This is a genomic window from Herbiconiux oxytropis (assembly GCF_024979315.1).
Taxonomy (GTDB): Bacteria; Actinomycetota; Actinomycetes; order Actinomycetales; family Microbacteriaceae; genus Herbiconiux; species Herbiconiux oxytropis.
The window spans coordinates 57,672-110,149 of record NZ_JANLCK010000007.1; the positions used below are offsets into that span (position 1 = coordinate 57,672).

Here is a 52,478-nt window from a genome sequence, read left to right on the forward strand (position 1 = left end):
CCCACAGCGTTCAGGAGCGAGACCAGCGCGTCCGGATCGACGTAGCGGTACCGAGTCAAACCTTGTACCCCCGGTAGCGGCGGAGCACCTTGATGACCATGCCGAGGGTCTGCAGGATCGTGATGATCCCGAGGATGGGCCAGCCGATCCAGAGGATGGTGGACTGCATGAACGGGTCGAGCTGGAACCAGCCGAGCACGAGCACGGCGATCACGAGCACGAAGATCACGAGCGGCACGAGGTAACCGTTGCCGCGCCCGCGCTCCGCCTTGGCCTGCGCCGCCCAGTTGTCGGTCTGCTTGCGGCTGAGGAACTTGGTCCAGGCCCGCAGGAAGTGCCCGAGCCTGACCCACATGTAGATCTCGGCGGGGAAGAGGAACACGGCGAAGAAGACGTCGCGCCCGTTGCGGTTCTTCATCGACAGCGCCGTGCGGAGGTTCAGCAGGATGGCGATCACGGGGGGCACGAGCCAGATCGGCGAGAAGACGAAGGCGCTGATCGAGAGCGATGCGAACAGCAGCAGCACGAAGAGCACGCGTGTGACGAGGTTCGTGAGCATCGAGAAGTTCTCGAGCCAGCGCAGCCGGAGGTTCGGGTGGAAGGGCTGGCCCTTCGTGTCTCCGCGCTGACCGGGCCACATGAGCTCGATGGCGCCGAAGTTCCACTTCACCTGCTGGGCGTCGAGACCGCGGAGGGTGGTCATGCCGCCCACGTCGGCGCGGGCCTGGGCCGAGATCTTGGTGAGGTAGCCCGCGCTCTTGATCTGCAGCGACAGCAGCGAGTCCTCCACCTCGCTGTCTTTCACCCAGGGGGTGTTCTGGTGGTTCTCGACCATGATCTGGCGGAGGGCCTTGGTGCTGAAGATGGAGAACTGACCGCCGAGCACGGCCATGTTGCGGCCGCGGAGCATGTTCTGCATGTTGAAGGCAGCGAACTGGAAGCGCTGGCCGGTGATGAGGAACTTGGCGATGAAGCCCTTGATGGGCTGGTCGTCGATGGAGAAGATGGCCGAGATGCCGCCGATGCGGGAATCGGAGGTGATCTCCTCGGCGAGCCGCTCGACCGCGTCGGGGGCGGCCGTGGTGTCGCCGTCGACACCGAGCAGGAAGTCGCAGCCCTCCACGAGCTGGTAGCCGTAGTTGAGCGCGCCGACCTTCTTGTCCTTGTTCTTGCCGATGTCGTGCACGTAGACCTCGGTGAACTGCTCGACGCCGTCGACCTCCTTGAGGTGGGGGCCCGCGTACTGCGCGGCGATCTTGACGGTGTCGTCGGTGGTGTTGTTCACCACCACGTGGATGACGTCGGGCAGCCGGGTCTGGGTCAGCAGCGACTCGAGCACGGCACCGATCGACTCCGCCTCGTTGTAGGCGGGGATGATGCAGCCGATCGTGGGGCGGTACGACGGGAGCGACTCGACCGACTCGATGAAGTCGTTCTGGAACTCGTCGTGCTCGTCGCCCAGATCGGTTCGATCGGTGACGTACGGGTTGGTGTCTGACATGTCTCAAGTCTCCAATACGGTCCCCAGGGTTCCCCCGCCAATGCGCTAGGGTCGCGTCAGGATCAGCTTAAGATTGAATCAGGTCTGCAGGGAAAGGTTTTTTCGATGGCATCCATCACCCGATCGGGCAGCCGCAAGGCCGTCAGAGCCGCGGCGGCCGGCACTCTGGCGCTCGCGACCGCGATCGCGCTGAGTGCCTGCGGAACGGCCCCCTGGGATCAGTCGCGCTTCAACACCTCCTCGGCCACCGCGTCGTCGACGGCGCGGCCCACGACAGCCCCGACCATCACCCCCGTGGTGAACGAGCTGGCATCGGGTTCCGCCCGGCACACCCTGCAGGCGGGCGACATCGCCCTCACCCTCGACTACTACTCCACGCTCAGCATGGATCAGTGGACGGCGGAGGCCAACAAGCCCCTCACCTTCTCGCTCACCGGCGCGCTCGGCACCGACGACGGGCAGAGCTTCTACCTCTCGCGCGTCACGCTCACTCCGGGCGTCGACGGCCCCCTCGGCTCGCTGCCGGCCCCGGCGCCGCTCACGGACCAGGCCTCGGTGCCGCCCGGCTACTACGTCAAGACGCCCTACTCCTACAGCCAGACCTTCATCCTGCCCGCGCTCGACCCGGCGGCCACGTCGATCACGGTCTCGTTCACGTATGAGATCCTGCTGCAGACGGCTCCCGGATCCGGCGACTACGCCAAGCAGACGGCGACGGACCAGCTCACCATCGCCATCGCCCAGCCGGCCGAATAGCTTCAGGCGGTCTGGGGGCGGCCGACCACGATGCGGTTGCCGCCCTCGTCACGGGCGGCCTGGGTGGCGATGTCGAGGGCGCGGCGGAGGGCCGGGAGGCTGTAGCCGAACGACTCGGTGTCGACCACGCCGAAGCTCGCGGTGGCGCGGAGCGACTGCTCGGGATCGATCGGCTCATCGACGAGTGCGGTCTGCAGGCGGATGGCCAGCTGTTCCGCCTCGTCGGCCGTGGAGACCACGCTGACGATCACGAACCGGCCCGCACCGGTGTGGCCGAGAAGTCCGCAGGTGGGCGCGTGGTGACGCACGATCTGTGCCACCGAGCGGATGGCGGTGTCACCGAAGGTGCGGCCGAACGCGGTGTTCATCTGCGGCAGGTTGTCGACGTCCATGGCGATCATGGCGAGCAGGTCGCCGTGGAACGACGCGCGCTCGACCCAGTCGGCCCACTGCTGCATGAACGACGCCGCCGACAGCACGCCCACGACCGAGTGCACGCCCACCGTGACGTCGCCGAGGGCCCGGGCGCCGGATCGCTCGGCCTGCAGGATCGACATCGAGATGGTGCCGAGCAGCACCAGCAGGATCGTGATGATCGTCGTGACCTGGGTGCTGAAGTAGGTCTGGAAGATGACGCTCTCGGGCCCCATCGTCACGAAGATCGATGAGCGCAGCACGTAGAAGGCGCAGACGATCCAGAGGCTGAAGCTGAGGATGCGCGCGTTGAGGTTGCGTCGCATGCGCGACCGCATGGTCTCGGCACCCCCCAACCCGGCGAAGACCGCGATGCCGACGAACAAGGGGGTGGAGCCCGTCCAGACCCCGGCGTCGGGGCCCTCGAGGCAGGTCAGCACGAGGATCGCGCCGGCGGCGGCCAGCGGGATCCAGATGAAGGAGGAGCGGCCGTTGAACACCCGGGAGCCCGACCAGATGGCACCCACCGACATGACGTAGGCGGTGTTGCCGATCGCGAGGATCCACCACAGGTTCGGCGACATCCCCCACACCGAGAACGACAGGGCCGTGAGCATCCCGGCGATGAAGGAGATGCTCCAGAGCCGCCCCGAGGCGTCGTTGCGGCGCATGGCCGTGTTGATGATGAACGAGACGCCGCAGAGGATGATGATGAGGCCCGAGATGAGCAGGAGCGACGGGGTGTCGAGCGTCATCGGCCGTGCTCCCCACTCGAGATCGGATGTGTGCGTCGACTGGGAGTTTAGCGCGAGCGCGGGATGGATGCGGTGAAGGTCGTGCCGACCCCGGAGGCGCTCCGCACCGTGAGATCGCCGCCGTGCCGCCGCACGATGTCGCGGCTGATGGTGAGACCGAGGCCGGAGCCGTGGATGGTGGACTGCCGCACCCCCTCGGCGCGGAAGTAGCGGTCGAACAGTTTCTGCTGCTCGAGCTCGCTGAGCCCGATGCCCGTGTCGGCCACCACCAGATCGGCGTGATCGCCTGTGGCCGTCACGCCCACCTCGACGCGGCCGCCTTCGCGGTTGTACTTGATGGCGTTGGAGAGCAGGTTGTCGACCACCTGACGGAGCCGGAAGCCGTCGGCCTCGAGCAGCACGGGGCCCTTCGCCGTGTTCTCGATCACGATGTCCCGCTCGCCCGCCGCGATCCGCTGCGCCTCGATCGCCTCCGCCACGATCTCCGAGAGGTCGCAGGTGCTGAACGACATGACGATCTGCTGGTCCTTCTCGCTCGCGGCCGTGAGCAGGTCGGCCACGAGGGCGAGCAGGCGGTCGGCGTTGGAGGAGGCCACCTCGAGCATGGAGCGGGTCGAGGCGTCGAGGGTCTCGTCGTCGAGAGCGAGCTCGAGGTAACCGAGGATGGAGGTCAGTGGGGTGCGCAGCTCATGCGAGACCGACGCCACGAGGTCGTCCCTGGCCCGGATGGCGTTGATCTCGGCCGTGACGTCGCGCGAGATGAGCACACCGCCGTCGAGCTCCCCGGTGGGAGCGGTGAGCGGGCGCGAACTCACCGACAGGGCGATGCGGTGCTCGCCCGGCTCGCCGAGCCACACGATGACGTCGTCGAACCGCTGGCCCTCGACGGCCCGGTGGAAGGGCCGTTCCGCGTCGTCGTAGACGCTCGTGCGGTCGGACTTATAGAGCACCGCGGGCTCGGCGGCGATCTCCGGCTGCCCGAACTGACTCTGGATGGTGCGGTGCGAGCGGTTGAGGATGGAGAGCCGACCGTCGCGATCGAACGCGACGACACCGAAGGTCACGGCGTTCAGCACCTCGTCGAGCGTCTGCTCCTGCCGCCGGGCCCGGCCGAGCGCCACCTCGAGGAGGTCGGCCTGTTGGCGGAGGAGCCCGCGCTGGGCCGCCGTGCGGCTGGAGGTGGCGAGGGTCGCGGTGGCGATGAACGCGAGGGTGATCGGCAGCACGAGGAGCCCCGGGAGGCTCCCGACCGAGAGCGGCACACCGTTGATGCCGGCACTCAGCCAGAGCAGCGCCGACGAGCCGAGCACGCTCGTGACCGCTCCGGGCAGTGCGTAGTAGCTCGAGAGCCAGATGACCGGGAACGTGAGCAGCAGGCCAACGCCGAGATCGGGGTTGCCCTCACGGATCGAGATGATCGCGAGGATGTCGAGCAGGGGAAGGAGCGCGGCCCATCGGCGGTCGACACTCGACCACGGCACGATCGCCGACGCGCCCGTGAGGATGAACACGAGCGCGATGCCCCCGAAGAAGCGGAAGTCGAGCACGGAGTCGGGTTGGAAGATGTAGGCGGCGCACACGAGCACGAGCAGAGCGGCGGCCAGCAGCAGTTGGGACTGGAAGACCGCGCGGTCGAACCGCGAACGACGCTCCGCCTCCGTGTAGTCACTCCCCGACCCCATGTGTCGAGAGTACAGCCCGCGGCTCGCGCGGATTGGACCCGTCCGAGGGCGGCGGTTATCATGCCAGCAGGGGTGTGAGGGTGAATTCAGGTCAGGCGTGAACGGGCGCGACGCGGGAACGCCATCCGTCGGCGTGCACACCGTCGGCATCGTCGACGACCACGAGCTCATGCTCGACGGCCTGTGCACCTGGATCGATGCGAACGCTCCCGCGCTCGACGTCGTCATCCGCTCCTCGTCCTGGTCCGAGATGGCCAGGCACACGGCGTTCCCGCCGGACGTGGTCCTCATGGACCTGCAGCTCAAGGAGCCGATCTCCGTCGAGGCGCGCGTGCGGATCTGCCGTTCCGTGGGCACGACGGTGGTCGTGATGAGCGCCCTCGACGACCCCGACACGGTCAGGCGGGTGCTCGACGCGGGCGCCGCGGCCTTCGTGTCGAAGGCCCGCCCCGCCAAGGAGCTGGTCGAGACCGTCATGAACGTGCTCGGTCTCCGGCGTCCGGGAGACGCCGCCTGGGACGAGGTGTCGCGGCCCCGCGTGGTCTCCACGAGCATCCGCTTCACCGAGGACGAGGAGGAGACGCTGCGGCTGTACGCCTCGGGGCACAGCCCGGTGGAGGTCGCGATGATCCTCGGCACCAACATCCAGGCCGTCAAGAACGCGCTCGAGCGTGTGCGCCGGCAGTACGGGTCGGAGGGCAGGCAGGCCGACTCCAAGCACGACCTGATGCTCCGCGCCGCCGAAGACGGATACCTGGCATGACGCCGGAGCGGACGGGGAGACCGTGACGCTGCAGATCGCGACCGACGTCGACGGTGTCGCCACGAGCAGCGCCCTCGCCCGTGGTGGGACCTGGCTCGCCTCGGTCTTCCTCGGCGCGACCTTCGTCATCGCCGCGCTCTTCATCCCCGTCACGGGCCGCTTCGAGATCGCCGTCGGGCTCGCCGGGCTCGTCGTCACCGGGTTCGGCGTGATCGCCGCCCTGCGCTCGACGGGCTTCGCGCGCGCGATCGTCTTCACGGTGGTCGCCTGCGCCGGGCTCTACGTCTTCGCGTTCATCAGCGCCTCGGTCTCGGTGAGCGAGGCGGGGAGCACCCCGTCGAGCGACTACGTGCTGCTGTCGATGCCCGAGTTCGCGGTGCTCGTGGTGGGCATCGCGGCCCGCTCGCTCGTGCGCTCGCTCACCCTGGGCACCCTCGCCCTCGTGCTCGGCCCAGGCGGCGTGCAGCTCGCCGCGTGGCAGGCGGGAATGCCGCTCGCCGCCGACATCCCGGTGCTGGCCTCGTACCTGGCGCTCAGCCTCTCCGTCTCGGCCCTGTGGATCGGCCGGCGCGACGCCGCGCGCGGCACCGCCCTCATGTCGGGCGCCGCGCTCGCCGAGGAGCGCGACGTCGCGGTGGCCCGTTTCAGCGCCCGGGCCACCAGCTGGCTGCACGACACCGTGCTCGCCGACCTCCGGGCCCTCGCCACCGCGCCGCCCGGCGAGCTCGACGACACCACGCGGCAGGCCCTCGATCGTGACCTCGCGAACCTGGCCGACGTGTCGCTCGTGCTCGACGCCCCCGGGCTCAGCGGCTCCGCCAGTCGGGCGCTCGCCAAGGTCCCCGCGCTCGTGGGGGTCGTGCGCGACGCCGAGCAGCAGGGGCTCGAGCTCATCGTCACGGGCGACGTCGAGGCCCTGAACCAGCTCGGCTCCGCCGTGACCCGCAGCCTCGAGCGCGCCATCGCGGAATGCCTCTCCAACGTGATCCGGCACTCCGGCGTGCGCGAGGCCGAGATCGCAGTGATGTCGAGCCCACCGGAGGTGAGCGTGATGGTCTCCGACTCCGGATCCGGGTTCGACGTGAACGAGACCGGTGATCACGCGGTCGGGCTCCGCATGGTGGTCGTCGACAGCCTCGCGGAGATCGGCGGATCGGTGCAGATCTGGTCCCGACCGGGGGCGGGCACCGCCGTCTTCATGACCGTTCCGGTCTCGGCATGAGCGCGCATCCGGTGCGGCCCCCGCGGGGCAGCACGGCGCTCGAGCTCGATCCGCTCGGCGCGATCAGCGCCAGGGGCTTCCTCATGGTGGTGGCCGTCGCCTCGCTGCTCTCGGCCGTCGGGCTCACGATCACGACGGTCGACCAGATCTCGTCCTGGCCACTCGCCGTGGCCGCCCTCGTCTTCCTCGCGGCCGGCTACGCGTGGTTCGTCCGGAGCGCCTTCCGCTTCGATCACGGCGTCACTAGCGACCGGTACTCGATCGCATTCGCGCTCGTCGCGGTGGCCACCGTGCTCAACTCGCTCAGCTGCCTGGGCTCGAACATCGTGGTGCGCGACGACTGGGGGCTCGTGACCATCGGTCTGGTGCTCATGGCGGCCGCGCCGTTCCGCACCTACAACGAGCTCGGCACCTACACCGCGGTGGCGAGCGGCATCGCCGTGCTCCTGGCCGTGCTGCACGGCTTCGCGAGTCCGGGCGACGGCATCCCGCTGCCCGTCACGGTGCTGGTGGCCGTGGCGCCCGCCCTCGCGATGGGCCTCGCCTCCGTCGCGTACGCGCGCCGGCTGCTCCACGGCATCTACGCCGAGCGGCTCCAGCAGGCCGACGATCGCGACGCGCAGATCGACGAGCTGCGGCGGCAGTTCGTCGACGACGACGTGGTGGGCGAGATCGGCGCGCTCCGGAGCGACGTCGTGCCCTTTCTGGCGAGGGTGCGATCGGCCGGCCGACTCACCCCGGAGGACTCCGCCAGAGCGGCGGAGCTCGCGCAGACGCTGAGCGCCGCGATCTCGGCATCGAGGATGCTCGACTCGCTCGGCGACCACGTCGATCTGCTGGTCGACGAGAGCGGCCTCTCGCTGCGCATGCACGAGGACGACCGGGCGACGTTGCGCACCCTGCTGGTCGCGCTCCAGGACTCGCCGCACACCCGCCCCGGCTCGGTCATCCTCGAGCTCCTCGAGGGCGAGTCGGACCGCTTCGGCTCTGTGCGCTGCGCGAGCGACGACGTGCGCGCCCTGCGCGCCGACATCACGCCCTTCCTGCGCATGACGAGGCTGATGTTCCGGTCCGCGTCGGATCAGGTCGCGGGGGAGGAGCTGCTCGTGCAGTTCGACATCGACCGGCTGGCCTGAGCCGCCGGGGGCGTCGGGAGCGAGACCGACGATCAGGCGGTCGCGACCCCGTCGGCGGCCGTCGCCAGATCGAGCAGGAACCGGCGCACGATCTCGGATCCGTCCTGATCGAGGTGGGAGGCGACGCCCAGCATCCGGCGGTGCATCTCGCCGAGCGTGGCGCGCACCTCGTCATCTGACCCGGACGTCGCGCTCACCGCGATGCTGCGTCTGTCGGTCGGGTGCGCCCCGCGGGTGAGATGACCGGACTTCGTGAGCCGGTCGAGCATGACGGTGACCGAGGCGGACTTCATGCCGAGATGGTCGGCGAGCATCCCCGGCGTGACCACGCGGCCCTGGCCCTGGGCGCGGAGGAGGAAGCGCAGGGCGGCCAGGTCGTTCTCGCCCATCTTCATCGAGTTGCGGGTTCTTCGCCGCATGGCCTCCTCGGCCGCACGATAGGCGTGCAGCTCCCGGAGGACGTCGGCGGCGTGCGGCGAGGTCACCTTCTCAGCGGCGTTCATCGTGCTCGACGACGTGCGAGTCGATCTGGTCGACCGCGTCGCGGAGCTCGGCCAGGAAGCCGATCACGACGGAGGCCTCCTCGGGCGACAGCCGGTCGACGACCTCGAGCAGCTCCCGTCGGACGTCGCCGAGCGTGGCGGCCTTGACCTCATCGGTCGGCACGGTCGGCACCACGATGAGCGCGCGCCGATCGAAGGGGCTGGGTTCGCGGTGCAGGTGCCCCTGCTTCTCGAGGCGGTCGAGGAGGACGGTGATGGAGGCGCTCGTGATGCCCAGGTACTGCGCAAGCTCCTTGGGCCCCACGGCCTTCCCCTGCTCGTGTGCGCGCAGGAGGTACCGCATCGCGGCCAGGTCGTTCTCGCCCATCCCCATCGACACCTCGGAGCGACGGCGCATGGCCGTCTCGGCGGAGCGGAAGGTGCGCATGGCCTCGAGAACGGCGACGCCCCTCTGGCGGGCGGCTTCGGAATCGGAGCCGTACCAGTAGTGCGGCGCCGAATCGGGTCGTTCGGTGGTCATCCTTTAAGCGTAGACCCACTCGTTACTAGTTCGCCTAGGTTTGGGCGTATCGATCCGGGATCGATCCCGCCGATCAGGCGACGGAGCGAAGAACCCGCACCAGGGTGCGCACCGGGCTGAGGGCCGCGGTCGGCTGTGGCTGGGCGTCGGGCTGAGCGGTCCGCAGCAGGGCGACGGCAGCCGCGAGGGAAAGGGCCTGGCCGGCCTCGACCGCACGGTTGTAACGGGAACCGGAGAGGGCGACGTAGACGCTGCCCGCTCGCTCGACGAATCCCAGCAGACGATCCCCGGCCAGCACGCGGTAGAGTCCGGAGGCCTGTCGCTCGACGCTGTAGTTCTGCCCGTTCGAGATGAGGTGCATCGTGCTCATAGTTGCTCGCCTTCCTTCACGCGTGACGTAATGCTAGATAGCCTAACTAGTAGTTGACCGGCGAGAAACGGGTTGACTCGATGGGGTCGGATCCGCTAGGAACGCTTGGCGGGTTCGCGTTCGCTAGGTTTGACTACACCTGTCGTGAGCGATGGCAGGGCACGACGTGGCTGGGGGTGCTGGGAATGGCCGAGGAGGCTCCGACCGGGAACGACCATCAGCGACGCTCGCGCATCCGTGCCGCCGAGGTGAGGCGCCGGGTGCTCGACGTGGCCCTGGAGCGGGTGGAGGGGATCGGTCTCACGATCGGCTTCGAGCACATCGTGATGGACGACCTCATCCGCGAGGCCGGCGTGCCCCGCAGCTCGACCTACCGGCTCTGGGACTCGAAGGAGTCCTTCATCGCCGATCTCCTGATCGAGATCGCCACCGACACCTCCACGAGGCTCGCCGACGACGAGACGTTCGAGATCTGCGAGCGCATCCTGTTCGACAACCTCGACCAGCTGCGGGATCCGGCCGGGCGCGAGCGGGTGCTGTACGAGGTCGTCCGGGTGGCACTCGAGCACAACTTCCGTGCCGTGATCGCCTCCGTGGCGTGGCAGTCGTACGTCGGCCTCTCGGCCACACTGCTCAGCCACATGGAGTCGTCGGCTCGTGAGGAGATCGAGAGCGCGCTGCGGAACGGCAGCGGCGAGTTCATCGAGCGCATGGCGGAGTTCCACGGTTGGATCTCGAGCATCCTCGGCTACCGGCTGCGCGAGCAGTGGGGAGGCGACTATCGCCCGTACGCCGTGGTGATCTCCGCGCTCGTGGAAGGGCTCGGCCTCCGGCACCTCGGCAACCCGGATCTCGTCGACGCCGGATTCCGGGGCCCCGCGAGCATCACCCTCGGCGCCGACGAGCCGGGGTGGAAGCTCCCTGCGCGCGCGCTCGTGGCCGTGCTGCACGGATTCGTGGAGCAGGATCCGGACTACGACGCCGACGCGACCGTGGCCCGCCTGCAGGAGATGGAGCGGGCCAAGGAGACGGGGCGAGCCGAACCCTAGTGCTTAGGCGAGCGCGACGGCGGCGTACTGCTCTCGGATGACGGGGCGGTGATCGGGCGCGGGCTCGGCCGAGAGGGCGAGTGGCCAGGCCGGGCGCGTACCGGTGAGGGCCCAGGCGGCCTGCGTGGCGGCACCGTCGGCGACGTACTCGCCGGGCTGAGGCACGGCCACCGGGCTGTCGAACACCTGGGCGGCGATGGTCTGCACGGCGGGGTTCATGGCGGCGCCGCCGATCAGCAGGATGCGGCGGGGCTCGACGCCGACCCGGCGCACGGCGTCGAGGCCGTCGGCGAGGCCGCAGAGGAGGCCCTCGATGGCCGCGCGAGCGAGGGTGGGCCGCGTGGTCGACGCGAGGGTCATGCCGAAGAGGGTGGCCGTGGCGTCCGGCAGATTGGGGGTGCGCTCGCCCTCGAAGTAGGGCTGCAGCACGAGTCCGTTCGAGCCGGGCTCCGCCTGCAGCGCGAGCTCGCCGAGCTCGGCGTGGTCGACGCCGAGAAGGGCGGCGACGGAGTCGAGGATGCGGGCGGCGTTGAGGGTGGCCACGAGCGGCAGGTAGGCGCCGGATGCGTCGGCGAAGCCGGCCACGGTGCCCGTCTCGTCGGCCGACGGGCGGCCGGTGACGGCGAACACGGTGCCGCTCGTGCCGATCGAGACGACCACGTCGCCCTCGGTGGCGCCGAGGCCCAGGGCGGCCCCCGCGTTGTCGCCCGCGCCGGCGCCGACCGCGATGCCGGCGGGGATGGCCACGCCGGCGGACTCGAAGGCGACGGTGCTCCCGGCGCTCTCGGCCGGCCCGAGCACGCGCGGGAGCACGGCGTCGTGGCCGAGGGCGGCGGCGAGCAGGCCCCGGTCGTACTCGTCGGCCCCCGGGGTCCAGTAGGAGGTGCCGCTCGCGTCGGAGCGGTCGGTCACGAGCTCGCCGAGCACGGGGCCGAGGGGAGTCCGGCCTGCGGGTCCGTAGCCGCGCAGGCGCCAGGTGAGCCAGTCGTGCGGCAGCGCCACGGCAGCCACCCTGGCGGCGGCCTCCGGCTCGGCGTCGCGAAGCCAGCGGAGCTTGGTGGCGGTGAAGGAGGCCACGGGCACCGAGCCCGTGCGGGCCGCGAGCTCTGCGGCGCCGAACTCCTCGATCAGGGCGCGCGCGGCCGCGGCGGAGCGCGTGTCGTTCCAGAGCAGGGCGGGCCGGATGACCTCACCGGCTTCGTCGAGCACCACCATGCCGTGCTGCTGGCCCGCGACCGAGATCGCCGCCACGTCGTCGAGACCGCCCGCGCCGGCCACGGCCTCGAGGAGGGCAGCCCACCAGGCCTCGGGGTCGACCTCGGTGCCCTCGGGGTGGCGCGCCCGGCCCTGGCGCACGAGCCTGCCGCTCTCGAGCTCGCGGATGACGAGCTTGCAGCTCTGGGTCGATGAGTCGATTCCGGCGACGAGAGTCATGGTCTTCTCCTGGGCCGTGGCGGCCGGTGTGTCGGGGCGTCTTTGCAGGACAGCTGCGGGGAGCGATAAAAAGTCTTGACCCACAACATATTCGACAGCGCGGCGGCGCACCAACTCGGCGGACGCGATAGCGTGATCCTGTGGCCGAATTCTCCGTTCTGACCGTCTGCACGGGCAACATCTGCCGATCCCCGCTGGCCGAGCAGATCCTTCGGGCCCGCCTCGCCGATGTCACCGCGCTGGAGTTCGCGAGCGCCGGCACCTACGCGGGCGAGGGCGACGCCATGACGGCGCAGGCATCCGCCCTCTCCGCCCGCTTCGGCGGAGCGCCAGAGGCGCACCGGGCCCGCTACCTCACCGAGCAGATCGTGGGGGCGAGTGATCTGGTGTTCGCGATGGCGCGCAGCCATCGTCGCGAGATCGTGGAGCTCGTGCCGCGCAAGGTCGGCGTGACCTTCACCCTGCGGGAGTTCGCCCGGCTCTCGGCCGACGTCGCCGACACCGAGATCGCGGCCGTCGCGGAGCGCGGCGTGAGCCCGCGCGCGGGGCTCGCCGAGGTCGTGGCGTTCGTGGCCTCGAGGAAGGGCCAGATCGGTCCGCCCGCCAGCACGGAGGACGACGACGTCATCGACCCGTACCGGCGGAGCGACTCCACTTACGAGCGGTCGGCCGCCCAGCTCGTGCCGGCGGCCGAGGAGGTCGCCCGCGTGCTGCGGATCGCTGCGCTCGCGAGCCCCTGATCGCAGGAGCCCTGCTGATCGCGGGAGCCCGAGGCGGCTAGAGGATGGCGCCGGAGGAGACCGCGACCACGATGAGCGCGCTCGCGGCGATGGTGAGAGCGCAGACGAGGCCCACCTTGACGGCGAGGCTCGAGCCGATCTTCTCGGTCGTGCTGTAGAGCTCCGGGCGGTAGAACCGGCCCTTCGGGTGCTGGCGGCCCGTCTGCGGCTCCGCGAAGCGGCCGGTGGGGATCGCGTCGACATCGATCAGGAAAGCGTCGCCAGCGGCCGTCTGTGGGCGCGATGACGGGGAGGGCTTCCTGCCCGCATCGTCGAGGGGTGTCTCGTCTTGCACACGCTCAGCGTACCCCGAACGGGGGAACGCGAAAGGGCGGGTGCGACCGGAGTCGCACCCGCCCTCAGGCGTTCACCGCTGGATTCAGCTGCGGCGGTCTGCAGTGGCCGTCTGGTTGCGACGGACCATCAGCAGCACACCACCGGCGGCGAGCAGGAGCGCGAGCGCGCCTCCGCCGACGAGCGGCATGGCCGGGTTACCGGTGTTGGCGAGGCCCGGGCCGTTGCCGGTCGGGACCGATCCGCCGGCACCGGCGACGGCGATGTTCACGGTCGCGACCGTTCCACCGACACCGTTGATGACCTGAGCGGCGCTGATCTCGTACTTGCCCTCGGCGAGAGCAGCGGCGAAGGGGATCGCCCAGGTGCCGTTCTCGGCGACGACCGCGGAGCCCGCGGAGTTGCCGTTGACGTACGCGACCACCGTGGCGCCGGCGATGCCGGTACCGGTGAGCTGAGTCGGAGCTGCGCCCGACTCGTAGGTGGTTCCGCTGACCGGCGAGGTGATGATCGGAGCGACCGGGACCACCTGGAAGGTGGACGCGGCTGCCGGCGAAGCCGGCTGGCCCTCGACGACCTGGGTGGCCGAGACGGAGTAGCTGCCGTAGGTCAGGCCGCCGGTCTCGATGCTCCAGAGACCGGAGTCGGCGACGACCGCCTCGCCCGTGACGTCACCCGTGAGGGTGACCGTGGCGCCGGGGTAGCCGGTGCCCGAGATCACGGGGATGTCGGTCTCGACGATCTGGCCGTCGAAGGGCGACGTGATGGCGGGAGCGCCGAGCACGACCTGGACCGCGAACGACGTGGTCTCGGAGGTGTCGAAGCCGCGGGTGGCCGTCAGCGAGTAGTTGACCTCGCCGAGACGGTTGGCAGCAGGGAAGCTCCAGTTGCCGTTGCCGTCGATGGCCACCTCGAACGAGTCGCCGGCGTTGCCGAAGGACTGGCTGACCTCGAGGGTCGCACCGGCGGGGCCGGTGCCGGAGATGGTCGAGCCCGAGTAGACCTGTCCGCCGTCGGCGACCGAGGTCACCACGGGGGCGTCGAGGTACAGAGCGACGGAGTAGCCGCCGGCGAGCGCGAGGCCTGCCTGCAGGTCGGCGCCGATGGTGATCTCGCGACCGAGGTCATCGGTTCCACCGCCGGAGAGCACGCCCACGGCGGTGTTGCCCTGGATCATGGCTCCGCCGGAATCGCCCTGTGCGGAGAGCAGCTCGGCCGAGAAGCCGTAGACGATACGGCCGCCGACGTTCGCGTAGCCGTTGGTCTCGAGCACGGTGCCCTCGGTGAAGCCGGTGGTGCGGCCGCTCTTGGCGACGGTGGCGCCGACGGTCGCGGAACCGACCGAGCGGACCGGCACGGTGGAGGTGGAGAGGTCTTCGCTGGCCGCGGTGGTCCAGTCGGTGACCTCGGGGAGCGTGGTGAGCTCCTCGTTGGTGACGTCGATCACCGAGATGTCGACGCTCGTGGGGTCGCCGGCGGTGCCGTTGCTGTTGCCGGGGCCGCCCCACTGCGAGAAGGCGAGCTCGCCGAGCGGGCGCGTGAGCTCGATGTCGGAGTTGTCCGTAGCTCCTCCACCGGCCGGGTCACCGGTCGGGAGGGTGAGCGCGGAGTCGACTCGGGTGTTGTCGTCGGTGCAGTGACCGGCCGAGATGACCGCGGGGGCACCCTCGGCGGACCAGCCGGAGAAACCGACCGAGCAGAGTCCGACCGTGTTGCCGGCCGGGTTGGTGACGGCCGCGTAGCCGGCGCCGCCGACGACGTCGGTCTCGGCGTAGGCCTCGAAGCCGCCCTCGATGGTGCGGATCTCGACGTTGGAGGAGTTCCGGAGAGCCTCGACGGTGGCGTCCTCGGCCTGGCCATCCTTGGTGGCGATGTAGGCCACGACCTTGCCGTCACCGGCAGGCATGATGGCTGCGACCTGATCCGACTCGGCGAGCTTCTCCTGCGCGAACGCGGAGAAATCACCGATGGGAGCAGTGCGATCGTCGTCGGGGGCTGCGAAGGCAGCCGTTCCGAATGCGCCGGTCATACCGGCGACCGTGACCGTTCCGACGGCGAGATATGCCAGTCGTTTCTTCCATGAGTTCGTCATAGACCCCTAGTTCCTTTGCGTGTGCCAGGGGCGTGCTTTGGCGTCTCCTACTTCGGAACCCAGTTCCCCCGACCGGGTTACACCTTATACAACATTCGTCGGCGAGCGCCATGGGTACTACTCCCCATGGTGCTGTGAGTCGCGTTTGACCACCATATGCAGGGTGAAACCACACAAGCTCAGCGCCCTCGTCGCGCTCCCCGCCATCACCCTTCTCGCTCTCGCCGGTTGCGCGTTCCCGCAGCCCGCCGCTCCCGAGCCCGCTGCGGAGACCAGCAAGCCCTCGGCGACATCGACCCCCACCGAGGAGGCCGAGGAACCCGCCGACGCCTCCGCGGCCAGCGGCGAGGTCGCGGCCCCCGGCACGACGGCCGGCCCCGGTGAGCCCCTCGTGACCGAGTTCACCGGCACCGACGGCCAGAAGGCCCTCATCGCCTCCTCGCTCGTGGACGTCGTGCCCGCCACGACCGAGCAGGTCGCGTTCCTCAACGAGCAGTTCGACAAGGGCGAGCTCGACGGGTTCGAGATCTCCTTCATCCACCTCGAGCAGTCGAAGGTCTCGGGCGACCCGATCGAGTTCAATGCCGACTACACCTCGTTCAAGCCCGTCGACGCCGAGGGCCAGCGCGTGCAGGACGTGACCGTGATCGGCTGGGACGAGTGCGGCACCGAGTCGTTCACGCCCGAGTTCGACTCCGGCGAGACCCTCATGCAGTGCTACATCGCGGCCGCTCCCGCCGGCGGCGGAGCTCCGGCCGGCCTGATGTACGACGGCGGCTTCAGCGAGGACAACCCGTTCGACTACTACGACGGCAAGCCGCTGCTGTTCCTGGCCGAGTAGCAGGACGTCGCCAGGGGCGGAACGCGAGGACCGCCCCTCCACGGGTGGCACCCGGTATGGGAGTACGAGTCCCATCCGATTCTCGATACTGTCGAGCCGGGAGCGCCATGAACCACGAACGACACTCGACGGATCCCGCCCGCTGGCTGCAGGCGATGAACCTCTCCGACCAGATCTTCATCACCGGGACCGTGATGGTGCTCGAGCAGATCCGGGTGCGTCGCACGCCGCTCGGAGATCTGCCGCTCGTCTACGACGAGTCGCGCATCCGTGACGCCGCCACACCCGCCATCGCGGTGCGGGTGGCGAAGGAGATCTCGGCGGCGTTCGAGGGGCAGGCCGCGTACGCGGCGCCCGACGGCGTCGACGAGCATTGGCGGGTCGCTAACATGACGCGCGAGGTCGCAGCCCGCATCGAGGGTGTCTTCGGGCGCTGAGCCGGCACGGGACCGGCGCCGAGCTGCCGGCCGGATCTGGTCAGGCGCTGCCGGCGGGCACAGGCTCCTCGAGGAGCTGGATGTCGCCGCGGTGCCCGGTGGCGGTGAGCACGGCGATCCAGTCCGGGTTCAGCGAGATGGCCTGCGCGGAGTCGTACCGGAACCTCAGCGCGACCCCTTCGTGCAGCCACACGCTCTCCCGGCCGCTGCCGGCCTGCTTGCCCACCGACCAGGTGAACGAACAGGCTTCGCCTCTCCGCAGCTTCGACAGCACGGCGATCTGCAGGTGCGCGAGCGCCCGGTCATCGATCTCGATCTCGTACTCGCCGCCGTAGAAGAGTGAACCCACCCTTCATTATCGCGCAGGACGTGCAGTAACACTGGTCACGGGGCGGCCCAGATGGTTGAATGTCGCACATCGACGAGGACGCGACGGTCGAACCACCAGAACTGACCGCTCTGGCGACGCTTCCCAAGAGCATCGGAAGCGCGATCAGCTATGCCCATCGGGGCACGGTCTACTGGCTCTCCCCGGTCGCGAGCGACCGCTGGGTGGTGGGCAAGGGCGGTTCGAACGAGACGGTGGCGTTCCTCGCCAAGCAGCATCCCGCACGATTCACCCTCGAGGGGCCAGGGGTGCTCGCTGCCGGCGAGAGCTGGTTGCTCCTGCTCGCCAGGCTCTGAACTCTCCACGGTTAGACTCGGCGGGTGCTCGGGTCGCCCAGGATGACGTGGATGGACGTGCTCCGCGGCGCGGCCATCCTGCTCGTCATCCTCGGCCACTCCACCGATCTCGTGATGCTCGTGGGGCGCGAGGCGCCCGGCCTCCTGCACGACGTCAACACCGCCGCAGCGCCCTATCGCATTCCGCTGCTGATGTTCCTCTCGGGCATGCTCGTTCCGAACTCGCTCGCCAAGGGCGTGGGGCCGTACCTCACGGGCAAGGTGCGCGGCATCGTGTGGCCGTACGTCGTGTGGACTCTGCTCATCCTGCTCGCCACCGGGGCGTTCACGGCCGAGGCCGCGCTCGGCATGCTGTGGCTGCCGCCCACGCTGCTGTGGTATCTGCAGGTGCTCTTCGTCGGCTACGTCGTCGCCCTCGTGACCCGGGTGATCAACCCGCTGTGGCCGGCGGCCGCGGCGCTGGTCGGGTCGGCGCTCGTGCCGTTCGACGAGTACCGGCTCGGGCGCATGCTCTTCCTCATCGCCGCCTTCCTCTGCGGCACCTGGGCCTGGCAGCATCGCGAGCGGTGGCTCGGCGTCGTGCGGCGCTGGTGGGTGATGGCACTGCTCGCGGTGCCGACGGCCGTGGGCGCGTGGTTCGCGATCGTCTTCGGCGGCACGCAGTACAACCCCATCGCCTTCCCGCTCGTGGTGTGCGGCCTGGCCCTCGCGCTCGGCCTCGCGCAGCGGGTTCCGGATGCGCGGATCCTCCGCTACATCGGGCGCAACTCGATCGTCTTCTACGTGACCCACTGGATCGTGGTGTTCTGGAGCATCCGGCTGCTCGATGCCGCGGTGCCCGGTCTCCCGGCGCTCGCGCTCGTGCTGACCGCGCTCGTGGCGGCGGTGCTCGTGGGGCTCGGCGTGACCTGGCTGAGCCTGAAGGTGCGGCCCGTCGCACTGCTGTTCCGGATCTGATCCGCCGGAGTAGGCTCGTCCCTGTCGGCCCGGGCTCCGCCGGTGTCGATCCGTCCACGATCCGGCAGAGCGGGCGAGAGCAGATGACAGCGGTGGTACGCGTGCACGGCGAGCGATTCGTCGTGGAGGAGCCCGCGGCGCTCGAGTCGCTCCGAGAAGCGATCCGCGACGCGGTGCGGGACGGCGGCGACATCGTGCGGATCGAGCATCGCGACGGCGTGACGGAGGTCCTGGTGGCGACCGGGACGCCGGTGCGGATCGACGAGGGCCGCACCGCCTCGCCTCGCATGCCGATTCCCGAGGCGGGCTCGTTCGTGGACTACGACGGCTTCGACCTCTAGCCCGGCGGAGGCTACGGGGTGGGGCAGTGCAGCTGGGTGCGCTCGCCCGTGCGGTCGATCTCGTGCGCGGCCATCGGAGCGCCGCAGAGCGGGCAGCGCGGATCGGCGGGCGGGACGTACGGCGCCTCGGCGCGGCCGATGCCCACCTGTGCCGGGCCGGCGTAGCGGTAGACGATGCGGTTGAGGTTGTTGATGAACCCGGGCTTGCCGCTGAACGGATTCATCGGGTCGATCCGCTTCTTTCGTGCCATAACAGTTAGTATACTAAACATATGAAGGACGATGTGGATCTGCTGGCGCTCGACCGGCAGCTGTGCTTCGCGCTCGCCGTGGCCTCGCGCTCGGTGATCGGGGCGTACAAGCCGATCCTCGAGCCCCTGGGGCTGACGCATCCGCAGTACCTCGTGATGCTGGCGCTGTGGGAGAGGGCGCCGCGCTCGCTGTCGGATGTCGCGACCGTGCTGCGGCTCGAGCCCGCCACGCTCTCGCCGCTCGTGAAGCGGCTCGAGGCGGCAGGGCTCGTCTCGCGGGAGCGAGCCGCCGACGACGAGCGACGCCTCGACCTGCGGCTGACCGCGGCCGGGGAGAGACTGCGCTCACGGGCCGAAGAGGTGCCGCCGCAAGTGGTCGCCGCTCTCGGGGTGGAGCTCGATGAGCTGCTGGAACTCCAGGCCAGGCTCACCGCCGTGATCGACCGTGTGGCACCGCTCCGTGCAGAGCGCACGGCGCCGTTCCGCCGGTAGTTCCTCGCGGCCGTGTGGCGGGGTCGGCCGACTCCTGCGAGGCTTGACCTCGATGACCCCGTTCTCGGAAGTGCGAGACGCCCACTTCGAGGCGATCGCGGCACCCCGGCCTTCCGAGGCGCCCGGGGGCGTCGACACCGTGTTCCAGCCGATCGTGTCGCTCGAGACGCGTGAGGTGGTCGCCTACGAGGCGCTGACGAGGCCGCCGCGCGGGTCGGCCTTCTCCTCGGTGGTGCAGCTCTTCGAGCACGCCGCGGCGGCCGGGCGCACGGTCGAGCTCGATCAGGCCTGCTGGCGCTCCACCCTGCGCGCGATCGACCGGGTGGGGTCGGCTGCTCCGTTCGCCGTGCTCGTGAACGTCGAGCCGGAGTCGTTCCAGGCCGGGATCGCGCTCGATGGCCCCACGGCTGAGGGCGGTGCGCCGCCGACCCCGATCGTGATCGAGCTCACAGAGCGGGCACTGCTCGAAGCGCCAGGCGAACTGCTCGCCATGATCGAACGTGTGCGCGAACAGGGACACGCCATCGCGGTCGACGACCTCGGGGCCGATCCGGCGTCGCTCGCGCTGCTGCCCCTCATCGATCCCGACATCGTGAAACTCGACCTCGGCATCCTGCAGAAGCAACCGGATGCGGGTGTGGCGCGCATCATGAGCGCCCTGAACACGCACCTGGCACGGCGCCGCATCCCGGTGATCGCGGAGGGCATCGAGACGGAGCGCCAGCTGGTCATGGCCCGGGCGCTCGGAGCGACGCACGGCCAGGGTTGGCTGTTCGGGCGGCCGGAACGGATGCCGGTGGCCGGTGGAGCACTCGCGGGGATCGCGGGCATGCCGGTGGGGGAAGGCCAGGCGGCGCCCGCGCGCAGCACGCAGACGCCGTTCGAGATCGTGTCCCAGGCGATCGGTTCGAAACCCTCCGACCGGCAGCTGCTCGTGCAGCTCAGCATCTTCCTCGAGGCGCGGGCGCGCGCGAGTGGCGACTCGGCCGTCGTGGTCTCGACCTTCCAGCACGCCTCCACCATCACACCCGCCACCTGGCGCCGCTATGAGGACCTCCAGCGGGAGTGCGCCCTCGTGGTGGCGCACGTGAACGGCCAGGTCGAGCTGCCGGAGGGCATCAGGCTCGCGCCCATCCCGGACGGCGACCCGCTGCTGGCCGAATGGGACATCGTGGTGGTGACCGCCGACTTCGCCGCCGTGCTCGCTGCGCGTGAGCTCGATGCCTCCCGGCACGGCGAAGGGGTGTACGAGTTCGCGCTCAGCCACGACCGCGGCCTCGCCGTGGCCGCCGCCAAGGTGCTTCTCGAACGATCTGGCAAGCCCCTCGGCGTCACTCTGTGATTATCGGGCGATCATGCCTAGATGAGGGGGTGCCTGAATCCGTCTCGCCCCGTTCTCTGCCCTATCCGCTCGGCTTCTCCCTGATCGAGGGCCGCTACAACTTCGCCCTGTACTCCGAGACCGCCGACGCCGTCTTCGTGTCGACGTTCGACGGCGAGGAGGAGACCCGCACCCGGCTCGAGGAGCGCACCGGCCACGTGTTCCACGGCTTCGTCGACGCGGCCCGCGTGGGAACGCACTACGGCATCCGGGTGGAGGGCGAGTGGAACCCCGAGGCCGGTCTCCGTCACAACGTCAACAAACTGCTGCTCGACCCGCACGCCACCGCCATCGTGGGCGGCTACGACTGGGCCGCCGACAACCAGGCGCCGTTCGGCCACGACCTCGTCGAGCCGGCCTCCTTCGACGCGACCGATTCCGCGCCGGTGTCACCGCGCTGCGTCATCACCGACCCCTCGTTCGACTGGGAGGGCGACCGCGCACCGCGGACTCCGTTCGCCCGGACCGTCGTCTACGAGACCCACGTGAAGGGCTTCACGAAGCTGCACCCCGACGTGCCCGAGGAGATCCGGGGCACCTACGCGGGCCTCGCGCATCCCGCCGCCCTCCAGCACTTCACCGACCTGGGGGTGACGGCAGTCGAGCTGCTGCCCGTGCACCAATTCGTGCAGGACAGCCATCTCGAGGAGAAGGGCCTGCGCAACTACTGGGGCTACAACTCGATCGGCTTCTTCGCACCCCATGAGGAGTACGCGAGCGAGGCCGCCCTGGCCGCCGGCGACGGGGGCCAGGTGGCCGAGTTCAAGCAGATGGTGAAGGCGTTCCACGCCGCCGGGCTCGAGGTCATCCTCGACGTGGTCTACAACCACACCGCAGAGGGCAACGACCTCGGACCGACGCTGTCGTTCAAGGGCATCGACAACGTGGCCTACTACCGGCTCGTGGAGGGCGACGAAGCGCACTACTTCGACACGACCGGAACCGGCAACAGCCTGAACGTGGGGCACCCCGCCGCCCTCGGACTCATCATGGACTCACTGCGCTACTGGGTGACCGAGATGCACGTCGACGGCTTCCGCTTCGACCTCGCCACCACGCTCACCAGGCAGGGCGGCGACGCCGAGCTGCACAGCGCGTTCCTCACCCTCATCCAGCAGGATCCGGTGCTCGCACCCGTGAAGATGATCGCGGAGCCCTGGGACACCGCGGGCTACCAGGTGGGCGGGTTCCCCGCCGGCTGGTCGGAGTGGAACGGGAAGTTCCGCGACGACGTGCGCGACTTCTGGAACGGCACGGATGCCGTGCTCGGCACGGTCTCCCAGCGCATCCTGGGCTCGCCCGACGTCTACGAGGCCTCGCGGCGCTCGCCGCTGTCGAGCGTGAACTTCGTCACGGCCCACGACGGCTTCACGCTGCACGACCTCACCTCGTACAACGACAAGCACAACGCGGCCAACGGTGAGGACAACAACGACGGCGAGAGCGACAACAAGTCCTCCAACGGCGGCGCCGAGGGCCCCACCGACGACGCCGCCGTGAACGAGCGGCGCGACCGCAAGCGCCGCAACCTGCTCGCGACGCTGCTGCTCTCGGCGGGCGTGCCGATGCTGCTCGGCGGCGACGAGCTCGGGCGCACCCAGGGCGGCAACAACAATGCCTACTGCCAGGATGACGAGATCTCGTGGTTCGACTGGTCGGCGGTGGACGAGTCGCTGCTGTCGTTCACGACGACGCTGCTCGAGCTGCGGGCGGCTCATCCGGCGCTCCGACCCGTCTGGTTCCGGCAGGGCCCGGGCGTCGAGGGAGCGCAGGACGCCGTGCTGACGCTTCGCGCCGACGGCGAGGGCTTCGCCGACGAGGACTGGGACAACCCGGACGCACGGTCGATCGCGTTCGTGTTCACGCATCCGGGTGCCGACTCGTTCGCCTTGCTGCTGAACGCGGCCGAGAACGGCGTCGAGTTCGCGGTGCCCGCGGCGCCGGGATCCGAGTGGGAGCTGGCGGCGTCGAGCGACGATGGTCAGCAGGTGGAGGGGCCGGTGACGACGCTCATCGTGCGGGACGGGTCGTTCACGCTGCTGCGCTCACGCGCGTAGGCGCGGCTTCAGCCGTCGAGGGTGTCCGAGTCGTCCTCGGTGGTGGGGACCGGGGTCGGGAAGTCGGTCTCGTCGACGGAAGGGCCGGTGGGCTCGGGGGCGGGTGTGATGTCGTCGTCCGGCGGCACAGGCGTGCCCGACTCCGTGCGCTCGGGGTAGGGGGTCTGTGCGTCGGCGTCACCGCAGCCGGAGAGGCCGAGGACGGCGCCGGCCGCCAGGAGCGTGCCGGCCCCGAGGGTGACGACGCGGCGGGCGAGGATCCTGCGGGGGAGCGGGTGGAGTGCTGAGATGGCCATGCCACCAGTGCACTCCACCCGAGGCCGGCCCGCAGGGGGCTGGTCATCTCACGCCGAGAGGCGTAGGAGGGCGGCGACGAGGATCAGGCCTCGACGTCGCCCCGCCAGGCGCCTGTCTCGGAGCCCTGCTTCTCGATGAACTCCTTGAAGTTCTGCAGATCCTTCTTGACGGCGTGCGTGCCGGCGCCCACGAGGGAGCCGACCTTCTCGAGCAGCCCCTCGGGCTCCCAGTCGATCTGCACGGTGACGCGGCTCTCGGTGTCGGAGAGCTTGTGGAAGGTCACGACGCCGGCGTGCTCGGTGTCGCCACCGGTGCTCGTCCAGGCCACGCGCTCATCCGGGTGCTGCTCGGTGACGACGGTGTCGAACTCGCGCTCGACGCCGCCCACCTTCACCTTCCAGTGCGAGTGGGTGTCATCGGTCTGGGTGATGGACTCGACCTCGTCGAGGAAGTGCGGGAACGACTCGAACTGCGTCCACTGGTTGTAGGCGGTGCGGACGGGGACGTCGACGTCGATGGTCTCGATGATCTGGGCCATGGTGGTGCTCCTTCTGTTGGGGGCTGGACAGTCGGTGTCAGGCGGCTTCGGAGCCGAACGGCTCGAGGCTGTCGAGGATGAGGTCGTGCTCCGAATAGCCGAACCGGTGCTTCACGTAGTCGAGCACGTCGGGGTGCACGAGCGGGGTGATGGTCGGGATGCGGGCTGAGTCCTGGTTCATGAGGTCGTATCCTTCGCTAGACGAACGAGTCATTAGTCAATCTAGACAATAGAACCGGTTTTCGTACCCCATTGACAAACCCTGGGTTTTTCTTTAGAGCGTCTAATGATCAGTCGGTCTAAACTTATCCACATGAGTGCAGAACCTGTGGAGAGAGATCGGTACTGGTTCGACCAGACCGAGCACGAACGCGGTGTGCGCATCCTCGAGGCGATGCGCCTGTACCGCGCCGCCGAGTCCGCCATGCGCCGCCGCACGCAGGACTCCATGAGCATGGGGGAGAACGACCTGCTCGCCCTTCGCTTCCTGATCCGCGGCCGCCAGCGCGGCCGCGACATCACGCCCACCGACCTCGCGAACTACCTCGGCGTGAAGACCTCCTCGATCACCGCGCTGCTCGACCGGCTCGAGGCCGGCGGCCACCTCCGCAGGGTGCCGAGCCCCTTCGACCGCCGTCGTACCATGATCGAGCCGACCGACCACGCCGACGCCGAGGTGCGGAAGACGCTCGATCAGATGCACGCGCGGATGATCGCCGCGACCAGCGGCATCGACGCGGCGGGCGGGCTCGCGATCGTCGAGTTCCTCGAGCGGATGCGCGACGCGGTCGACGCCATCGACAGGGAGTAGGCGCGGCGGGCGCCCGGGTGCCCGGGTGCCTGGGCGCCCGGCTGTCGACTCCCGGCGGCTCAGGCCGGGTCGCCCCAGCCTCCCAGGTAGGCGGCGAGGTCGGCGTGGGGATCGAGCGCGACGAACGGGGCCTGGAGCTGTTCGGTGCGCCAGCCGGTGTCGGCGCCCCAGCGGCGCAGGCGCGAGAGGCGCCGGGTCGACATCAGGGTGAGCGCGAAGGGCGCCCGAGGGGAGACGAGCTCCACCGTGCCGAGGGTGCCGCGGCCCACCCGGGCCGAGGCCTCGGTGAGGAGCCGGCCGAAGTGCTCGGAGTCGGCCTCGGCCACACCGAACGCCGACGGGACCTCGATCACGGTGCGCGCGGAGCCGACGGCACCGGATCGGTCGCCCGTGATGCGGGAGTCGTGCCCGAGGAGGCGGGCAGACGCCTCGTCGGCCGTCACCAGCACGGCGGTCGGCAGCGCGCGCAACAGGGTGTCGGCCGTGCGGTAGACCGCCGCGGGATCGCCTTCGGGAAGCAGCACCACGACATCCGGCCGGGCGGATGCGACGCCACGGCCGGTCGCGCCAGGCGCCGTGATGCGCGGCAGCAGCGCCAGGGTCTCGGCGTTCTTCTTCGCGCCCACCCGCACGGGGTCGGCGTCGCGGAGCGCCGCATCCGGACCGTTGTGCCAGGCCACCGCCTCTGGCACGTGTGCGAAGACCGCCCCGGCCAGCCAGGCCCGGTGCGCCCAGTCCCAGTCCTCCCCGCCGTACTCCACGAACGCCTCGTCGAAGCCGCCGATCTCGTCGAAGAACCAGCGCGAGCAGCACAGCACGGCGCCGATGAGGTGGCGGTACGAACGCTCGTCGGCGTCGAGCAGGTCGCGGCTGCGGTCATACGCCTCGCTGAGCCACTCGGGTTCGGGCAGCTCCCGGCCGGCCGCGGCCTGTGCGACCGAGGCGCCACCGCCGGCGAACGGGGCGAGATCGGCGTGTCGGCGGCGGCCCACGGTGACGGCCTCCGGCGCCAGGGCGGGCAGGCGGGTGAGCGCCTCGACGTAGCCCGGTTCGGGAGCGGTGTCGGCGTCGAGGAAGCACAGCACCGATCCCGTCGAGGCGGCGACGCCGGCGTTGCGTGCGGCGGCAGCGCGGAAGCCGCGATCCTCCTGCACGAGAAGGGTCACGCCGGGCGGCACGGAAGGAGGCGTCGCCGACCCGTCGTCGACCACCACGACCTCCAGGCGATCGGCCGGGTGCGACTGAGCGGCGAGCGCCGCGAGGGTGCGGACCAGGTCGTCGTGCTGCTCGAAGTGCACCACGACGACCGAGACCCTCGGCGGCTCGACCGGCACCTGCCCATCGAGCACACTCCAGTCGTTTCCGGGCACCGTGCGCCCGCCCGGCGGTGTCGGCGGCGTGGCCGTCGTCATCGTGCCATCGCCTCGGCCCAGAAGGCGCAGTAGAGCTCCACGGCGTCGCGACCGGTCGGGTGCAGCGGTTCGTCGCCCGTCAGCCAGGTCGACGCCGGGTCGGCGAGGGCGCGTGCGATGCCCTCGGCGAGGTCCTCGGGGCCCACGAGCGTGAGCGTGCCGGGGCGGAGCTCGGCCATCTCCTCCATGTAGCGGCTCCGCACCACGAGGGGGCGCCTGCCTGCGCTGATCCACGAGGCGAGCGATCCCGAGGCCGACACATGGTCGTGGGCGATCACGGGCACCGCCACCCGCCTGGCCCGCCGCAGCAGCTCGGGGTCGCTGAGGTAGCCCGTGGCCTCGAACCGGAGCCCGCGCCGGGCGGCCCGCACGCGCATCCGCTCGAGGTCGTGCTCGTGGCCACCCGACGCACGCCCGAGCGCGACCACCCTCGGCAACCCCCCGAGCGCACCGGCTGCACTCGTGGGCGCACCGGCCGGCCCCGCGGGCGCATCGGGCGCGGCCGCGGCTGCGAGCCGCCCGACGGCCTCCAGCACGCGGTCGTGCCCCTTGCCCGGGTAGTAGAAGCCGAGCAGTGCCACCTCGTGCTCCAGCCCGTGCGGCCGGGCGAACGGATGCGCCGCCGCGACCGGCAGAGGGATGACCGTCGGCGACACCCCGGACGTGAACTCCCGCAGCAGCTCGGCCTCGTGGCGGCTGTTGCAGACCACGCCGGATGCCGCCGCGACGACCCGGCGGTACGCCTCCGCCCGTCGCGCGAAGTGCACACGGTCGGAGGGCTGCGGCACGTCGTGCAACGTCGCCGTGAGGGGCCGTTCGGCCGCGATGGCCTCCACAGCGGCCGCGGCCGACTCGGCGTCGGCACCCCACAGGCGGTCGGTGAAGTGCAGATGCACCCACCCGCCGTCGCCCTGGGCGGAGGAGGGAGAGGCACCGGGATCGACCCCGGAGAGCTCGGTCGAGGGGTGCAGCGCGTGCACGCTCTCGGCGAGATGCCGGGCATAGGTGCTCACGCCGTGCTCCGGTTGGCCCGTGAGGAGGAGGGTGGGCGGAGCCCAGCCGACGGCCGGGCGCGGTCGAGGCGAGGGGCGGTGGTTCCGCGGGTGGCGGTCGGCGGCGGTCGTCACGCGTCCGCCAGCAGCGACAGTGCCTCGGCATGACGCGAGACGCCCGCGGCCACCACCTCGGGATGCTCGCCGTACCAGGTGAGGTGGGCGCGGCGCACCTCGTCGTCGGGCACCTGCTCCCCGTCGACGGTCCAGTGGTCCGTGGCGGGCGTCGCGAGCTCCCACGCCTCGATCACCACGGCGCTCCGCGGTGCATGGATGCGGTTCAGCAGGGGGCGTTCGAGCTCGACCGGATCGCCGTCGAGACCGAGGTGAGCTGCCACGCGGGCGGCGAGCTCGGTCCAGACCGGGTTGCCCGGATGGTTGATCGTGCGCATGAGGTCGAACGACGGGTGCTCGAAGAGATCCGAGACGGGCACGGCACCGTGCCGCTGCTCGCGTGACCGCAGCTCACGCTGCGACAGCGACCCGACGGCGCGAGTGCTCCGCACCGTGAGGGGCGGCAGCGGCTGGCCCGCGGCCTCGGCGAGCACATGCAAGTCGTGATACGGCACCAGTGGCGGCGCGAGCGACGGTTCGCTCGGGGGCCGCACGAGGGCATGCGCCGGGTACAGGGCGGCCGAGCGGATGACAGGCACCACGGCGGTGAGGCTCCCGGCTCCACCTGGGGCGACACCCGCGCCCCTCCTCGCGCCCACCCGTGCGAACAGCTGTCGCGTGCCGATCGGCAGGCCGTGGTAGTCGTCGCGCACGGGCTGGCTGATGAGCACCGACGCGGCCTCGACGAGGCGGTCGAGGTGGGGCATGTCGCCGGCCGTGAGCTCGTGCACGGGCGGAGTGCGCACCCACGCCACCGGATGCGGCAGGGCGAGTCGCAGTGACTCGGCCTGGCAGTTGCCCATGACGAGTCCGATCGGGCGGTCGGCGGCGGGCACGGCGCCGTAGAACTCGGCGAAATGGGTGCGCCGCCCGGGGTCGGCAGCCGGGAGCATGCTGTGGGGGTGGAGAGGCATCCTCTCCAGGATGCCTTGATCCGGCCGTCGCGCCATCCATCGGGCTGGTCGGTGGGTGGTGGGCACCTCGAGGGTGGAGTAGGTGTGGAGGCATGACTGCACGAGAGAACGACGACCGACTCGATGATCCCGACCTGGCCGGAGAGACGGTGACGAACGACGCCGTGGCCGGTGAGACGGTGTTCACCGGCGTCGGAGACGGCGACGACGGGCCCACCGGAGGCGCCCCGGGGGAGGCGCAGCCCGACTGGGACCGGTACGCGCCGGGGATCCCGGGATCCGACGAATCCCAGCCGGTGGGGGACAAGGCGCCCGACGACCTCCGCGACACCGACGAGTAGGCAGGCCCCGAGGGCGATGCGGGGTGGGCCGTCAGCCGCCCATCCCGCAGTTCTCGCTCACGGCCTCGCCGCACATCACGCCGAGGGCGACCGCGAAGACCACGCCGAAGACACCCAGCAGGGCGGCGAGGATCGGGTTGCCGACGGTGAGGATCCAGGCGAAGACGACAGCGGTCGACACTCGCCTCCTCCGCCCGGTGGCGAGTCGCGCTCGCCGTGACCGCACGTGGTGGGCGATCAGGAGGCCGAGGCCCACGAGCCACAGTGCCACGGTGACCGCCAGGTAGAGACCGATCGGCAGCTGGCCGTCGGTGAGCCTCGCGAGGTGGGCCCGGGGGCCGTCCGGCGACCGGAACACCGCGACCGCCATGAGCGCGGTCGCCAGAAGGAAGGCCCCGCCCACGACGATGCTGCCCACGGGCAGCCAGCCGGCGGGCTGGTCGAGGGGCGGCTGCACGGGTGCCGGCGGGGGCGTCACCGAGGAGACGACGGTCCAGGCGGCCGCCGGCGGCCAGCCCGCGGAGACGAGCTCGGAGACCACCACCCGGGGAGCGAGCCCGGAGGCGAGGCGGGAGTGAGCGTAGCGGCGGGCCTCGTCCATGCGACGAGCCTAGTCATCCCGCCGTCTCCCATCACGATGCCTCTCGCGCCGCAACCCCTGGCGGTGGCGAGGGGTCGGCGTACGCTCCAGCCCATGAGCGACACCACCCACACCGACACCCCCGACGACAACCCCAACGGCCCGGATGCGCGCGAGTCCTTCGCCGACAACGAGCAGATCGCCTCTCCCGACGACGCAGGCGCAGGATCCGGCGCAGGACCCGGAGAGACCGAGATGCTCGGCGGTGCGGGGCCCGACCCCGCCCAGTCGGCGAGCAAGGATCCTGAGGACTGGGTCACGGGTGACGAGCCCATGACCGGCCCGCAGAAGAGCTATCTCGACACCCTCCTCCGCGAGGCGGGCGAGGAGTTGCCGGCCGACCTCACGAAGGCGGAGGCCTCCGAGCACATCGACCGGTTGCAGAAGCTCACCGGCCGCGGCCGGTAGCGTTCCGACCGGCATGGCGAAAGGCCCCGCCCCTCGATGAGGGACGGGGCCTTTCGTGGTGATGCTCAGTACGTGTAGGTGGCCACCGACATGGCGCCGACGACGCCGACGATGCCGAAGATGATGCCGAGCACGGTCAGGATCGCACCCACGATCACGCCGGCGAGAGCCGGAGTGTTCTTGTAGCCGGCCTTCTTCGACTGCGACAGCGCGATGGCGCTGATGATGAGGCCGATCAGGTTCGCGATGATTGCGACGACGAGACCGACGATGCCGAGCGTCTTGCCCGGGAAGTCGGTGCCGGCGGGCGCAGTGGTGAGGTTGTCCTTGTTCGTCATGTGTGTTTCCCCCAGGGAGAGTTCGGTGTGGATGTACCGAATGTAGCGTGATCCCGCCCTGATGGCACTTCGCGGACATGGGGAGAACTCCCCATGTCCGGTCAGGCCTTGCGGCGGATGTAGCGGAGGATCGCCGCGATGATCGCGAGGATGACGATGACGAGTCCGATCCAGAGCAGGAACTTGGCCGCTTCGACGAAGAGGCCGATGAAGAGGAGGACGAGTCCGATGACGAGGGCGACGATAGCGATTCCGATCATGCATCCAGTCTGGCCCTGAACGCCCTGCCGTGCACGTTCGAGCCCGTTCGACAGGTGTCTAGACAGACTAATGACTAGCCGATCTAGTGGAATCCGGATATTTTTTCGAGGAAGGCGTGACGAATCCGCAACCGGGCGCGTCTCACCGGTGACAACGCAACAGCACCTGAACCGAAGGAGAACTACCATGGCCACCTCGACGCCCACGCCCACGCCGACCCCCGCCACCGTCACGAGCACCACGAGTTCGCCCACCAACGTGCAGACCGCACTCGGCAAGACCGTCATCAACGACGGCGTCGTGGCGAAGGTCGCGGGCATCGCAGCCCGCGAGGCCCGCGGCGTGTTCGCCCTCGGCGGTGGAGCTGCCCGTGCCTTCGGCGCCATCCGCGAGGCCGTCGGTGGAGTCGACCAGACCCAGGGCATCAGCGTCGAGGTCGGCGAGACCCAGGTCGCCGTCGACGTGACGATCGTGGCCGAGTACCCGCTCTCGCTGCAGGACGTCGCCGACGGCGTGCGCTCCGGCGTCATCCAGGCCGTCGAGACCATCGTGGGCCTCCAGGTCACCGAGGTCAACGTGACCGTCAACGACGTGCACCTCCCCTCCGACGACGTCGCCGAGACCACCGAGGCACGAGTCCAGTGATCCCCTCGTCCACCCGCACCGGCATCCTGGTCGGCGCGGTCCTGGCTCTGACCTGGATCGTGCTCGGCTTCTGGGCCTTCTTCTTCGTGGCGGTCGCCATGGCGCTCGGCGCCCTGATCGGTCGCATCGTCGACGGCAAGCTCAGCGTGGCCGGACTCGTCGACGCCTTCCGCGGAAAGCGCTCGTCGTCATGAGCGCCGCCCCGACCGGCACTGCCGCGGCGGACCCTGTCGCGACGGGCCCTAGGGGCCGCAACCGGATCGCCGCGAAAGCCCTGAACCGGGTGGTGGCGGCCGTCACGGCCGACGCCCTCGACGTGAAGGCCTCCCGCGTGGGGGTCGACATCGCCGACGAGAAGGGACTGCTCGTGCTCACCGTCTCGACACCCATCAGGGTCGTCTCGCTCAACCGCGTGCAGGCCGGCTCCGACGTGGTGGCGCGCGCCGGCGGCTCCGTCGTCGACCGCGCCGCCGCCGCCCAGGAGACCATCCGCGATCGCGTGCGGGCCCTCACCGGCTCGGCCGTCGCCCGCGTGGTCGTGCGGCTCACCGCCGCCGACATCCGAGAAGAGGACAGAGTCCGATGAGCACCACCCTCGCCAAGCCGGCCCCCCGAGCCCCGGATGCGCGCACCGCCGCCCCCACGGCTCCGGCGCGCGCATCCGGACCCACCTTCGAACCCGTCTATCGCCGGATCATCCGCCGGGAGACCCACTCGCCGCGCTCGCTCGTCGCGATCGTGCTGGCCGCGCTGCTCATCCTGGCGCTCGCCTGGGTGGGCACCGAGATCGTGATCGCGCTGCTCGGCGCCCCCGCGCTGCTCGTGGCGCCGGTCGACATGTTCACCTCCACCGTCGGTCTCGCCGACGCCCCCGCGGCGATCGTGGCGGCAGCGGGCATCGGGGCGGCCGTGATCGGGCTCGTGCTCGTGATCGTCGCCCTGTCACCCGGCCGGCGTGCGCGCCATGTGCTCGCCTCCGAACGCACGGCCGTGGTGGTCGACAACGAGGTGATCGCCTCGGCGCTCGCCCGTCACGCCTCCTTCGCCGGCAACGTCGACCCCGACAACGCCTCGGTCTCGGTGTCGCACCGGCGGGCCGTGGTGCACCTCACCCCCACCTCGGGCATCCCCGTCGATCGCGACGAGGTCACGGCCGAGACCGAGCGCCGGCTCGCCGGTTACGGCCTCAGCCCTGCGGTCACCGCGCGAGTGCACATCGCGGAGAGCGGGAGGATCGGCGCATGAACAGCACCAACCGGGTGGCCAACCGCCTCCTCGTCCTGATCGTCGGCCTGCTCCTCGTGGTCGTCGCCGCCGCCGCCGCAGCCGCCGTGCTGATCCCCACGGTGCGCGACGCCTGGAAGGCGATCGCGGGCGACGTGAACGCCCAGGTCGCATCCTGGCTGCAGGCGACCCCGCTCGGCGACACCGGCGTGAGCTGGATCATGCCGGCCGTGCTCGTCGTGATCGTGCTCGCCGTCATTCTGCTCGTCGTGTTCATCGTGCGGCAGGGCCGCGGGCACACCCGCACCGTGCTCTCCGAGCGCACAAGCGAGCACGGCCGCACCGAGGTGGAGTCCGCACTCGCCGCGAATGCGCTCGAGGATGCGATCGGGTCGCGGCCCGAGTTCATCGCCTCCCATGTCTCGGCCTACCGCGTGCGCCGCACGCCGGTGCTCAAGATCGCGGTCACCTGCCGGCGGGGCGTCTCGCCGAAGGACGCCGCGGACATCGTGGACGACGCCGTGCGCGCCCTCGACGAGCTGCTCGGCCGTCCGCTGCCGGCACTCGTGCAGATCAGCGGAGGCTTCCGGTCCCGCACGGGCTCGAGCACCCGCCTGCAATGACCGACCACTGACCCACCCCAGGGCGCCCGCAGCCCGCAGGTGCCTTCCCACCCGAAGAACACCACCGAAAGGAGCTCGACATGAGCGCAGCAGACAAGATCAAGAACGCAGCCGAAGACCTGGCCGGCAAGGCCAAGGAGGCTGTGGGCAAGGTCACCAACAACGACGAGCTCGTCGCCGAGGGCAAGGCCGACCAGACCAAGTCGGACGTGAAGAAGGCCGGCGAGAACGTCAAGGACGCCTTCAAGAACTGATCGGCGAACCAGCCGGGAGCACGATCGTCACCCCGTGGCGGTCGTGCTCCCTCATCTGTGAGGAAGACTGAGCACATGACCACCACTCCCGCCGAGCCGCGCACCGTCGCGGTCGTCATCAACCCCTCGAAGTTCACCGATGTCGACGAGGTGAAGGCCATCGTGGCCGCCGGTGCGGCGCGCGCAGGCTGGAACGAGCCCCTCTGGTTCGAGACGAGCATCGAGGACTCCGGAGCAGCCGCCGGTCGCGCTGCCCTCGATGCGGGCGCGGACCTGGTCTGCGCCATGGGCGGCGACGGCACCGTGCGCGCGATCGCGGGCGTGCTCCGCGGCACCGGCGTGCCCTACGGGCTGCTGCCGAGCGGCACGGGCAATCTGCTCGCCCGCAACCTCGGCCTGCCGCTGAACTCGCTCGACGACGCCGTCGAGATCGCCCTGCTGGGCCAGGAACGCGCCATCGACGTGGGCACCGCGACCTTCGACGACGGAGAGGAGCGCACCTTCGTGGTGATGGGCGGAGTCGGACTCGACGCCCAGATCATGGACAACACCGACGACGAGCTCAAGAAGAAGGTCGGCTGGGGCGCCTACGTCGCCGCCGGTGCCCCTGCGCTGTTCAAGGGCGGCTTCGAGGCCACCCTCACGATCGACGGCGAGGCCGAGGAGCCCACCGACTGCCTCATGGTGCTCGCCTGCAACTGCAGCTCGGTGGTGGCCAACATCGAGCTCGCCACCGGCGCGGTGCTCGACGACGGCGATCTCGAGCTCGTAATGCTGCGGCCGAACGCGGTGGCCGGATGGCTCGGCGTCGCGATCGACGTCGCCACCCGCAACCGCAACGGCCTCGCGTCGCTCAAGCAGTGGCCCGGCCGCGAGTTCGAGTTCGAGCTCGACCAGCCCGTGCTGGCCGAACTCGACGGCGACCCCGTGGGCGAGACCACACGCGGCCGTTTCGGCGTCGACCCCGGATCGCTCATCGTGCGGCTTCCCGTCCCCGCCTCGCAGATCCCCGGGCTCACTCCGCGCACCGCGGTGGCGCTCGACGACACCGACGACACCGCGCCCGACCCCTCCGCCTGAGGCCGGGGGGTCGGGCGCGAGCGCCCGCTACGGCAGGACGGGGGTGATCGCCCAGTCGTCGTCGGCGATCACCTGCGCGTAGCCGGGGCCGCTGAGGTAGACGGTGCCGTCGACGAAGGTGTCATCCTCCGGGTCGACGACGACCTCAGGCACTCCGGCGGCGTAGGACACGATGCCGAACAGCCCGGTTCCTTCGTGGGTGACCTCCGCGTCGAAGAACTCCTCGGAGAAGAAGACGACGCGGTCGCCAGAGCCCGCGACGTCGCCGGACGACGGGGTCACCGACGACACGTCGTCGACCACGATCGACCACAGGCCCGTCGTGGTGACGGTCAGCTCCGTCGTGGGCTCATCGAAGCCCGTCGGGTCGATGAGGTACTGGCCGTTCCACGGCCCCTCCACCTCGACGAGCTCGGGCGCGGAGCCGTTCGTGGCCAGCGACGTCGGACCCTCGCACGCGGGGCAGTCGAAGGTCACGACTCCGGCGCGGCCCGCGAGGTCGATGACCACGACGTCGTCGCCCTCGCCCGTGAACACCTGACGCTCAGCAGCCGAGCCCGGTGCCGGATCCGGATCGAGCGGACCACCCGCGGTGGGCAGCTCGGGCGGAGCCGTGGGGGTGGTGAGCAGCGGTGGCACGGAGATGGCGCTGGGGCGGTTCGACTCCACGCTCTCGACGAGCGCCGAGACGCCGATCACGGTGTACACGACGATGAGGACGATGGAGAGCACGGTGCCGACGCCGCCGAGGATGGCGCCCGTGAGCGCCTTACCCTTGCCGCGGGAGCGGGCCCGGTTGACCGCGATGAGCCCGACGACGAGCGCCGCGATGCCCACGAACACCGCGAGCAGGTTGAGGATGGGCACGAACGCGAGCACGATCGTGACGATGCCCAGGATGAGGGCCGTCGTGGCGAGAGCCGTGCCACCCGGCTGGGGGCCTGGGGGCTGCTGTCCCGGTTGCGGCTGTCCGTAGCCCGTGCCCTGGTCCTGGTAGCTCATCTCAGCCCCTCAGATCCTCGCCGAGCGACTTGATCGACCTCAGTGCGTCCTCGGTCTCGGCCTGGGCGGGGTTCTCCGCCGCGTTCGCCGCTCTGGTGTCGTCGGCCGCATCGGGCCCGTGCGCGTCCTTCTTGTCCTGTGGCTCCATGGCCCCGATCGTATCGGGGTGGCCGGGGATGCGCCCGTGTCAGCCGCCGAGGTAGCGGCGCAGCAGGATCTCGTGGGTGCGGAAGTGCCAGCGCACCCGCACCATCGTGATGCCCTCGGCGCGCAACCGGGCCGCTGTGCCTTTCGTCAGGCGGGAGCCCTCGGCGGGCTTCCAGCCACCCGCTCCCGCGTAGACCCCCACGATCTTCGGGCGGGCTTCGCTCGAGCCGAACTTCGCGACACCGTAGCTGGTCACTGAATCAGGCACGCGCATCCTCGAGGTCGGCCGGGCCTTCGGACAAGACGTGACGTCGGCTCGTGCCCGGGGGTGGGTCGGTGATCGGGAGGCGAGCGACGGGTGGGTGTCGTCGCTCGCGAGGTCGACTCTAGCGAAGCGGGGTGTCGCGGCCGTACCCCCTGTTCAGGTGGTTCGCCACGGTGACGGCCGCTGTGGACTCGGGCGCAGCTCTGTGCAGATGGAGGGTTGCGCCTCCTCGGGGCAGGGCGAGGGCTGGAACCCGCCGTGGCCGGCGGCGCGATGCACCTTGCGTTCGGCGGCACCCCGACGCGGGAGCGCAAGCCCCTTGCGAGAGGTCGGGGGTGGTGGATTCGCTTGGGATCATGAGCGCGATCGACGACCCCACGGAACGACCTCAGACCCTGCAGCGGCCCCGGGGAGGTGTCGATCCGGTCGCCGTGGTGGCCGTGCTCGGCGGGCTCGCGGCGATCGTGACGCTCGCGGTGGGGATCCCGACGTGGATCCCGCTGTGGTTCGCGGTGATCGGGATGTTCGCCGGCATGGTGTCGGTGCTGCGGTCGCGGCCCTCCGCGGCGCGGTGGCTGGCGACGGTCGGGATCGTGGTGTCGGCGGTGCCGTTCGCGATGTTCTTCTTCTTCATCACGACCTGAGCGGGCCGGGCGCGCGGCGGAGGCATCCGCCTAGGCTCGGGGGATGGACGCGACGCGCAGGTTCTTCATCTCGGCCGACCTCGAGGGCGTGGCGGGAGTCGTGGCGAGCGAGGAGCTGCGGCCCGGGAACGCGGAGTACGAGTGGGCCCGGCGCCTGCTCACCGACGAGGTGAACGCCGCGGTCCGAGGCATCAGGCGAGCGGATGCGTCGGCCGAGATCGTCGTCTCCGACGGCCACGGCGGCTACCGCAACATCCTCCCCGCCGACCTCGACCCCACAGCCGGCCTGCTGCGTGGCAAGCCGCGGCCGCTCGCCATGATCGACGGCATCCGGAGCGGCGACGAGGCGATCTTCATCGGCTACCACCCCCGCGCCGGCGCGCGCGGAACCCTGAGCCACACCTTCGACGACGCCGTCCTCGACCTCCGCTGCAACGGCAGGCCGACGCCGCGAGCGTGCCCCCGCCGGTGATCCGCACCGGGCAGCGCTCGGTGCAGGTCGTCGCCCCCACGATGGTCGAGGCGTACCGCTGGATCCGCACGATCGTGGCCCTCGCCGCACACGCCTAGGACGAACGGGCCCCCATCTGCCTGGTCACGTGAGCCCCTGAGCGCTCAGCACGTCACGGAGCAGGGTCTGCGCCTCACCCGTGTACCCCTTGCTGATCTGCTTCTGGGGGATCTTCGTGTGGTCGAACAGGAAGTTGCGCAGCATCCGCACCGGCTTGGGGTAGTTGTGGAAGACCCGCCCGAGCGTCTGCGCAAAACTGACCACGCCATTCGTGTACTCCACCCGCTGCGCGTCGTAGCGGGCCAGGCCGGCTGCCAGCGACCGAGGGTCGGTGAGGTCGAGACCGCGCAGGAACCTCCCGAGGAAGTAGCCGTCCTCGATCGCCATGCCCGCTCCGTACCCGGCGTAGGGAGAGGTCGGATGCGCGGCATCACCGAGCAGCGTCGCTCGCCCCTTCGACCAGGCGGTGAGGTTGTCGCGGTACTTGACGACCCACCGGAACAGATGGTCGGGGTCCGTGGCGCCCACGAGCGCGGGAACAGGATCGACGAACTCCTGCACGCGGTCGGCGACGTAGCGGTAGGGATCCGCCGGCGCGGCCTGGTCGATCGCGCACGACTCGACGAACCACCACTCGAAGCAGTCCTTCTCCTGGTATCGGAGGGGCTGGATTCCCAACTGGTAGTGCTCGTCGTGGTGCATGACCATCTCGTCGCGGGACGCCCCGTCGAACTCCGCCCACCCCAGCCAGACCGCGATCCCGAGGTGCTTGAGCTCGGACGGCCCCCAGACGCTCTCGCGAACTCTGGAGTTGATGCCATCGGCTCCGATCACGAGGTCGGCCCGCTCCACCCGGCCGTCGGAGAAATGGAGCTCGACCGCGTCGGGGGACTGCTCGAGGTGGTCGAGAGCGTATCCACCCCGGACCATGTCCGAGGGCACCCGGGCCAGCATCCGCTGATAGAGATCGGAGCGCATGGCGCCGGCGAGCCACCCGGAGACCCCGGCCTGGTCGAGCAGCGACTCGTCGGTCTCCCAGAGCACTCGATGCCGGCCGTCGCTGCGGACCATGCGCTGACTGTGTGCCGGCTTCAGGTCTTCGATGTCGATGCCGTAGCTGCGGAGGATCACGATGCCGACGGCATTGATGGTGATGGCTCCACCGAGCGGCTCCACGAGCATGCTCTTCTCGTAGACAGTGACGTCGAAGCCGGCCTCGTGGAGGGAGAGCGCGGCCGAGAGGCCGCCGACGCCGGCGCCGACGATGGCGACGGTTCCCCGCGAACCGCGGGGTGGGGTGCTGGAGTGCGAGTTCATGGTGTCCTTTCGGGATGAGGGAGGTGCGGCGTCACAGTCGCGCCGCGACCCAGTCGGCGATGAACGCCGACACGGGGAGCATGTTGTCGACGCTGACGTGCTCGATGCCGCCGTCACGTGACGTGAAGATCTTGAGTTCGCGGTCGGGCGAGCCGGTGGCGGCCTCGAACTGCTCGGTGGCATCGGTGAGAGGGATCTGGCGGTCGCCGGCTCCGTGCGTCACGAGGAACGGCACCGTGATCAACGACACGACTCCCGCCAGGGAGATCTCGGCCGCTCGTTCCATGAAGGCGTCCCGATCCTCGACGCCCCACACCCACTGCACGTGCTTCCAGTAGTGCGGCACCGGGTTCTCGCCCTCGCGCCGGGCCCGTGCCTTCTGCAGTTCACCCCAGTGGTAGTTGGCTCCCCAGGCCACGCACAGCGCGAATCGCGGTTCGAACGCCGCAGCCCGCGGAGCGTAGTACCCGCCGAGCGACCAGCCCACGATGCCGATGCGCGCCTGGTCGATGTCGTCACGTGACTCCAGATAGTCGATGCAGGCTGATCCCCAGCGCTCGCTCTCCGGCACCGCTGTGAGGCCCCGCAGCCGAAGCGCCTCGCCTGTCCCCGGGTGATCGACCATCAGGAGCGAGATCCCTCGGCGTGCCAGCTCGGTGCGCAGCGGCGACCCCCACATCTGCTCCTTCGTGGAGTCGAGGCCGTTGAACTGCACCATCACGGGGGTCTGCGGCCCGGCTCCGGGTGCCCGGAAGAACAGGCCGGGGAAGCTCCCGCCCTCGAACGGGATCTCGACCCTCGAGACGGGTTCGCCGCCGTAGGTCACGACCCGAGCGAAGGCTTCGAGCATCTTGCGGTAGACATCGGCTCTGCGGCGGCCACCGATCTCCTGCATCCGTTCGCCGGTCATGTAGTAGTTGGCGGCGCGTTCGAAGCGGGCGGCGGCACTCCACGGCCGACCGGCGGCGAGCTCCTCGTCGCCCAGTGAGACCATGCGATCGCCGAGCCCCTCCCAGGCGTCGAGGTAGGCGGACGTGGCGTCGTCCCCCTCTGCCGAGAGTCCGATCACGGGATCGATGGCCTCGAGGATCTCGGTCAGCTGGCCGCCGGTCGAAAGCGAGAGGCTCACCGACAGGTTCCAGACGTAGTTGCCGGGGAACGGTTCGAACATGCTGATTCTCTTTCAGTCAGGCGCCGCGGGGCGGCTGGATGGTGGTGGTGATCCGGCCCAGGCGCTCGACCTCGAGGGTCACCACGTCCCCGGCCTCGAGGTACGGGAATCGCTCGAACCCGTGCACCCGACCGAGTTCGAGGATGCAACCGGTGCCGACGGTGCCGCTGCCGAGCACGTCCCCCGGCACGAGGGTGGTGCCGCGGGATGCGTGGCTCAGCATCTGGGCGAACGACCAGTGGATGCTCGACCAGTCGCCGAGGGAATACGGTCGACCGTTCACGTCGACGGACATCCTCAAGGCGTACCCGTTGCCGCTTCGACGGTCGGCGAGCTCATCAGGAGTCACGAGAGCCGGCCCGAGCGTGGTCGCCGAATCCTTGCCCTTCGAAGGTCCGAGGCCGACGGTCATCTCCCGTTCCTGAAAGTCCCGCGCACTCCAGTCGCAGAGGATCGTGTAACCGGCGATGTATCGCTCGGCGTCGTCGACCGCCACATCGGAACAGCGCTCGCCGACGACTGCGGCGATCTCGAGCTCGAAGTCGAATTCGGCGCAGCCCGGAGGAATCGCGATGGCCTGCGCCGGCCCCGCCACCGCGGCCGGATTGCTGAAGTAGAAGACGGGTCGCTCGTACCAGACCGGGCTGACCGAGCGTCCGAGCGCCGCCATGGAGGCGGTCACATGCTCTTCGAACGACATGAAGTCGCGCACCGAGGGCGGCGTCTCGATGGGAGCGAGCAACTGCACCGAGGAGGCGACCACGACTTCGAAGGGCGCCTCCGCAGCAGTCTGCGCCGCCTGCTCGAGACCGCCTCGGCCGAGGATGTCGATGAGTTGCTCCTCGGCATCCAGCGCCAGGATCGTGTCGCTCCCGAGCATCCCGACGTGCTCGAGACCGTCCGAATCCGAGATGTACCGTACCCAGCGCATTGCCACTCCAGTGTGTCGATTAGACCCGAGTGTGCAGGACGCAGGAGGCCGTTCCTATGGCAGCGTCCGTATGTCACCCATCATCAGGATCGATGCTCGCCCGCGCTCGCGAGGTCGCCCAACTGCCCTCGCAACCAACGGTGCCCCGGGTCGGCCCCGTGGCGGGGCGACCACACCATCGTCTCGGTGATCACCCCCAGGTTCACCGGCGGCGGGAAGATCCGGTAGCGGGCGTCGTCGCCCATGAGCTCGAGCGCGAGTCGTCGCTGCACGACCGTGAAGAGGTTCGTGCCTGGCAGCAGGAACGGTGCCATCACGAACGACGTCGTGACGACCTCAGGATCGCGTTGGATGCCGAGGGCGCGCAGGCGCCCGTCGACGAGCGTCGTCATCTGGCCCTGGTTGGACTGCAGGTAAGGCATGGCCGTCAGATCCTCGACGGTGAAGGCGGAGTCGGGCTCGGTGAGGACTGCGGCGTCGGTGACACACACGAAGGTGTCCTCGAAGAGGGTCTCGTGCGGGAGGTCCAATCTCGGAGGCAGGATCTCCCGTGGCACGACGACCGCGTCCGTCTGGCTGCGGCCCAGCTGCATGAGCAGGTCGGGACCCACGGGCGTGATCACGAGCCGCACGCCCGGAGCCACGTTTCGCAGTCTCTCCATCAGAGGACGCAGCAGCACCAGGGCCACGTAGTCGCTCGCCATCACCGTGAAGGTGCGGGAACTCGTGGCGGGGTCGAAAGCCACCCCCGAGTTCACGACGGCCTCGATCCCGGTGAGCACGTCGGTGAGCGGTTCGCGCAGTGCTTCCGCGAACGGTGTGAGGCGGAGTTCTCTGCCCACACGCACCAGCAACGGGTTGTCGAAGAGCGCGCGCAGTCTGGCGAGGGTGGCACTCATGGCGGGCTGCCCCACGAGCATCCGTTCGGCCGCGCGACTCACGCTGCTCTCATTCAGCAGCGCGTCGAGGGAGACGAGCAGGTTGAGATCGATGCTCCGCAGGTTCATGGGGGAAGAGTATCGGCGTGGTCGATGGATGCCATAGGTTCCGGTGCATTTACGCGCAACCCGCGGACGGGCATCGTGGACTGCGAGCTCGACGACGAGCAGAGATCGGAGGACGCGTCAGATGAAGAAGCTACTGGGTCATATCGCTCACCTGGAGATCACGGCACCGGAGCCGGAGGAGTCGGCGAAGTTCTATGTGGAGAGGTTCGGCATGCGTATCGTGGACCGGCTCGGAGACCGCATCTACCTGCGGTGCTGGGGTGACTACGACCGATACAGCCTCGTGATCGCCCCGGGCGACGATGCATCGCTTGCCACGATGGCCTGGAGGGTCGACTACCCCGAGGCGCTCGACGAACTCGTGGGCCGGCTCGACGAACGCGGCATCTCGGGCTTCTGGCGCGACGATCTCCCTGCAGTGGGGCGGGCCTACGAGTTCGTGGGCCCCTTCGGGCACTCGATGACCCTGTTCTGGGAGGTGGAGCCCTTCACCACGGACCCGGAGTTCGCCTCCGTCTACCCCGATCGGCCCGAGCGCAGGGCCATCCATGGTGCCGCGCCCCGCTTCCTCGACCACGTCACCGTCGCCAGCACCGATGTGGAGGGGTTCGCAGCCTGGTACTCCGAGGCCCTGGGGTTCCGCGTGATGGCGAAGACCTACCTCGACCATGCGCCCGTGAACGTGTTCACCGTGCTCACGACCAATGAGAAATCCCATGACCTCGGCATCGTGCTCGACACCTCGGACAGGCCGGGCCGCGTTCACCACATCGCTTTCTGGACCGATCATCCGGAAGACCTCGTGCGCACGGCCGACCTCATGCTCGAAGCATCCGTGCCGATCGAGTACGGGCCGTCGATCCACGGGATCGGCGAGCAGAACTTCCTCTACTTCCGGGAGCCCAGCGGGCTGAGGGTGGAGGTCAACTCGGGAGGGTACCGCAACTACGTGCCCGATTGGGAGGCGCGGCGCTGGACGCCCTCGGCGGGGTCGAACAACTTCTTCAAGAACTGGAACATGCCCGACTCGATGATGGAGGCGTTTCCTGCGGCAGCAGGCTTGACCGCGACGGAGGACGGCGCTTCGCCCCAACTCGAGAAAGCGCTCGCGAACCCCTGGGCGACCACGACCGGGGCGGCTCGATGAGGGTCATCGACCTCTCCATCACGCTGGACAACGACACACGGGCTGACCCGCCGTTCCAGCGCCCGCGGATCGAGTACACCACCCACGCGCAGACCGAACCGCTCGTGGAATCGCTGTTTCCGGGCCTGACCATCGGGGCGATGACCGGGGGGACGGGGTGGGCCGTCGAGCAGGTGACGCTCTCGACCCACAACGGAACGCATGTGGACTCGCCGTGGCATTACCACCCCACGATGAACGGGGGCGAGCCCGCCTGGGGCATCGATGCGGTTCCGCTCGAGTGGTTCTTCGCTCCGGGAGTCAGACTCGACTTCCGGCATCTCCCAGACGGGTACGTCGTCCAGCCCGCTGACATCGACGCCGAACTCGCTCGCATCGGATACGAACTCCGTCCGTTCGACATCGTCCTGGCGAACACGGCAGCCGGGGCGCGGCTCGGCCACGACGACTTCATCGACAGCGGCTGCGGCTTCGGCCGGGCCGCGACACTTCACCTGATCGCGGCCGGCATCCGCGTGATGGGCACCGACGGCTGGAGTTGGGATGCGCCCTTCTCGGCCACCGCTGCTCGATTCGCTGAAACCGGCGACCCGGGCATCGTGTGGGAAGGGCACAAGGCGGGCATGGAGGCGGCCTACTGCCAGATCGAGAAGCTCACGGCGCTCGAGACACTGCCCGACTTCGGTTTCACCGTCTCGTGCTTCCCTGCGAAGATCCGGGGTGCGTCTGCCGGATGGACGAGGGCGGTCGCGCTCATCGAGGAGTGAATCGCGGGCTCCGGGTGAATGTGCGGGTGAAGCACGGCGCGGTGGCCCGCGGTGCGGCGGGCGGTGCGCATACGATGGCGTCGGCCGCCGTTCCGATCCCCATCCTTCGGCGGCCGACCCGAACGCAGTCGCTTCGGCGTGGCCCCAGGAGCACCCACCTGGGGCCACAGGTCTTTCTGCCGGAGTATCGGAGGGCCGGCACGCCTGAGGCTTGGACGAGAGCAAGGGCGCTGCACGACGTTGTGGGGCGCCCTTGCCCTCTGTGCGGAGTGGTTCGGTCTGCGAACCGGGACTCCGAGACGACCGCGGCCACCCTGATAGGGATTCAGCGTCGCGACCTCAGCACAGGCTACGACGCGTGCCCGCCGCTGTCCAGGGGGTCGACAGCCGTGCGGTGAACTCTCAGCGCTGGCCCCGGAAGAGCTTGAGGATGACGATCGCCGACACCCACACGATCGCCACGGTCGCCAGCCCCAGCAGGCCGATGTAGAGGTACTCGAGCCAGAGGTAGGTTTCGTCGTTCATCGTCGCTCCTTCACGTCGAGACCGACTGTAGTCCTCCAGTCCCCTCCCGGCAGGGGCTTGCGCACTCAGCCGAGCGCCGGTGTGCGCGGTGGCGGAGTGCGCCGGGGCGCGAGCCGCTCGAACGCCGCCGCGAGCGCGAGGAGTGCGCTGTCGGAGTGCCCGCGGCCCGCGAAGGTGAGACCGACGGGCATCCGGGTGTCGCTCATGGTGCCCATCGGCACGGTCACGGTGGGCACACCGGCGTGGCGGATGGCGAGGTTGCCGTTGGCCACCCAGACCCCGTTCCGCCAGGCGATGTCGGCCGAGGTGGGCTCCACATCGGCGTCGGCGGGCGCCACGTCGGCCATGGCCGGGAACACGACGGCGTCGAGACCGAGCCCGTCCAGCCACTCCTCGAGGTCGACGCGACGGGTCTCCTCGAGGCCGCGAACCCCCTCGTCGAGATGGGGGATCTCCGTGAACGACGCGACCGGATGATCGCGCACGTGGCGCGGGTAACCGGCGATGTCGTCGGGGAAGCCGTCGTAGCGGTCGGGCAGCGCGCCTGGCGGTTGCGGGAAGATCTGCTCGCCGTCGACCCCCCCGAGGGAGGGCAGCGCGGGATCGCCGTTCGCACGCAGGAAGTCGTCCCAGGCCCACGCCGAGAGATCCACGATCTCGCGCTGCAGGAACTCGGGCGACACCAGCCCCCGCGTGAGGATCGTGGGCGCGCCCGGCCGGTCGCCCTCATAGTTCGACACGAGCGGGAAGTCGACCTCCACGATGCTCGCCCCTGCTGCCTCGAGATCGGCTCGCGCCGCCTCCCAGAGGTCGATGACCGACTGCCGCGTCTCGATCCGCTGGCCCGTGGCACCCCCGACGCCCGGCTGCTCGGCGGTGCCGGCGAGCGGATCGGCGTTGATGTAGAGACGCGGAACACCCAGCCGCACTCCGGCCAGCCGCTCTCGCGCGGCCGCCGCATCGGCGGGGGCGAGTGCAGGGTACGAGGGAGGCCGCACCTCGGAGGCCGACGGCAGCGCCACCCACGGCTGCGCGCGCCAGAAGTCACCGCGCGTCTCGGGGTCGTCGGCGACGATGACGTCGAGCACAGCGAGGAGATCGGCCATCGAGCGGGTGTGAGGCACGACGACGTCCATCGTGGGGGTGAGCGGCCAGTTGCCGCGCACCGAGATCACCCCGCGCGAGGGCGTGTAGGCGCAGAGCGCGTTGCACGACGCCGGCGCCCGGCCGCTCGACCAGGTCTCCTCGCCGAGACCGAAGACACCGAAGCTCGCTGCCGTGGCGGTGCCCGAGCCGTTCGAGGAGCCCGAGCCGAACGCCGAGGTGAGGAAGCCGGCGTCGTAGGGGCTCTCGGCGCGGCCGTAGAGGCCGCGCTGCATGCCGCCGTTCGCCATCGGCGGCATGTTGGTGAGGCCCAGGCAGATGGCGCCGCCCGCCCGCAGCCGCTCGATGGTGAAGGCGTCGCACTGGGCGACGAGCTCGGCGAACGCCGGACTCCCGGCCGCGGCGGTGAGGCCCCGCACGAGATAACTGTCCTTCGCGGTGTAGGGGATGCCGTCGAGTGGGCCGAGCGGCTCTCCGGCACGTCGCCGGGCATCGGAGGCCTCGGCCTCGGCGAGGGCCTCCGGGTTGTGCACCACGACGGAGTTCAAGGCCGTGGGCGTCGCTGGCCCGTCGAATGCGTCGATGCGGGCGAGGTGTGCACGCACGAGCTCGACCGCCGTCGTTCTCCCCTCGGCGAAGGCCCGCTGCAGGTCGGCGACGGATGCCTCGTGCACCTCGATCACGACGCGACCTCGGGCTGCTGCTGGGTGATGCAGTGGATGCCGCCGCCGCGGGCGAAGAGCTCGCGCGCGTCGACGGTGACCACGGTGCGGCCCGGGTAGGCCTCGGCGAGGATCTCGCGAGCCCGGGCATCGGCCTCGGGCTCGTCGAAGCCGCACGCCACGACGCCGCCGTTGACGACGAGGTGGTTGACGTAGCTCCAGTCGACGAAGTCTCCGGTGTCTGCGGTGTCTGCGGTGTCAGCGGTGTCAGCGGTGTCAGCCGAGTCGGTGCCGTCGTTCCCGTCGGTCTGGTCGACCTCGTCGCGGAGGGTGGCGGGGGCCGGCAGGTCGACGACCGTGAAGGGGCGCCCGGCCGCATCCGTCTGCCCGGCGAGGAAGGCGCGGAGCTCGGCCGAGACGGCGTGGTCGGGATGCCGCGGGTCGCGCTGGTCGTGCAGCAGCACGGTGCCGGGCGCGGTGATGGTCGCGACGATGTCGACGTGGCCGCTCGTGCCGAAGTGGTCGTAGTCGCGGGTGAGGCCGCGGGGCAGCCAGACGACACGGGTGGCGCCGATGGTGCGCCGGAGCTCCGCCTCCACGCGGGCGCGGTCGGCGTAGGGGTTGCGGCGCGGGTCGAGCTGCACGGTCTCGGTGACGAGCACCGTGCCGGTGCCGTCGACGTGGATGCCGCCGCCCTCGTTCACGAGCAGCGAGCTCACGAGCTCGGCCCCCGCTGCCTCGGCGACCACGCGGCCGAGATCCGCCGACAGCCGCCACTCGGACCACTCGTGGTCGCCCCAGCCGTTGAAGGTCCAGTCCACGGCGCCGAGGAGGCCGGGCCGTGACTCGTCGACCACGAACGTGGGGCCCACGTCGCGCATCCAGAACTCGTCGAGGGGCGCCTCGAGCAGCTCGATGCCGCCGGACAGCATGCGCCGCGCGCGGGCCGTCTCGCTCGGGTCGACCACCATCGTGACGGGCTCGTACTCGGCGACGGCGTGGGCCACGGCGGTCCAGGCCGCGTAGCCCGCCGAGCGCTCGGTCTCGGTGCCGCCGAGCGTGATGCCTTCACGGGGGAACGCCATCCAGGTGCGGGTGTGCTCGGCCGTCTCGGACGGCATCCTCCAGGTCATCGTGCTTCCTCCTCGGTGGGTGCTGCTGCGGTGTGCTGCGAACCCCCTGCGACGATCGTCTCGGGAACGCGGCCTCGGAGCAAGGACGACGCACCGGCGTTCTGCGCTTGGTGGAAGAAGTGCGCGCGGTCAAGCCCCGGTCGGCGGTCCGGTCGGCAGGCGTACATTCGATGCAACGGCGTAGCGCGTCGTGTCCGACGACGAAAGCCGACCCATGACGTTCTTGCTGACGATCAACGACCATTCATATGCTGTGGAGGATCCGGCCGTGGCCGCTCTCGAAGCCCGCATTCTCGAGGCCGTTCATCTGGGCGGGGCGTTCGTGGACATCGAAACGGGTGGCGCTCGGGAACGAGTCCTGATCACGTCGGCCACGACGGTCAGGATCAATCGGGTGCCGTGCGCGGTGGCGGCTGACGACGACGCAGATCTCCTCCCTGACCTCTCGTTCCTCGAGCTGGACCTCTGAGACGGAGCCGGCCCTCGCCGATCAGGGGTGGGCTCACGGCCGGCTGGTCACGACGCTCCGCACCGGTGTGAGCCCGTGCTCTGCCCAGTCGGCTCGGATGAGGATGCGACTGATGGCGTCGCGGAGGCCCGGGTCGGTGACGTCGGACACCCCGGTGGCGTTGTCGGTCAGCTGGTCGATCTTGAAGCGGTCTTCATCGACGTCGAACTCGAGGTCGACCAGAACCCTGTGGTTGGTCACCTCGTGGCGAGATCAGCCACAGGGATGTCGGCCTCATCGACGAGGCGCAACCCCGTGGGGGTCTCGGCCGTCGCGATGATCGACCGCACCCACAGCTCGTTGATCCGGGGTGGGCGGCTGCCGTTGAAGCGGAACCGGATGTCCGTGGACGGGCAGATCCAGAGCGTCTCGCGGCCGCTGCCGAGGTCGGGGGCGCGTTCGAAGGAGAACGCGATGCTCTTGCCGGCGCGGAGCAGGCTGAGCAGTGCGATCTTGAGGTGGGCGAGGGGGCGATCGTCGACTTCGATCGCGTAGCTGTCATTGCCGTAGTAGAGGAAACCCATGTCACAACCGCCTTGTTCTCAGAATGAGACCACAAGCCGGGACCGGGACCTGAAGTGCCCGCTTCCGACGAAGACAACAACGACGGAGGGGATGAGCCCGACCCTACGCCTATCGGGGCGTCGTGTCACGGGGTGGCCCCCGATCGAGGGGGGTAGAACTGCTCGATGTGTGCGTGCTATTCGCGCAAGGCACGGGCCGCAGGGGTGATCGGGCTTCGGGGGCCGAGTTCTAGGATCGGGTGGGCGGAGAGCGAGGTGGTGCGTGAAAAGGGTTCTGGTGTTCGCCGCGGTCAATCTCGTGGTGTTGGGGGCCTTGACCGCTCCGGTTGTGACCGGGCTGCCTCTTCTGATCGCTCGGCTGGTGCCCGAGGGGGAGCGCACGGGGGTGCTGGCGTTCGTGACCGTGTGCGGGGCGATCGCCTCCGTGGTCGCCAATCCGCTGTTCGGGCTGGCGTCGGATCGCACGCCGGGGCGATTCGGGCGACGGCGGCCGTGGCTGCTCGGGGGCGTGGTGCTCGGATTCGGTGCCACGGTGCTGGTGCTGAACGCCGGGAGCGTCGCGGCGCTCGCCGTCGGGTGGGTGCTCGCGCAGACCGCGTACAACGCGTCGCTGGCCGCCGTGGCCGCGCTGCTCGGCGACCAGGTCGAGGAGCAGCGGAGGGCGTCGGCATCCGGGATCTTCGGGGCCGCCGCATTCCTCGGCACACTGCCGCCGCTCGCCCTCGCCGCGCTCGTCCCCGACCGGCTCGACATCGTGATGCTCACCATGCCGACGGCGGCGCTCGCCGTGGGGTTCATCGCCTGCCTCGTCATCCGGGACACCCCGCTCGCCCAGGTGCGGCGGACGAGCCTGACGGGTTCGGCGCGGCGCCTCGGCCTCCGCGGTCTCGAGCTCCGGCGGTACAGCCTGTTCGGCTGGGTGTGGCTGCAGCGGTTCATGCTGCAGCTCGCGTTCTCGCTCGTGACCACCTTCACCCTCTACTTCGTGGCGGTCCGGTTCGTGCTGTCGCCCGAGGGCGCATCGCCCGCGGTGGCGGTCACGACGCTCATCGGTGGTGCCGGGATCGTGCTGTCGGCGCTCGTCACGGGCTTCGTCGCCTCCCGCCGGGGGCGTTACGGGCCCTTCATCGTGGCCGCGTCGCTGGGGCTCGCCGCCGCGGCGGCGCTGCGTGCCCTCGCTCCCGACGTGCCCGTGCTGTGGGCGGGCGCCGCGCTCGGCGGCGTCGCGCTCGGGGCGTTCTACGCGGTCGACCTGGCACTCGCCCTCCGGGCGATCCCGGCGGGGCGCTCCGGCACGTTCCTCGGTGTCTTCAACATCGCCGAGACCATCCCGCAGGCCATCGCGCCGGCCGTCGCTCTCGGCCTCCTCGCCCTCGCCGGGCCCGATCCGGTGACCGAGACCCCCGAGAACTACACGGCCCTCTACCTCGCGGCCGGTGGGGTCGCCCTGCTCGCGCTGCTGCCGCTGCCGTTCCTCCGGCCCATCCTCACGCGGGCGGCTCCGGCCGACCCCGAGCCGCGAGTGCCGCGATAGCCTCCGATCGGCTCGTCACCCCGAGCTTGCGGTAGACCGAGCGCAGCTGCGTCTTGACCGTGTTGGGCGAGACCGACAGCATCGCCGCGAGCTCCGCGGTGTCCCTGGCCTCCGGCAGCGCTCGCGCGAGAGCCGCCTCGCGGGCGGTGAAGACGGGCCCGGCGGTCAGCGAGGCGACCCCGGCATGCCGCCGTGCTCGCCGCAGGAGCTCGTCGTCGCCCTGACCGGCCGCCGCCGCGATCCGGATCATCGCGTCGAGGGCATCGGTGGGCACGAGCGCGAGCGCGAGGCCCTGACCCCGATCGGTGAGGAACGCCACCGCTTCGCGCACCACCGGCGCAGCCCGTTCGTGGTCGCCGAGCAGCGCGAGTGCGGCGGCCCGCAGTGTGGTCCGCTCGCCGCGAGAGCGCGAATCGGCTGCATCCCGCACCCGCAGGAGGTGCCTCAGGGCGTCTTCGGGCAGCCCGCACGCCAGGTCGATCCGGGCCGCCGCGATGCCGTGCCTGACCGCACCGCTCGAAGCCGGCGCCTTGCCGAGCGCCTTCCTCGCTCCCTCGGCGTCGCCGGCGGCGACCAGGAGCAGCGATCGCGTCTCGGCGAGACGGGCGAGCGAGCGGGCCGCCGCCGAGCTGCGTCTGCGCTGCCGCGCGATCTCGGCGTCAAGCCGGAGGAGCGCGCGGTCCGGCTCGCGGCGGAGCAGCCCCACCATCGCGTCGACCTGAGCGAGCAGCGCCCAGTGCTCGATCGTGCTCCGGTGCGGGTGGAGCGAACGGATGCGTCGGTCGGCCTCGTCGGCGTCCCAGCGCTCCAGGGCGAGCAGCGCCTCGGCGAGTTGGAGGAAGCTGCCGGGGTAGCCGGTGAGCCAGCCCTCCGGCCACTCGAGCAGGGCGGCCTCGCTCGCCACGTGCCCGGCCTCCGTGAGGTCTCCGGCCACGGCGAGCGTGCCGGCCGTGAGCGCCGTGCCCTGCAGGCCGCCCTTCAGCCCTCGGGAGGCGCCGATGGCCGTCGACCTGGCGAACGACTCGAGAGCCTCGTCGAACCGTCCGGCGTAGAACAGCGTGGTGCCGACCTGGTTGTGCAGGGTGGGCTCGGTGCGGCCGAGGTGGTCGCGATCCTGCGGGCTCATCTCGAGCAGCACGTCGCGGGCATCCAAAGCCGCGCCGAGCGCGCTCTCCGCGCGGCCGCTCACCCGCAGGGCGGCGGTCTCGATCGCCCGGAGCAGCGCCCGGTCGGCCGGGCTCGAGCGCTGCCGCTGGGTGCGGGCGGCGTAGCCCGCGAGCGCGAAGTACTCCAGCGCGCGCAGCCGGTGGTCGCCCGAACGGTTGTACTCGAGGGCGAGCAGCATGGCCACGAGCGGCTGCCGGCGGAGCTCGACGAGCGAGGTGCGGTGGAACAGCACACGCAGCTGCGGGCCGTGGTTGCGGAGGATCTCGTTCCAGTGCTCGCGCACCACCTTGTTGACGAGCTGCCAGTCGCCGATCGACACGGCACGACGGAGCGCGGCATAGGGGCGCCGGCGGTCGAGTTCCCACAGGGCGACGGCGCCCACGAGCGCCGGGAGGTGGGCGGGCCTGGCGGCGCGGAGGCGGCGTTCGAAGGCCTCGCGCACGACGGGGGTGTAGACGAACTCCTGACCGCCGGACGGGGTCGCGGTGCTGCCGGTCCAGAGCCCGAGGCCGTCGGACTCGGCGCGGTCGAGCAGGGCGCCGACCTCGTCGGTGGTGAGGGGAGTGCTGCGTCCGGTCGGTCGGAGGCGCGCGATCGTCGCGATCTCGGCCGCCAGCCGGAGGTCGAGCGAGTCGGCGATCGAGGTGGCGGTGACGAATCCCATGAACTGCTCGTCCCATGCCCCGCTGGCGAGCTCGAGGCGCACGAAGGAGTCGAGGAGGGCCGCGATGTCGTCGTCGCTCGGCTCCGATCCATCCTGTGCGTTCGCCGCCATCAGCCGGGCGAACAACGGGAGGCCGCCGCTCTGCAGCACGCGCTCGACGGCCGGCGACCCCGGTTCGGCGGCTAGGGCGTCGGCGGTCTCGGCCGCGGTGAGGGCGAGTTCGGCGGGTTCGATCACCGACCGGTCGAGCCGCAGGGCCAGTGCCGACTCGTCCGAGAGGCTGGAACGCCGGGCGGTGGCGCGGATCTCGAGGCCCGGGAGGTCGAGCAGGGCGTCCAGGAGCCCTGCGGAGCACTCATCGGCCAGCCGCTCGAGACCGTCGAGGGCGAGCGTCGTCGTGCCGGGCCGCTCGCGCAATCCGTGCCGCAGCAACTGCCAAGGGTCGGCCCCGCCGGCCAGGGCGTCGGAGGCGGACCGCAGCGTGTTGCCTGGTTGCAGAAGACCTGCGGCGTCGAGTTCTGATCCGATGAGCTGCACCAGGGCGGCGGCGCCCACCTGGTTGTCGCGGAACCGGATCCACACGCCGGTCGCCTCGGTCGACGAGGCCCAGTGCGCCATCGCCACGGTCTTGCCGTACCCGGCCGGAGCACGCGCCACCACGAGCGCCTGCGGCCCCTCGAACCGCGCGCTGAGGCGCGATCGCACCCGCACGCCCTCGGGAACGCGCGGAACTCCCGTGATCGCCATCCACCCATCCGATCTCACCCGCACCCGGTCGCCGGGACCGGATGGCCGCCGACATCATAGGCAGACGCCTCGGAGCCGTCACGCCCTTCGCGCGCCGGTCACCCCTTCATTCACCCTGTGCGGTCGCCCTCGCAAGGATTCCGTGAGGGCCTCGGCTGCGCGCGTTCGGATCCCGATAGGAGGCGACACGGCGCGTGCGGATGAGCGTAGACCTGTGTCCGTGACCCTCACCAGCATCCTCCCCACCCTCCGCGCGACGATCCCCGACCCCCTCCTCATCGACCGCTGGCCCGAGTGGACCCACCCCACCACCACCGATGTCGTCGTCTCCGGGGTCTCCCTGCTGCGGCTGGTCGAGATCTGCGACACGCCCTGCGTGCACGTCGCCGCCGCCGTGATCCCCGGGACGCATGGCCGGCCCTCTGGCCTCGAGCAGGCATCCGTGATCGTCACCCGCGTCACCGCCATCTCGAGCGTCGGAACGGTCGAGCTCGACGCCGACCTCGAGCGCTTCTTCGCCAAGGGGCAGCCGTGCCTTCGCGCCTCCCCGCTCGGCAAGCGCTACGGCTGGGGCACCCACCACGACCTTGAGGCCCGCGTCGCCCTCTACGCCCTCGGCACGGCCGACTACGACCGCCTCCTGAACGACCCGGCCCTCATCCAGAAGGCGGCGATGCGCTCCTCCCGCGCCTGATCCGACGTGTGGTCATCCCTCAGCCCGCGAACTGGGCGAGCTGCAGGAGGTTGCCGCAGGTGTCGTCGAGCACGGCGACGATCACGGGGCCGAGGTCGGTCGGCGGCTGCGTGAACGTCTCGCCGAGGGCGAGGAGGCGGTCGTACTCCGCCTGCACGTCGCCGACCCCGATCACGCAGAACGGGATGCCGTCGGCCACCAATGCGTCAGTGAAGGGCGCGACCGCCGGATGGCCCTTGGGTTCGAGCGAGATCTGGGTGCCCTCCGGCCGCTCGGGGTCGACGACCGTGAGCCAGCGGTGCTCGCCCATCGGGATGTCGGCGGCGACGTCGAACCCCAGTCGGGATGTGTAGAAGTCGACGGCACGCTGCTGGTCGTCGACGAAGATGCTCACGGTCTGGAGCTTCATGCTCTCGCCCCTCTCAGGGTCTCTGCGGTCTCACGGTGTCTGCGGTCTCGGTGGTCTCACCGGCCAGCGCGCAGTGACCTGCGCGAGCGGTGTCGTGTCGATGGTGTGCAACTTGTAGCGGCCGCGGCGCTCGCTCCGCACGAGCCCCGTCTGCTCGAGCACCTCGAGGTGTTGCGAGACGGCCTGGCGCGAGGGCGTCAGCCCGTGCTTCATCGCGAGCTTCGAGCACAGCTCG

General features: G+C 70.3%; 67 protein-coding genes (2 of these 67 cut by a window edge). 31 read left to right on the forward strand and 36 right to left on the reverse strand.

The genetic code is table 11. The annotated features are described in order from the left end of the window. Nucleotides 1-59, reverse strand: the 5' portion of a protein-coding gene (locus tag N1028_RS13130) for a hypothetical protein (RefSeq protein ID WP_259529709.1). Its footprint begins 316 nt before the window's first position; the window shows 59 of its 375 coding nt (coding positions 1-59); the start codon lies at nt 57-59; its stop codon lies beyond the left edge, outside the window. Beyond that, nucleotides 56-1,501: a glycosyltransferase family 2 protein gene (locus N1028_RS13135; protein WP_259529710.1), complete on the reverse strand. Its 1,446-nt coding sequence runs from the start codon at nt 1,499-1,501 to the stop codon at nt 56-58. The genes N1028_RS13130 and N1028_RS13135 overlap by 4 nt, the downstream gene beginning before the upstream one ends. A 105-nt stretch (nt 1,502-1,606) precedes the next feature. Between N1028_RS13135 and N1028_RS13140 the strand changes: the two genes are divergently transcribed. Then, a complete protein-coding gene (locus tag N1028_RS13140) occupies nt 1,607-2,257 on the forward strand; it encodes a hypothetical protein (protein ID WP_259529711.1) in 651 nt (216 codons plus the stop codon). A 2-nt stretch (nt 2,258-2,259) separates the two neighbouring features. Here the strand turns inward: N1028_RS13140 and N1028_RS13145 are convergent, their stop codons facing one another. Next, a complete protein-coding gene (locus N1028_RS13145; protein WP_259529712.1) occupies nt 2,260-3,426 on the reverse strand; it encodes a GGDEF domain-containing protein in 1,167 nt (388 codons plus the stop codon). Between the two features lie 47 nt (nt 3,427-3,473). Further along, nucleotides 3,474-5,108, reverse strand: coding sequence for a sensor histidine kinase (locus N1028_RS13150; RefSeq protein WP_259529713.1), 1,635 nt, complete (start codon nt 5,106-5,108; stop codon nt 3,474-3,476). A 97-nt stretch (nt 5,109-5,205) separates the two neighbouring features. Between N1028_RS13150 and N1028_RS13155 the strand changes: the two genes are divergently transcribed. The 3 genes from N1028_RS13155 to N1028_RS13165 are packed head-to-tail and all read left to right on the forward strand — an operon-like array spanning nt 5,206 to nt 8,229. Next, a complete protein-coding gene (locus tag N1028_RS13155) occupies nt 5,206-5,871 on the forward strand; it encodes a response regulator (protein ID WP_259529714.1) in 666 nt (221 codons plus the stop codon). A gap of 22 nt (nt 5,872-5,893) precedes the next feature. Further along, a complete protein-coding gene (locus tag N1028_RS13160; RefSeq protein WP_259529715.1) occupies nt 5,894-7,093 on the forward strand; it encodes a sensor histidine kinase in 1,200 nt (399 codons plus the stop codon). Continuing rightward, on the forward strand, nt 7,090-8,229 hold the full coding sequence (locus N1028_RS13165; protein WP_259529716.1) for a hypothetical protein: 1,140 nt from the start codon (nt 7,090-7,092) through the stop codon (nt 8,227-8,229). Before N1028_RS13160 ends, N1028_RS13165 begins: the two co-directional genes overlap by 4 nt. A 32-nt stretch (nt 8,230-8,261) precedes the next feature. Here the strand turns inward: N1028_RS13165 and N1028_RS13170 are convergent, their stop codons facing one another. The 3 genes from N1028_RS13170 to N1028_RS13180 all read right to left on the reverse strand — a co-directional run bounded on the left by N1028_RS13170 (nt 8,262) and on the right by N1028_RS13180 (nt 9,622). Further along, the gene (locus tag N1028_RS13170; protein ID WP_259529718.1) at nt 8,262-8,732 is read right to left on the reverse strand and encodes a MarR family winged helix-turn-helix transcriptional regulator; all 471 of its coding nucleotides are present in this window, start codon (nt 8,730-8,732) and stop codon (nt 8,262-8,264) included. Continuing rightward, nucleotides 8,719-9,252, reverse strand: coding sequence for a MarR family winged helix-turn-helix transcriptional regulator (locus tag N1028_RS13175; protein ID WP_259529720.1), 534 nt, complete (start codon nt 9,250-9,252; stop codon nt 8,719-8,721). Before N1028_RS13175 ends, N1028_RS13170 begins: the two co-directional genes overlap by 14 nt. 73 nt (nt 9,253-9,325) lie before the next feature. Further along, nucleotides 9,326-9,622 (reverse strand): hypothetical protein, encoded by a 297-nt coding sequence (locus N1028_RS13180; protein ID WP_259529722.1) that lies wholly within the window; start codon nt 9,620-9,622, stop codon nt 9,326-9,328. A 185-nt stretch (nt 9,623-9,807) separates the two neighbouring features. Here N1028_RS13180 and N1028_RS13185 point away from each other — a divergent pair, with 185 nt between their 5' ends. Continuing rightward, nucleotides 9,808-10,671 carry a TetR/AcrR family transcriptional regulator gene (locus N1028_RS13185; protein WP_259529723.1) on the forward strand — a complete coding sequence of 288 codons (864 nt, stop codon included), beginning with the start codon at nt 9,808-9,810 and terminating at the stop codon, nt 10,669-10,671. A 3-nt stretch (nt 10,672-10,674) separates the two neighbouring features. Here N1028_RS13185 and xylB read toward each other — a convergent pair whose 3' ends face one another. Beyond that, nucleotides 10,675-12,105 (reverse strand): xylulokinase, encoded by a 1,431-nt coding sequence (gene xylB / locus N1028_RS13190; RefSeq protein WP_259529724.1) that lies wholly within the window; start codon nt 12,103-12,105, stop codon nt 10,675-10,677. Nucleotides 12,106-12,245: 140 nt separating this feature from the next. Between xylB and N1028_RS13195 the strand changes: the two genes are divergently transcribed. Beyond that, the gene (locus N1028_RS13195) at nt 12,246-12,845 is read left to right on the forward strand and encodes an arsenate reductase/protein-tyrosine-phosphatase family protein (RefSeq protein WP_259529725.1); all 600 of its coding nucleotides are present in this window, start codon (nt 12,246-12,248) and stop codon (nt 12,843-12,845) included. 37 nt (nt 12,846-12,882) lie between these two features. On the opposite strand, the gene N1028_RS13200 is transcribed toward N1028_RS13195, so the two are convergent. Continuing rightward, entirely contained in the window at nt 12,883-13,179 is a 297-nt protein-coding gene (locus N1028_RS13200; protein WP_259529726.1) for a hypothetical protein, read from the reverse strand. Nucleotides 13,180-13,263: 84 nt separating this feature from the next. Further along, a complete protein-coding gene (locus N1028_RS13205; protein WP_259529727.1) occupies nt 13,264-15,270 on the reverse strand; it encodes an Ig-like domain-containing protein in 2,007 nt (668 codons plus the stop codon). Nucleotides 15,271-15,433: 163 nt separating this feature from the next. Here N1028_RS13205 and N1028_RS13210 point away from each other — a divergent pair, with 163 nt between their 5' ends. Together N1028_RS13210 and N1028_RS13215 are read left to right on the forward strand one after the other, a co-directional pair. Continuing rightward, nucleotides 15,434-16,111, forward strand: coding sequence for a hypothetical protein (locus N1028_RS13210; protein WP_259529728.1), 678 nt, complete (start codon nt 15,434-15,436; stop codon nt 16,109-16,111). Nucleotides 16,112-16,218: 107 nt separating this feature from the next. Further along, the gene (locus N1028_RS13215; protein ID WP_259529729.1) at nt 16,219-16,548 is read left to right on the forward strand and encodes a hypothetical protein; all 330 of its coding nucleotides are present in this window, start codon (nt 16,219-16,221) and stop codon (nt 16,546-16,548) included. A gap of 40 nt (nt 16,549-16,588) precedes the next feature. Here N1028_RS13215 and N1028_RS13220 read toward each other — a convergent pair whose 3' ends face one another. Then, nucleotides 16,589-16,897, reverse strand: a complete 309-nt coding sequence (locus tag N1028_RS13220; RefSeq protein ID WP_259529730.1) for a DUF7882 family protein — start codon at nt 16,895-16,897, stop codon at nt 16,589-16,591. Between the two features lie 59 nt (nt 16,898-16,956). On the opposite strand from N1028_RS13220, the gene N1028_RS13225 reads away from it, so the two are divergent. The 3 genes from N1028_RS13225 (at nt 16,957) to N1028_RS13235 (ending at nt 18,530) form a co-directional block, all read left to right on the forward strand. Then, nucleotides 16,957-17,232, forward strand: a complete 276-nt coding sequence (locus N1028_RS13225; protein WP_259529731.1) for a hypothetical protein — start codon at nt 16,957-16,959, stop codon at nt 17,230-17,232. 51 nt (nt 17,233-17,283) lie between these two features. Further along, nucleotides 17,284-18,189 carry an acyltransferase family protein gene (locus N1028_RS13230; RefSeq protein ID WP_259529732.1) on the forward strand — a complete coding sequence of 302 codons (906 nt, stop codon included), beginning with the start codon at nt 17,284-17,286 and terminating at the stop codon, nt 18,187-18,189. A gap of 83 nt (nt 18,190-18,272) precedes the next feature. Beyond that, nucleotides 18,273-18,530, forward strand: a complete 258-nt coding sequence (locus N1028_RS13235) for a hypothetical protein (protein ID WP_259529733.1) — start codon at nt 18,273-18,275, stop codon at nt 18,528-18,530. An 11-nt stretch (nt 18,531-18,541) separates the two neighbouring features. Here the strand turns inward: N1028_RS13235 and N1028_RS13240 are convergent, their stop codons facing one another. Further along, nucleotides 18,542-18,781: a hypothetical protein gene (locus tag N1028_RS13240; protein ID WP_259529734.1), complete on the reverse strand. Its 240-nt coding sequence runs from the start codon at nt 18,779-18,781 to the stop codon at nt 18,542-18,544. A 21-nt stretch (nt 18,782-18,802) separates the two neighbouring features. On the opposite strand from N1028_RS13240, the gene N1028_RS13245 reads away from it, so the two are divergent. The 3 genes from N1028_RS13245 to glgX are packed head-to-tail and all read left to right on the forward strand — an operon-like array spanning nt 18,803 to nt 22,711. Beyond that, the gene (locus N1028_RS13245; RefSeq protein ID WP_259529735.1) at nt 18,803-19,273 is read left to right on the forward strand and encodes a MarR family winged helix-turn-helix transcriptional regulator; all 471 of its coding nucleotides are present in this window, start codon (nt 18,803-18,805) and stop codon (nt 19,271-19,273) included. Between the two features lie 52 nt (nt 19,274-19,325). Then, nucleotides 19,326-20,615, forward strand: coding sequence for a sensor domain-containing phosphodiesterase (locus tag N1028_RS13250; protein ID WP_259529737.1), 1,290 nt, complete (start codon nt 19,326-19,328; stop codon nt 20,613-20,615). Between the two features lie 29 nt (nt 20,616-20,644). After that, nucleotides 20,645-22,711: a glycogen debranching protein GlgX gene (glgX, locus tag N1028_RS13255; RefSeq protein WP_259529739.1), complete on the forward strand. Its 2,067-nt coding sequence runs from the start codon at nt 20,645-20,647 to the stop codon at nt 22,709-22,711. Nucleotides 22,712-22,719: 8 nt separating this feature from the next. Here the strand turns inward: glgX and N1028_RS13260 are convergent, their stop codons facing one another. From N1028_RS13260 to N1028_RS13270, 3 genes are all read right to left on the reverse strand, one after another. Continuing rightward, the gene (locus N1028_RS13260; protein ID WP_259529741.1) at nt 22,720-23,007 is read right to left on the reverse strand and encodes a hypothetical protein; all 288 of its coding nucleotides are present in this window, start codon (nt 23,005-23,007) and stop codon (nt 22,720-22,722) included. 83 nt (nt 23,008-23,090) lie between these two features. Further along, nucleotides 23,091-23,546: an SRPBCC family protein gene (locus N1028_RS13265; protein ID WP_259529742.1), complete on the reverse strand. Its 456-nt coding sequence runs from the start codon at nt 23,544-23,546 to the stop codon at nt 23,091-23,093. A gap of 37 nt (nt 23,547-23,583) precedes the next feature. Next, nucleotides 23,584-23,727: a hypothetical protein gene (locus N1028_RS13270; protein ID WP_259529744.1), complete on the reverse strand. Its 144-nt coding sequence runs from the start codon at nt 23,725-23,727 to the stop codon at nt 23,584-23,586. A 132-nt stretch (nt 23,728-23,859) separates the two neighbouring features. Between N1028_RS13270 and N1028_RS13275 the strand changes: the two genes are divergently transcribed. Further along, entirely contained in the window at nt 23,860-24,357 is a 498-nt protein-coding gene (locus tag N1028_RS13275; protein WP_259529746.1) for a MarR family winged helix-turn-helix transcriptional regulator, read from the forward strand. A gap of 59 nt (nt 24,358-24,416) precedes the next feature. On the opposite strand, the gene N1028_RS13280 is transcribed toward N1028_RS13275, so the two are convergent. The 3 genes from N1028_RS13280 to N1028_RS13290 form a co-directional block, all read right to left on the reverse strand. After that, on the reverse strand, nt 24,417-25,769 hold the full coding sequence (locus N1028_RS13280) for a glycosyltransferase family 2 protein (RefSeq protein ID WP_259529748.1): 1,353 nt from the start codon (nt 25,767-25,769) through the stop codon (nt 24,417-24,419). After that, a complete protein-coding gene (locus N1028_RS13285; protein WP_259529749.1) occupies nt 25,766-26,782 on the reverse strand; it encodes a glycosyltransferase family protein in 1,017 nt (338 codons plus the stop codon). Before N1028_RS13285 ends, N1028_RS13280 begins: the two co-directional genes overlap by 4 nt. 110 nt (nt 26,783-26,892) lie before the next feature. Next, nucleotides 26,893-27,849 (reverse strand): WcbI family polysaccharide biosynthesis putative acetyltransferase, encoded by a 957-nt coding sequence (locus tag N1028_RS13290; RefSeq protein ID WP_259529750.1) that lies wholly within the window; start codon nt 27,847-27,849, stop codon nt 26,893-26,895. A 92-nt stretch (nt 27,850-27,941) separates the two neighbouring features. Between N1028_RS13290 and N1028_RS13295 the strand changes: the two genes are divergently transcribed. Further along, entirely contained in the window at nt 27,942-28,190 is a 249-nt protein-coding gene (locus tag N1028_RS13295; protein WP_259529751.1) for a hypothetical protein, read from the forward strand. Between the two features lie 31 nt (nt 28,191-28,221). Here N1028_RS13295 and N1028_RS13300 read toward each other — a convergent pair whose 3' ends face one another. Then, nucleotides 28,222-28,791: a hypothetical protein gene (locus N1028_RS13300; protein WP_259529753.1), complete on the reverse strand. Its 570-nt coding sequence runs from the start codon at nt 28,789-28,791 to the stop codon at nt 28,222-28,224. A 234-nt stretch (nt 28,792-29,025) separates the two neighbouring features. On the opposite strand from N1028_RS13300, the gene N1028_RS13305 reads away from it, so the two are divergent. Then, the gene (locus tag N1028_RS13305; RefSeq protein ID WP_259529959.1) at nt 29,026-29,238 is read left to right on the forward strand and encodes a DUF3072 domain-containing protein; all 213 of its coding nucleotides are present in this window, start codon (nt 29,026-29,028) and stop codon (nt 29,236-29,238) included. Between the two features lie 65 nt (nt 29,239-29,303). Here the strand turns inward: N1028_RS13305 and N1028_RS13310 are convergent, their stop codons facing one another. Both N1028_RS13310 and N1028_RS13315 read right to left on the reverse strand, forming a co-directional pair. Next, the gene (locus N1028_RS13310) at nt 29,304-29,576 is read right to left on the reverse strand and encodes a hypothetical protein (protein WP_259529755.1); all 273 of its coding nucleotides are present in this window, start codon (nt 29,574-29,576) and stop codon (nt 29,304-29,306) included. Nucleotides 29,577-29,677: 101 nt separating this feature from the next. Next, complete coding sequence (locus tag N1028_RS13315; RefSeq protein ID WP_259529757.1) at nt 29,678-29,836, reverse strand: hypothetical protein; 159 nt, start codon at nt 29,834-29,836, stop codon at nt 29,678-29,680. A 187-nt stretch (nt 29,837-30,023) separates the two neighbouring features. Here N1028_RS13315 and N1028_RS13320 point away from each other — a divergent pair, with 187 nt between their 5' ends. The 7 genes from N1028_RS13320 to N1028_RS13350 all read left to right on the forward strand — a co-directional run bounded on the left by N1028_RS13320 (nt 30,024) and on the right by N1028_RS13350 (nt 33,663). Next, entirely contained in the window at nt 30,024-30,482 is a 459-nt protein-coding gene (locus tag N1028_RS13320; RefSeq protein WP_259529759.1) for an Asp23/Gls24 family envelope stress response protein, read from the forward strand. Beyond that, nucleotides 30,479-30,676: a DUF2273 domain-containing protein gene (locus N1028_RS13325; RefSeq protein WP_259529761.1), complete on the forward strand. Its 198-nt coding sequence runs from the start codon at nt 30,479-30,481 to the stop codon at nt 30,674-30,676. The genes N1028_RS13320 and N1028_RS13325 overlap by 4 nt, the downstream gene beginning before the upstream one ends. Beyond that, nucleotides 30,673-31,068, forward strand: a complete 396-nt coding sequence (locus N1028_RS13330; RefSeq protein ID WP_259529762.1) for a hypothetical protein — start codon at nt 30,673-30,675, stop codon at nt 31,066-31,068. Before N1028_RS13325 ends, N1028_RS13330 begins: the two co-directional genes overlap by 4 nt. Next, the gene (locus N1028_RS13335) at nt 31,065-31,727 is read left to right on the forward strand and encodes an Asp23/Gls24 family envelope stress response protein (protein ID WP_259529764.1); all 663 of its coding nucleotides are present in this window, start codon (nt 31,065-31,067) and stop codon (nt 31,725-31,727) included. Before N1028_RS13330 ends, N1028_RS13335 begins: the two co-directional genes overlap by 4 nt. Further along, a complete protein-coding gene (locus N1028_RS13340; RefSeq protein ID WP_259529765.1) occupies nt 31,724-32,329 on the forward strand; it encodes a hypothetical protein in 606 nt (201 codons plus the stop codon). Before N1028_RS13335 ends, N1028_RS13340 begins: the two co-directional genes overlap by 4 nt. An 80-nt stretch (nt 32,330-32,409) precedes the next feature. Continuing rightward, entirely contained in the window at nt 32,410-32,583 is a 174-nt protein-coding gene (locus N1028_RS13345; RefSeq protein WP_259529767.1) for a CsbD family protein, read from the forward strand. 75 nt (nt 32,584-32,658) lie between these two features. Further along, nucleotides 32,659-33,663 (forward strand): diacylglycerol/lipid kinase family protein, encoded by a 1,005-nt coding sequence (locus N1028_RS13350; protein WP_259529769.1) that lies wholly within the window; start codon nt 32,659-32,661, stop codon nt 33,661-33,663. A 27-nt stretch (nt 33,664-33,690) separates the two neighbouring features. Here the strand turns inward: N1028_RS13350 and N1028_RS13355 are convergent, their stop codons facing one another. The 3 genes from N1028_RS13355 to N1028_RS13365 are packed head-to-tail and all read right to left on the reverse strand — an operon-like array spanning nt 33,691 to nt 35,080. Next, entirely contained in the window at nt 33,691-34,665 is a 975-nt protein-coding gene (locus tag N1028_RS13355) for a DUF4190 domain-containing protein (protein WP_259529771.1), read from the reverse strand. Between the two features lies 1 nt (nt 34,666). Further along, nucleotides 34,667-34,813 (reverse strand): hypothetical protein, encoded by a 147-nt coding sequence (locus N1028_RS13360; protein ID WP_259529773.1) that lies wholly within the window; start codon nt 34,811-34,813, stop codon nt 34,667-34,669. A gap of 39 nt (nt 34,814-34,852) precedes the next feature. After that, the gene (locus tag N1028_RS13365) at nt 34,853-35,080 is read right to left on the reverse strand and encodes a hypothetical protein (RefSeq protein WP_259529775.1); all 228 of its coding nucleotides are present in this window, start codon (nt 35,078-35,080) and stop codon (nt 34,853-34,855) included. A gap of 353 nt (nt 35,081-35,433) precedes the next feature. Here N1028_RS13365 and N1028_RS13370 point away from each other — a divergent pair, with 353 nt between their 5' ends. Together N1028_RS13370 and N1028_RS13375 are read left to right on the forward strand one after the other, a co-directional pair. Next, nucleotides 35,434-35,721 (forward strand): hypothetical protein, encoded by a 288-nt coding sequence (locus N1028_RS13370; RefSeq protein WP_259529779.1) that lies wholly within the window; start codon nt 35,434-35,436, stop codon nt 35,719-35,721. A gap of 43 nt (nt 35,722-35,764) precedes the next feature. Next, the gene (locus tag N1028_RS13375) at nt 35,765-36,193 is read left to right on the forward strand and encodes a M55 family metallopeptidase (RefSeq protein ID WP_259529780.1); all 429 of its coding nucleotides are present in this window, start codon (nt 35,765-35,767) and stop codon (nt 36,191-36,193) included. A 123-nt stretch (nt 36,194-36,316) separates the two neighbouring features. Here the strand turns inward: N1028_RS13375 and N1028_RS13380 are convergent, their stop codons facing one another. The 4 genes from N1028_RS13380 to N1028_RS13395 all read right to left on the reverse strand — a co-directional run bounded on the left by N1028_RS13380 (nt 36,317) and on the right by N1028_RS13395 (nt 40,658). Next, nucleotides 36,317-37,549: an FAD-dependent oxidoreductase gene (locus N1028_RS13380; protein ID WP_259529781.1), complete on the reverse strand. Its 1,233-nt coding sequence runs from the start codon at nt 37,547-37,549 to the stop codon at nt 36,317-36,319. A 31-nt stretch (nt 37,550-37,580) separates the two neighbouring features. Then, on the reverse strand, nt 37,581-38,720 hold the full coding sequence (locus N1028_RS13385) for an alpha/beta hydrolase family protein (protein ID WP_259529782.1): 1,140 nt from the start codon (nt 38,718-38,720) through the stop codon (nt 37,581-37,583). 16 nt (nt 38,721-38,736) lie between these two features. Continuing rightward, on the reverse strand, nt 38,737-39,651 hold the full coding sequence (locus N1028_RS13390) for a fumarylacetoacetate hydrolase family protein (RefSeq protein ID WP_259529783.1): 915 nt from the start codon (nt 39,649-39,651) through the stop codon (nt 38,737-38,739). An 83-nt stretch (nt 39,652-39,734) separates the two neighbouring features. Next, nucleotides 39,735-40,658 carry a LysR family transcriptional regulator gene (locus N1028_RS13395; protein WP_259529784.1) on the reverse strand — a complete coding sequence of 308 codons (924 nt, stop codon included), beginning with the start codon at nt 40,656-40,658 and terminating at the stop codon, nt 39,735-39,737. 121 nt (nt 40,659-40,779) lie between these two features. Between N1028_RS13395 and N1028_RS13400 the strand changes: the two genes are divergently transcribed. Beyond that, nucleotides 40,780-41,805: a VOC family protein gene (locus N1028_RS13400; protein WP_259529786.1), complete on the forward strand. Its 1,026-nt coding sequence runs from the start codon at nt 40,780-40,782 to the stop codon at nt 41,803-41,805. Further along, entirely contained in the window at nt 41,802-42,572 is a 771-nt protein-coding gene (locus N1028_RS13405) for a cyclase family protein (RefSeq protein WP_259529788.1), read from the forward strand. The genes N1028_RS13400 and N1028_RS13405 overlap by 4 nt, the downstream gene beginning before the upstream one ends. Nucleotides 42,573-42,974: 402 nt before the next feature. Here the strand turns inward: N1028_RS13405 and N1028_RS13410 are convergent, their stop codons facing one another. From N1028_RS13410 to N1028_RS13420, 3 genes are all read right to left on the reverse strand, one after another. Next, entirely contained in the window at nt 42,975-43,097 is a 123-nt protein-coding gene (locus tag N1028_RS13410) for a hypothetical protein (RefSeq protein ID WP_259529794.1), read from the reverse strand. A 65-nt stretch (nt 43,098-43,162) separates the two neighbouring features. Then, on the reverse strand, nt 43,163-44,884 hold the full coding sequence (locus N1028_RS13415; RefSeq protein WP_259529796.1) for an amidase: 1,722 nt from the start codon (nt 44,882-44,884) through the stop codon (nt 43,163-43,165). Next, nucleotides 44,881-45,996, reverse strand: coding sequence for an agmatine deiminase family protein (locus tag N1028_RS13420; RefSeq protein WP_259529797.1), 1,116 nt, complete (start codon nt 45,994-45,996; stop codon nt 44,881-44,883). The genes N1028_RS13415 and N1028_RS13420 overlap by 4 nt, the downstream gene beginning before the upstream one ends. A gap of 190 nt (nt 45,997-46,186) precedes the next feature. Here N1028_RS13420 and N1028_RS13425 point away from each other — a divergent pair, with 190 nt between their 5' ends. After that, on the forward strand, nt 46,187-46,465 hold the full coding sequence (locus tag N1028_RS13425; RefSeq protein WP_259529798.1) for a hypothetical protein: 279 nt from the start codon (nt 46,187-46,189) through the stop codon (nt 46,463-46,465). A 33-nt stretch (nt 46,466-46,498) separates the two neighbouring features. On the opposite strand, the gene N1028_RS13430 is transcribed toward N1028_RS13425, so the two are convergent. Both N1028_RS13430 and N1028_RS13435 read right to left on the reverse strand, forming a co-directional pair. Beyond that, nucleotides 46,499-46,705 (reverse strand): hypothetical protein, encoded by a 207-nt coding sequence (locus tag N1028_RS13430; protein ID WP_259529799.1) that lies wholly within the window; start codon nt 46,703-46,705, stop codon nt 46,499-46,501. After that, complete coding sequence (locus N1028_RS13435; RefSeq protein WP_259529800.1) at nt 46,702-47,028, reverse strand: DUF7882 family protein; 327 nt, start codon at nt 47,026-47,028, stop codon at nt 46,702-46,704. The genes N1028_RS13430 and N1028_RS13435 overlap by 4 nt, the downstream gene beginning before the upstream one ends. A 262-nt stretch (nt 47,029-47,290) precedes the next feature. Between N1028_RS13435 and N1028_RS13440 the strand changes: the two genes are divergently transcribed. Next, a complete protein-coding gene (locus tag N1028_RS13440) occupies nt 47,291-48,562 on the forward strand; it encodes an MFS transporter (RefSeq protein WP_259529801.1) in 1,272 nt (423 codons plus the stop codon). Here the strand turns inward: N1028_RS13440 and N1028_RS13445 are convergent. After that, nucleotides 48,516-51,140 (reverse strand): LuxR C-terminal-related transcriptional regulator, encoded by a 2,625-nt coding sequence (locus N1028_RS13445; protein ID WP_259529803.1) that lies wholly within the window; start codon nt 51,138-51,140, stop codon nt 48,516-48,518. The two genes, N1028_RS13440 and N1028_RS13445, sit on opposite strands and share 47 nt — an antisense overlap. Nucleotides 51,141-51,360: 220 nt before the next feature. Here N1028_RS13445 and N1028_RS13450 point away from each other — a divergent pair, with 220 nt between their 5' ends. Next, nucleotides 51,361-51,834: a DUF6157 family protein gene (locus N1028_RS13450; protein WP_259529804.1), complete on the forward strand. Its 474-nt coding sequence runs from the start codon at nt 51,361-51,363 to the stop codon at nt 51,832-51,834. A gap of 19 nt (nt 51,835-51,853) precedes the next feature. Here N1028_RS13450 and N1028_RS13455 read toward each other — a convergent pair whose 3' ends face one another. Together N1028_RS13455 and N1028_RS13460 are read right to left on the reverse strand one after the other, a co-directional pair. Further along, complete coding sequence (locus tag N1028_RS13455) at nt 51,854-52,243, reverse strand: VOC family protein (protein WP_259529806.1); 390 nt, start codon at nt 52,241-52,243, stop codon at nt 51,854-51,856. Nucleotides 52,244-52,273: 30 nt separating this feature from the next. Continuing rightward, a protein-coding gene (locus tag N1028_RS13460) for an ArsR/SmtB family transcription factor (protein WP_259529809.1) crosses the window boundary here: on the reverse strand, nt 52,274-52,478 show its 3' portion. 86 nt of this gene lie beyond the right edge of the window; only the last 205 of its 291 coding nucleotides appear in the window; its start codon lies off the right edge, out of view; it ends in the stop codon at nt 52,274-52,276.

Coding starts and splice junctions, on each gene's coding strand:
- N1028_RS13215 (WP_259529729.1), top strand. CDS start 16,219: ATGAACCACGAACGACACTCGACGGATCCCGCCCGCTGGCTGCAGGCG.
- N1028_RS13455 (WP_259529806.1), bottom strand. CDS start 52,243: ATGAAGCTCCAGACCGTGAGCATCTTCGTCGACGACCAGCAGCGTGCC.
- N1028_RS13345 (WP_259529767.1), top strand. CDS start 32,410: ATGAGCGCAGCAGACAAGATCAAGAACGCAGCCGAAGACCTGGCCGGC.
- N1028_RS13320 (WP_259529759.1), top strand. CDS start 30,024: ATGGCCACCTCGACGCCCACGCCCACGCCGACCCCCGCCACCGTCACG.
- N1028_RS13400 (WP_259529786.1), top strand. CDS start 40,780: ATGAAGAAGCTACTGGGTCATATCGCTCACCTGGAGATCACGGCACCG.
- N1028_RS13260 (WP_259529741.1), bottom strand. CDS start 23,007: ATGGCCATCTCAGCACTCCACCCGCTCCCCCGCAGGATCCTCGCCCGC.
- N1028_RS13300 (WP_259529753.1), bottom strand. CDS start 28,791: ATGGACGAGGCCCGCCGCTACGCTCACTCCCGCCTCGCCTCCGGGCTC.
- N1028_RS13360 (WP_259529773.1), bottom strand. CDS start 34,813: ATGGAGCCACAGGACAAGAAGGACGCGCACGGGCCCGATGCGGCCGAC.
- N1028_RS13225 (WP_259529731.1), top strand. CDS start 16,957: ATGTCGCACATCGACGAGGACGCGACGGTCGAACCACCAGAACTGACC.
- N1028_RS13135 (WP_259529710.1), bottom strand. CDS start 1,501: ATGTCAGACACCAACCCGTACGTCACCGATCGAACCGATCTGGGCGAC.
- N1028_RS13340 (WP_259529765.1), top strand. CDS start 31,724: ATGAACAGCACCAACCGGGTGGCCAACCGCCTCCTCGTCCTGATCGTC.
- N1028_RS13290 (WP_259529750.1), bottom strand. CDS start 27,849: ATGCCTCTCCACCCCCACAGCATGCTCCCGGCTGCCGACCCCGGGCGG.
- N1028_RS13350 (WP_259529769.1), top strand. CDS start 32,659: ATGACCACCACTCCCGCCGAGCCGCGCACCGTCGCGGTCGTCATCAAC.
- N1028_RS13280 (WP_259529748.1), bottom strand. CDS start 25,769: ATGACGACGGCCACGCCGCCGACACCGCCGGGCGGGCGCACGGTGCCC.
- N1028_RS13375 (WP_259529780.1), top strand. CDS start 35,765: ATGGACGCGACGCGCAGGTTCTTCATCTCGGCCGACCTCGAGGGCGTG.
- N1028_RS13175 (WP_259529720.1), bottom strand. CDS start 9,252: ATGACCACCGAACGACCCGATTCGGCGCCGCACTACTGGTACGGCTCC.
- N1028_RS13205 (WP_259529727.1), bottom strand. CDS start 15,270: ATGACGAACTCATGGAAGAAACGACTGGCATATCTCGCCGTCGGAACG.
- N1028_RS13245 (WP_259529735.1), top strand. CDS start 18,803: ATGAAGGACGATGTGGATCTGCTGGCGCTCGACCGGCAGCTGTGCTTC.
- xylB (WP_259529724.1), bottom strand. CDS start 12,105: ATGACTCTCGTCGCCGGAATCGACTCATCGACCCAGAGCTGCAAGCTC.
- N1028_RS13380 (WP_259529781.1), bottom strand. CDS start 37,549: ATGAACTCGCACTCCAGCACCCCACCCCGCGGTTCGCGGGGAACCGTC.
- N1028_RS13165 (WP_259529716.1), top strand. CDS start 7,090: ATGAGCGCGCATCCGGTGCGGCCCCCGCGGGGCAGCACGGCGCTCGAG.
- N1028_RS13315 (WP_259529757.1), bottom strand. CDS start 29,836: ATGATCGGAATCGCTATCGTCGCCCTCGTCATCGGACTCGTCCTCCTC.
- N1028_RS13250 (WP_259529737.1), top strand. CDS start 19,326: ATGACCCCGTTCTCGGAAGTGCGAGACGCCCACTTCGAGGCGATCGCG.
- N1028_RS13405 (WP_259529788.1), top strand. CDS start 41,802: ATGAGGGTCATCGACCTCTCCATCACGCTGGACAACGACACACGGGCT.
- N1028_RS13150 (WP_259529713.1), bottom strand. CDS start 5,108: ATGGGGTCGGGGAGTGACTACACGGAGGCGGAGCGTCGTTCGCGGTTC.
- N1028_RS13395 (WP_259529784.1), bottom strand. CDS start 40,658: ATGAACCTGCGGAGCATCGATCTCAACCTGCTCGTCTCCCTCGACGCG.
- N1028_RS13435 (WP_259529800.1), bottom strand. CDS start 47,028: ATGGGTTTCCTCTACTACGGCAATGACAGCTACGCGATCGAAGTCGAC.
- N1028_RS13270 (WP_259529744.1), bottom strand. CDS start 23,727: ATGAACCAGGACTCAGCCCGCATCCCGACCATCACCCCGCTCGTGCAC.
- N1028_RS13180 (WP_259529722.1), bottom strand. CDS start 9,622: ATGAGCACGATGCACCTCATCTCGAACGGGCAGAACTACAGCGTCGAG.
- N1028_RS13140 (WP_259529711.1), top strand. CDS start 1,607: ATGGCATCCATCACCCGATCGGGCAGCCGCAAGGCCGTCAGAGCCGCG.
- N1028_RS13335 (WP_259529764.1), top strand. CDS start 31,065: ATGAGCACCACCCTCGCCAAGCCGGCCCCCCGAGCCCCGGATGCGCGC.
- N1028_RS13145 (WP_259529712.1), bottom strand. CDS start 3,426: ATGACGCTCGACACCCCGTCGCTCCTGCTCATCTCGGGCCTCATCATC.
- N1028_RS13240 (WP_259529734.1), bottom strand. CDS start 18,781: ATGGCACGAAAGAAGCGGATCGACCCGATGAATCCGTTCAGCGGCAAG.
- N1028_RS13275 (WP_259529746.1), top strand. CDS start 23,860: ATGAGTGCAGAACCTGTGGAGAGAGATCGGTACTGGTTCGACCAGACC.
- N1028_RS13385 (WP_259529782.1), bottom strand. CDS start 38,720: ATGTTCGAACCGTTCCCCGGCAACTACGTCTGGAACCTGTCGGTGAGC.
- N1028_RS13310 (WP_259529755.1), bottom strand. CDS start 29,576: ATGACGAACAAGGACAACCTCACCACTGCGCCCGCCGGCACCGACTTC.
- N1028_RS13235 (WP_259529733.1), top strand. CDS start 18,273: ATGACAGCGGTGGTACGCGTGCACGGCGAGCGATTCGTCGTGGAGGAG.
- N1028_RS13445 (WP_259529803.1), bottom strand. CDS start 51,140: ATGGCGATCACGGGAGTTCCGCGCGTTCCCGAGGGCGTGCGGGTGCGA.
- N1028_RS13185 (WP_259529723.1), top strand. CDS start 9,808: ATGGCCGAGGAGGCTCCGACCGGGAACGACCATCAGCGACGCTCGCGC.
- N1028_RS13355 (WP_259529771.1), bottom strand. CDS start 34,665: ATGAGCTACCAGGACCAGGGCACGGGCTACGGACAGCCGCAACCGGGA.
- N1028_RS13295 (WP_259529751.1), top strand. CDS start 27,942: ATGACTGCACGAGAGAACGACGACCGACTCGATGATCCCGACCTGGCC.
- N1028_RS13170 (WP_259529718.1), bottom strand. CDS start 8,732: ATGAACGCCGCTGAGAAGGTGACCTCGCCGCACGCCGCCGACGTCCTC.
- N1028_RS13330 (WP_259529762.1), top strand. CDS start 30,673: ATGAGCGCCGCCCCGACCGGCACTGCCGCGGCGGACCCTGTCGCGACG.
- N1028_RS13230 (WP_259529732.1), top strand. CDS start 17,284: ATGGACGTGCTCCGCGGCGCGGCCATCCTGCTCGTCATCCTCGGCCAC.
- N1028_RS13265 (WP_259529742.1), bottom strand. CDS start 23,546: ATGGCCCAGATCATCGAGACCATCGACGTCGACGTCCCCGTCCGCACC.
- N1028_RS13305 (WP_259529959.1), top strand. CDS start 29,026: ATGCTCGGCGGTGCGGGGCCCGACCCCGCCCAGTCGGCGAGCAAGGAT.
- N1028_RS13370 (WP_259529779.1), top strand. CDS start 35,434: ATGAGCGCGATCGACGACCCCACGGAACGACCTCAGACCCTGCAGCGG.
- N1028_RS13410 (WP_259529794.1), bottom strand. CDS start 43,097: ATGAACGACGAAACCTACCTCTGGCTCGAGTACCTCTACATCGGCCTG.
- N1028_RS13390 (WP_259529783.1), bottom strand. CDS start 39,651: ATGCGCTGGGTACGGTACATCTCGGATTCGGACGGTCTCGAGCACGTC.
- N1028_RS13420 (WP_259529797.1), bottom strand. CDS start 45,996: ATGACCTGGAGGATGCCGTCCGAGACGGCCGAGCACACCCGCACCTGG.